The organism is Vogesella sp. LIG4, assembly GCF_900090205.1.
In the GTDB taxonomy this organism is placed as follows: domain Bacteria; phylum Pseudomonadota; class Gammaproteobacteria; order Burkholderiales; family Chromobacteriaceae; genus Vogesella.
The window spans coordinates 2,074,488-2,132,158 of record NZ_LT607802.1; the positions used below are offsets into that span (position 1 = coordinate 2,074,488).

42 protein-coding genes (1 of these 42 only partly in view) are annotated in these 57,671 nt (G+C 65.3%); 19 read left to right on the plus strand and 23 right to left on the minus strand.

Features of this window, described 5'->3' with window-relative positions:
* Positions 1 to 5,162: the 3' portion of an EAL domain-containing protein gene (locus tag PSELUDRAFT_RS09820; protein WP_157725075.1), read on the plus strand. The gene continues 508 nt to the left of window position 1, outside the view; the window shows 5,162 of its 5,670 coding nt (coding positions 509–5,670); its start codon lies beyond the left edge, outside the window; it ends in the stop codon at positions 5,160 to 5,162.
* A gap of 67 nt (positions 5,163 to 5,229) precedes the next feature.
* Positions 5,230 to 6,372, plus strand: coding sequence for a two-component system response regulator (locus PSELUDRAFT_RS09825; protein WP_088966672.1), 1,143 nt, complete (start codon positions 5,230 to 5,232; stop codon positions 6,370 to 6,372).
* Between the two features lie 183 nt (positions 6,373 to 6,555).
* Here PSELUDRAFT_RS09825 and PSELUDRAFT_RS09830 read toward each other — a convergent pair whose 3' ends face one another.
* Entirely contained in the window at positions 6,556 to 7,251 is a 696-nt protein-coding gene (locus PSELUDRAFT_RS09830; protein ID WP_088966673.1) for a type 1 glutamine amidotransferase domain-containing protein, read from the minus strand.
* A gap of 289 nt (positions 7,252 to 7,540) precedes the next feature.
* Here PSELUDRAFT_RS09830 and PSELUDRAFT_RS09835 point away from each other — a divergent pair, with 289 nt between their 5' ends.
* The gene (locus PSELUDRAFT_RS09835) at positions 7,541 to 8,614 is read left to right on the plus strand and encodes a YncE family protein (protein WP_157725076.1); all 1,074 of its coding nucleotides are present in this window, start codon (positions 7,541 to 7,543) and stop codon (positions 8,612 to 8,614) included.
* Between the two features lie 311 nt (positions 8,615 to 8,925).
* Here PSELUDRAFT_RS09835 and nemA read toward each other — a convergent pair whose 3' ends face one another.
* The 4 genes from nemA to PSELUDRAFT_RS09855 form a co-directional block, all read right to left on the minus strand.
* Positions 8,926 to 10,026, minus strand: coding sequence for an N-ethylmaleimide reductase (nemA, locus tag PSELUDRAFT_RS09840; RefSeq protein ID WP_088966675.1), 1,101 nt, complete (start codon positions 10,024 to 10,026; stop codon positions 8,926 to 8,928).
* A gap of 90 nt (positions 10,027 to 10,116) precedes the next feature.
* Entirely contained in the window at positions 10,117 to 10,722 is a 606-nt protein-coding gene (locus PSELUDRAFT_RS09845) for a TetR/AcrR family transcriptional regulator (RefSeq protein ID WP_088966676.1), read from the minus strand.
* A gap of 495 nt (positions 10,723 to 11,217) precedes the next feature.
* Complete coding sequence (locus tag PSELUDRAFT_RS09850) at positions 11,218 to 11,961, minus strand: CbtA family protein (protein WP_088966677.1); 744 nt, start codon at positions 11,959 to 11,961, stop codon at positions 11,218 to 11,220.
* A 12-nt stretch (positions 11,962 to 11,973) separates the two neighbouring features.
* Complete coding sequence (locus tag PSELUDRAFT_RS09855; protein ID WP_088966678.1) at positions 11,974 to 12,186, minus strand: CbtB domain-containing protein; 213 nt, start codon at positions 12,184 to 12,186, stop codon at positions 11,974 to 11,976.
* A 220-nt stretch (positions 12,187 to 12,406) separates the two neighbouring features.
* Here PSELUDRAFT_RS09855 and PSELUDRAFT_RS09860 point away from each other — a divergent pair, with 220 nt between their 5' ends.
* From PSELUDRAFT_RS09860 to PSELUDRAFT_RS19350, 5 genes are all read left to right on the plus strand, one after another.
* On the plus strand, positions 12,407 to 13,006 hold the full coding sequence (locus PSELUDRAFT_RS09860; RefSeq protein ID WP_088966679.1) for a histidine phosphatase family protein: 600 nt from the start codon (positions 12,407 to 12,409) through the stop codon (positions 13,004 to 13,006).
* A 144-nt stretch (positions 13,007 to 13,150) separates the two neighbouring features.
* The gene (locus PSELUDRAFT_RS09865; RefSeq protein WP_088966680.1) at positions 13,151 to 13,420 is read left to right on the plus strand and encodes a metal-sensing transcriptional repressor; all 270 of its coding nucleotides are present in this window, start codon (positions 13,151 to 13,153) and stop codon (positions 13,418 to 13,420) included.
* Positions 13,421 to 13,483: 63 nt separating this feature from the next.
* Positions 13,484 to 14,533, plus strand: coding sequence for a DMT family transporter (locus tag PSELUDRAFT_RS09870; protein WP_088966681.1), 1,050 nt, complete (start codon positions 13,484 to 13,486; stop codon positions 14,531 to 14,533).
* Between the two features lie 349 nt (positions 14,534 to 14,882).
* Positions 14,883 to 15,614, plus strand: a complete 732-nt coding sequence (locus PSELUDRAFT_RS09875) for an ABC transporter substrate-binding protein (protein WP_088966682.1) — start codon at positions 14,883 to 14,885, stop codon at positions 15,612 to 15,614.
* A 658-nt stretch (positions 15,615 to 16,272) separates the two neighbouring features.
* On the plus strand, positions 16,273 to 16,668 hold the full coding sequence (locus PSELUDRAFT_RS19350; RefSeq protein ID WP_157725077.1) for a hypothetical protein: 396 nt from the start codon (positions 16,273 to 16,275) through the stop codon (positions 16,666 to 16,668).
* A gap of 503 nt (positions 16,669 to 17,171) precedes the next feature.
* Here the strand turns inward: PSELUDRAFT_RS19350 and PSELUDRAFT_RS09880 are convergent.
* On the minus strand, positions 17,172 to 17,828 hold the full coding sequence (locus PSELUDRAFT_RS09880) for a peroxiredoxin (protein ID WP_088966683.1): 657 nt from the start codon (positions 17,826 to 17,828) through the stop codon (positions 17,172 to 17,174).
* 343 nt (positions 17,829 to 18,171) lie between these two features.
* Here PSELUDRAFT_RS09880 and PSELUDRAFT_RS09885 point away from each other — a divergent pair, with 343 nt between their 5' ends.
* Positions 18,172 to 21,870, plus strand: a complete 3,699-nt coding sequence (locus PSELUDRAFT_RS09885; protein WP_088966684.1) for a PAS domain S-box protein — start codon at positions 18,172 to 18,174, stop codon at positions 21,868 to 21,870.
* A 121-nt stretch (positions 21,871 to 21,991) separates the two neighbouring features.
* Here PSELUDRAFT_RS09885 and PSELUDRAFT_RS09890 read toward each other — a convergent pair whose 3' ends face one another.
* Positions 21,992 to 23,275, minus strand: a complete 1,284-nt coding sequence (locus tag PSELUDRAFT_RS09890; RefSeq protein ID WP_088966685.1) for an HAD family hydrolase — start codon at positions 23,273 to 23,275, stop codon at positions 21,992 to 21,994.
* A 237-nt stretch (positions 23,276 to 23,512) separates the two neighbouring features.
* On the opposite strand from PSELUDRAFT_RS09890, the gene PSELUDRAFT_RS09895 reads away from it, so the two are divergent.
* A complete protein-coding gene (locus PSELUDRAFT_RS09895) occupies positions 23,513 to 24,286 on the plus strand; it encodes a DeoR/GlpR family DNA-binding transcription regulator (protein ID WP_088966686.1) in 774 nt (257 codons plus the stop codon).
* On the opposite strand, the gene PSELUDRAFT_RS09900 is transcribed toward PSELUDRAFT_RS09895, so the two are convergent.
* Positions 24,283 to 25,218: a LysR family transcriptional regulator gene (locus PSELUDRAFT_RS09900; protein WP_088966687.1), complete on the minus strand. Its 936-nt coding sequence runs from the start codon at positions 25,216 to 25,218 to the stop codon at positions 24,283 to 24,285. The genes PSELUDRAFT_RS09895 and PSELUDRAFT_RS09900 overlap by 4 nt on opposite strands.
* A 142-nt stretch (positions 25,219 to 25,360) precedes the next feature.
* On the opposite strand from PSELUDRAFT_RS09900, the gene PSELUDRAFT_RS09905 reads away from it, so the two are divergent.
* The 3 genes from PSELUDRAFT_RS09905 (at position 25,361) to PSELUDRAFT_RS09915 (ending at position 30,357) form a co-directional block, all read left to right on the plus strand.
* A complete protein-coding gene (locus PSELUDRAFT_RS09905; RefSeq protein WP_088966688.1) occupies positions 25,361 to 25,999 on the plus strand; it encodes an NAD(P)-dependent oxidoreductase in 639 nt (212 codons plus the stop codon).
* Positions 26,000 to 26,245: 246 nt separating this feature from the next.
* Positions 26,246 to 29,257, plus strand: coding sequence for a response regulator (locus tag PSELUDRAFT_RS09910; protein ID WP_162291249.1), 3,012 nt, complete (start codon positions 26,246 to 26,248; stop codon positions 29,255 to 29,257).
* Complete coding sequence (locus PSELUDRAFT_RS09915) at positions 29,254 to 30,357, plus strand: two-component system response regulator (RefSeq protein WP_088966690.1); 1,104 nt, start codon at positions 29,254 to 29,256, stop codon at positions 30,355 to 30,357. Before PSELUDRAFT_RS09910 ends, PSELUDRAFT_RS09915 begins: the two co-directional genes overlap by 4 nt.
* 119 nt (positions 30,358 to 30,476) lie before the next feature.
* Here PSELUDRAFT_RS09915 and PSELUDRAFT_RS09920 read toward each other — a convergent pair whose 3' ends face one another.
* The 9 genes from PSELUDRAFT_RS09920 to PSELUDRAFT_RS09960 all read right to left on the minus strand — a co-directional run bounded on the left by PSELUDRAFT_RS09920 (position 30,477) and on the right by PSELUDRAFT_RS09960 (position 40,608).
* Positions 30,477 to 30,680, minus strand: coding sequence for a YbdD/YjiX family protein (locus PSELUDRAFT_RS09920; RefSeq protein ID WP_088966691.1), 204 nt, complete (start codon positions 30,678 to 30,680; stop codon positions 30,477 to 30,479).
* A gap of 13 nt (positions 30,681 to 30,693) precedes the next feature.
* Positions 30,694 to 32,757: a carbon starvation CstA family protein gene (locus tag PSELUDRAFT_RS09925; protein ID WP_088966692.1), complete on the minus strand. Its 2,064-nt coding sequence runs from the start codon at positions 32,755 to 32,757 to the stop codon at positions 30,694 to 30,696.
* A 348-nt stretch (positions 32,758 to 33,105) separates the two neighbouring features.
* Positions 33,106 to 34,554, minus strand: a complete 1,449-nt coding sequence (locus PSELUDRAFT_RS09930) for an efflux transporter outer membrane subunit (protein WP_088966693.1) — start codon at positions 34,552 to 34,554, stop codon at positions 33,106 to 33,108.
* The gene (locus PSELUDRAFT_RS09935; RefSeq protein ID WP_088966694.1) at positions 34,551 to 35,429 is read right to left on the minus strand and encodes an HlyD family secretion protein; all 879 of its coding nucleotides are present in this window, start codon (positions 35,427 to 35,429) and stop codon (positions 34,551 to 34,553) included. Before PSELUDRAFT_RS09935 ends, PSELUDRAFT_RS09930 begins: the two co-directional genes overlap by 4 nt.
* Before the next feature lie 5 nt (positions 35,430 to 35,434).
* A complete protein-coding gene (locus PSELUDRAFT_RS09940; protein WP_088966695.1) occupies positions 35,435 to 35,635 on the minus strand; it encodes a DUF1656 domain-containing protein in 201 nt (66 codons plus the stop codon).
* Positions 35,632 to 37,671: an FUSC family protein gene (locus tag PSELUDRAFT_RS09945; protein WP_088966696.1), complete on the minus strand. Its 2,040-nt coding sequence runs from the start codon at positions 37,669 to 37,671 to the stop codon at positions 35,632 to 35,634. Before PSELUDRAFT_RS09945 ends, PSELUDRAFT_RS09940 begins: the two co-directional genes overlap by 4 nt.
* A complete protein-coding gene (locus PSELUDRAFT_RS09950; protein ID WP_088966697.1) occupies positions 37,652 to 38,140 on the minus strand; it encodes a MarR family winged helix-turn-helix transcriptional regulator in 489 nt (162 codons plus the stop codon). The genes PSELUDRAFT_RS09945 and PSELUDRAFT_RS09950 overlap by 20 nt, the downstream gene beginning before the upstream one ends.
* 196 nt (positions 38,141 to 38,336) lie before the next feature.
* Positions 38,337 to 40,043, minus strand: coding sequence for a ClcB-like voltage-gated chloride channel protein (locus PSELUDRAFT_RS09955; RefSeq protein ID WP_088966698.1), 1,707 nt, complete (start codon positions 40,041 to 40,043; stop codon positions 38,337 to 38,339).
* A 289-nt stretch (positions 40,044 to 40,332) separates the two neighbouring features.
* Entirely contained in the window at positions 40,333 to 40,608 is a 276-nt protein-coding gene (locus PSELUDRAFT_RS09960) for a metal/formaldehyde-sensitive transcriptional repressor (protein WP_088966699.1), read from the minus strand.
* Positions 40,609 to 40,713: 105 nt separating this feature from the next.
* Between PSELUDRAFT_RS09960 and PSELUDRAFT_RS09965 the strand changes: the two genes are divergently transcribed.
* Positions 40,714 to 41,892, plus strand: coding sequence for a nickel/cobalt efflux transporter (locus PSELUDRAFT_RS09965; protein WP_088966700.1), 1,179 nt, complete (start codon positions 40,714 to 40,716; stop codon positions 41,890 to 41,892).
* 36 nt (positions 41,893 to 41,928) lie between these two features.
* Here the strand turns inward: PSELUDRAFT_RS09965 and PSELUDRAFT_RS19935 are convergent, their stop codons facing one another.
* From PSELUDRAFT_RS19935 to PSELUDRAFT_RS09985, 5 genes are read right to left on the minus strand one after another with little or no spacing between them, the layout of a single operon-like run.
* Positions 41,929 to 42,060: a hypothetical protein gene (locus tag PSELUDRAFT_RS19935; protein ID WP_255374036.1), complete on the minus strand. Its 132-nt coding sequence runs from the start codon at positions 42,058 to 42,060 to the stop codon at positions 41,929 to 41,931.
* Between the two features lie 28 nt (positions 42,061 to 42,088).
* The gene (locus tag PSELUDRAFT_RS09970; RefSeq protein ID WP_231895191.1) at positions 42,089 to 42,937 is read right to left on the minus strand and encodes a sugar phosphate isomerase/epimerase; all 849 of its coding nucleotides are present in this window, start codon (positions 42,935 to 42,937) and stop codon (positions 42,089 to 42,091) included.
* Complete coding sequence (locus PSELUDRAFT_RS09975; protein ID WP_088966702.1) at positions 42,930 to 44,180, minus strand: NAD(P)/FAD-dependent oxidoreductase; 1,251 nt, start codon at positions 44,178 to 44,180, stop codon at positions 42,930 to 42,932. The genes PSELUDRAFT_RS09970 and PSELUDRAFT_RS09975 overlap by 8 nt, the downstream gene beginning before the upstream one ends.
* Before the next feature lie 13 nt (positions 44,181 to 44,193).
* Positions 44,194 to 44,514, minus strand: a complete 321-nt coding sequence (locus PSELUDRAFT_RS09980) for a MocE family 2Fe-2S type ferredoxin (RefSeq protein WP_088966703.1) — start codon at positions 44,512 to 44,514, stop codon at positions 44,194 to 44,196.
* A gap of 22 nt (positions 44,515 to 44,536) precedes the next feature.
* The gene (locus tag PSELUDRAFT_RS09985; protein ID WP_088966704.1) at positions 44,537 to 45,622 is read right to left on the minus strand and encodes a fatty acid desaturase; all 1,086 of its coding nucleotides are present in this window, start codon (positions 45,620 to 45,622) and stop codon (positions 44,537 to 44,539) included.
* A 195-nt stretch (positions 45,623 to 45,817) separates the two neighbouring features.
* Between PSELUDRAFT_RS09985 and PSELUDRAFT_RS09990 the strand changes: the two genes are divergently transcribed.
* Together PSELUDRAFT_RS09990 and PSELUDRAFT_RS09995 are read left to right on the plus strand one after the other, a co-directional pair.
* The gene (locus PSELUDRAFT_RS09990; protein ID WP_088966705.1) at positions 45,818 to 46,843 is read left to right on the plus strand and encodes a LacI family DNA-binding transcriptional regulator; all 1,026 of its coding nucleotides are present in this window, start codon (positions 45,818 to 45,820) and stop codon (positions 46,841 to 46,843) included.
* A gap of 294 nt (positions 46,844 to 47,137) precedes the next feature.
* Positions 47,138 to 50,380, plus strand: coding sequence for a transglycosylase domain-containing protein (locus tag PSELUDRAFT_RS09995; protein ID WP_088966706.1), 3,243 nt, complete (start codon positions 47,138 to 47,140; stop codon positions 50,378 to 50,380).
* On the opposite strand, the gene PSELUDRAFT_RS10000 is transcribed toward PSELUDRAFT_RS09995, so the two are convergent.
* Positions 50,377 to 50,961, minus strand: a complete 585-nt coding sequence (locus PSELUDRAFT_RS10000; protein WP_157725078.1) for a TIGR02466 family protein — start codon at positions 50,959 to 50,961, stop codon at positions 50,377 to 50,379. The genes PSELUDRAFT_RS09995 and PSELUDRAFT_RS10000 overlap by 4 nt on opposite strands.
* Positions 50,962 to 51,732: 771 nt before the next feature.
* Here PSELUDRAFT_RS10000 and PSELUDRAFT_RS10005 point away from each other — a divergent pair.
* From PSELUDRAFT_RS10005 to PSELUDRAFT_RS10015, 3 genes are all read left to right on the plus strand, one after another.
* Positions 51,733 to 53,208 (plus strand): autotransporter outer membrane beta-barrel domain-containing protein, encoded by a 1,476-nt coding sequence (locus PSELUDRAFT_RS10005; RefSeq protein WP_157725079.1) that lies wholly within the window; start codon positions 51,733 to 51,735, stop codon positions 53,206 to 53,208.
* A 140-nt stretch (positions 53,209 to 53,348) separates the two neighbouring features.
* Positions 53,349 to 55,145, plus strand: a complete 1,797-nt coding sequence (locus PSELUDRAFT_RS10010) for a hypothetical protein (protein ID WP_088966709.1) — start codon at positions 53,349 to 53,351, stop codon at positions 55,143 to 55,145.
* Entirely contained in the window at positions 55,142 to 56,845 is a 1,704-nt protein-coding gene (locus PSELUDRAFT_RS10015; RefSeq protein ID WP_088966710.1) for a hypothetical protein, read from the plus strand. The genes PSELUDRAFT_RS10010 and PSELUDRAFT_RS10015 overlap by 4 nt, the downstream gene beginning before the upstream one ends.
* The last annotated feature ends 826 nt before the right edge of the window (positions 56,846 to 57,671 follow it).

Sequence of the window (57,671 nt, forward strand, 5' to 3'; positions counted from 1 at the left end):
ATGCCGAAGACGCCGCCACCGTGCAGCAGCAATACCACCAGCAGCTGGCCAACCGCCTGCCGTGCCACCTGGAGTACCGGCTGGTGGCGGCGGATGGCAGCGTGAAATGGGTGGAGGACGCCTGCCATGGCGTGTACGACGCCGCCGGGCAGCTGGTCTACGTGCAGGGCTTTCTGTCCGATATCAGCCACCACCACGCTGGCAAGGCAGTGCGCCAGCCGGCGCTGCAGGAAGCCTACGACAACGCGCCGGAACTGCTGCTGTCGCTCGACCCCTACAGCGGCCTGGTGCTCAACTGCAACCGCACCCTGCTGGACGTGCTGGGCTACCAGCGGGAAAACCTGGTCGGCCACCCCGTTTTCGAATTCCATACCCCGGCCAGCAGCCGGCAACTGGAGCGGCAGGTGCTACCGGCACTGCTGCTCGGCGAGGACGTGCGTGGCGTGCCGCTGGAAGTGCTGGCCAGCGACGGCGACGCGCTGCCGGTGGTGCTGGATATCAGTGCGGTGCGCGATGCCGAGGGCCGCATCATCCGCGCCCGGGCGCAGTGGCACAGCCCGCAGGCGCTGCAGCGCCGCGTCAACGGCCTGGAGGCAGACCTGCGCCTGCATGCACAGATATTGGACAGCATGCTGGAGGGCGTGTGCCTGGTTGGCGCCGGCGGGCAGCACATTCTGTACGCCAACCCGCGGCTGCTGACCATGTACGGCTACCCGCAGGGCAGCATGAGCGGGCTGCCGCTGGCACGCCTGCTGTCGCCGGATGGACAGACGCTGCCGGCCTCGCTGCAGCCGGCACTGCAGGAGCAGGCGTACTGGCAGGCGGAATGGCAGTGCTACCGGCTGGACGGCAGCCGTTTCTGGACCCGCACCGGCATCTCGCTGTTCCGCCACCCGCGCGACGGCATGGTGTGGCTGGTGTCGCAGCAGGACATCTCCCACAGCCGCCAGGCGCAGCAGCAGCTGGCGTTGTCGTCTGCCGAGCTGCAGGCGGTGGCCAGCATCCAGGGCGACTACATCGAGAACCATGACGAGCAGCACACCTACGAAACCATCCTGGCGCAGCTGCTGCAGCTGACCGGCAGTGCCTACGGCCTGGTGGGCGAGGTGCTGCACGACGCCGACGGCGAGCCGTTCCTGCGCGTGCATGCGCTCACCGACATCAGCTGGGATGCCGCCTCGCGCGCCGCCTATGCCAGCCGGCGCATCAACGGGCTGGAATTCCGCCGCCAGGATACCCTGCTGGGGCACACGCTGCGCACCTGCCAGCCGCTGATCACCCACCACCCGGCCGGGGACGAGCGCTCAGGCGGCCAGCCGGCAGGTCACCCGGCGCTGGACAATTTCATGGCGCTGCCGGTGATGCACGGCGAGGAAATGGTGGGCCTGGTGGGCGTGGCCAACCGTGCCGGCGGCTACGACGAAGCCCTGCTGGCGCTGCTGCAGCCGCTGCTGGTGACCTATGGCCAGGTCATCAGCGCCACCCGCAGCCGCAACGAATACCGCCAGGCCAGCGAGGCGCTGCGGCAGGCCGAGGAGCGCTGGAAGTTCGCCATCGAGGGCGCCGGCCACGGCGTGTGGGACTGGAGCGTGGCCACCCGCCAGGTGGTGGGCTCGGCCCTGCTGGCGCGCATGCTGGGTTACGAGGAACAGGAGCTTTCCTGCGACGAGAACGACTGGCGCATGCGCGTGCACCCGGATGATCGCCAGCAGGTGGAGGACAGCCTGCAGCCGCCGCTGAACGGGCCGGACAATACCTTCATTGCCGAGCACCGCGTGCTGTGCAAGGACGGTAGCTATATATGGGTGCTGGGGCGCGGCATGGTGATAGGCCGCGACCGCGACGGCCACCCGCTGCGCATGATCGGCACCTTCACCGACATCAGCCACAGCAAGGCCACCGAGCTGGCGCTGAAAGCCAACCAGCTGCGGCTGTCCACCATGATCGATACCGCGATGGACGGCATCATCACCACCGATGCCAGGCTCGATATCGTGGTGTTCAACCCGGCGGCGGAGCGCATGTTCGGCGTGTCTGCGGCCAACATGATAGGCCAGCCGCTGGACTGCCTGCTGCCGACGGGCAGGGCAGAGCGGCACCGCGAGCTGATGCTGGGCTTTGCCGACGAGGCGAAACTCAGCGGCGGCATGACCAGTCGCAGCGCCCGCCCGTTGCTGGGGCGGCGCGCCGATGGCAGCCAGTTCCCGGTGGAAGTGTCGATTTCCTATGCCGACAACGGCGGCGAGCCGATCTACACCGCCATGGTGCGCGACATTACCGAGCGCAAGGCGGCGGAAGAGGAACTGCTGCAGCTGGCCACCACGCTGGAATACCGCGTGCAGGAACGCACCAGCGAGCTGCAGGCCGCCCGCGAAGTGGCGGAAAGCGCCAACCGCGCCAAGAGCAGCTTCCTTGCCAATATGAGCCACGAGATCCGCACCCCGCTCAACAACGTGCTGGGCATGGCGCACCTGGCGCAGCAGACGGCGCTGGACGACAAGCAGCGCGACTACCTGAACAAGATCGCCATTTCCGGCCAGCATCTGCTGGCGCTGATCAACGATATCCTGGATTTTTCCAAGATCGAAGCCGGCAAGCTGGAGCTGGACGAAACCGATTTCGACCTGCGCACCGTGCTGGACGAACTGCGCGACGTGGTGGCGCAAAAGGCCGCGGAAAAACGGCTGCAGCTGGACATCCAGCTGGAGCCGCAGGTACCGCGCTACCTGCATGGCGACGTGCTGCGGCTGCGCCAGGTGCTGCTGAACCTGCTGAGCAATGCCATCAAGTTCACCGAGCAGGGCATGGTGCGCCTGCTGGTAGTGTCGCAGCCGGACGACGGCATCCGCTTCAGTGTGCGCGATAGCGGCATCGGCATGAGTGCGGACGTGCAGACGCGGCTGTTCCAGAGCTTCGAGCAGGCCGACAGCTCCACCTCGCGCAAATACGGCGGCACCGGGCTGGGGCTGGCCATCAGCTACCAGCTGGTACAGCTGATGGGCGGCAGCCTGCAGGTGGCCAGCCAGCAGGGGCAGGGCAGCGAATTCAGCTTCGAACTGCACCTGCCGGTGGTGCGGCATGCGCCGCCACCGGCAGCGGTGGCGCGCCCGGTGGCCGACTACCGCCGTCAGCTGGGTGGCAAGCGCGTGCTGCTGGCGGACGATCACCCGTTCAACCAGCAGGTGGCGACGGAACTGCTGCAGGCGGTGGGCATGCAGGTGAGCGTTGCCGGCGACGGCCTGCAGGCGCTGCAGCTGGCGGCTCGGCAGACTTTCGACGTGGTGCTGATGGACATGCAGATGCCGGAGCTGGACGGCGTGGAAGCCACCCGCCAGCTGCGGCGCGAGCCGGCCTTCGACCAGGTGCCCATCATCGCCATGACCGCCAACGTCAGCACCGAGGACAGACAGCGTTGCCTGCATGCCGGCATGAACGACTTTATCGGCAAGCCGGTGCAGCCCGACAAGCTGTACCACACCCTGGCCTACTGGCTGAACGACAGCCTGGCGCAGCAGCCGCCCGAGCCCGCTGCCGCCGAACCTGCGGCTACAGTAGCCGCCGCGCCGCTGCTGGACTGCCAGGTGCTGCACACCATGCTGGGCGATGACGCGGACAAGCAGCGCCACTACTGCGACAAGTTCGCGCAGTGGCTGCGCGAAGGGTTGGCCGCATTGCAGCTGGCAGTGACGCAGCTGGACAGCGATGCCGTGGCGCGCGAAAGCCACCGCCTGAAATCGGTGGCGCGCACCGTGGGGGCGATGGCACTGGGCGAGGCGCTGGCCGAGCTGGAAAAATGGCCGCAGCAGCGTGGCACCAGCGAGCTGCCGCGCGGGCTGGAGGCGGTACGGCAATGCTTTGCCGCCACCTGCGCCGAGCTGCAGCAGCGCCAGCTGCTGACCGCCGACCCGGCGGCGGCCACGGCGACGGAAGCCGCCGATACCGCTGCCGGCGAGGGCATGCGGCTGATGCTCGTCGATGACGACGCCTTTACCCTGGACTACCTGCAACAGCAGCTGCTGGAGCTGCCCGTTGGCCAGGTGGTGGCCTGCAACAGCGCCCAGGCCGCGCTGGCGCGGCTGGACGGCCATGCGCCGCCGGACTGGCTGGTCTGCGACCTGCAGATGCCGGACATGGACGGCATCGCCTTCCTGCGCCTGCTGGGTGAACTGCACTACCCGGGGCGGGTGGTGATCCTGTCCGGCATGGACAGCCACGTACTGAAAGCCACCGAGCGGCTGGCGCGCTCCTTCGGCCTGGATTTCCAGGGGGCGCTGGCCAAGCCGGTAAGCCGCGACGCGCTGCGCACCCTGCTGGCGCAGCAGGCCGGCGGGCGCACCGTGCGGCCAAGCCGCAGCATGAGCGAGCCGCAGCTGGACGAGGCCGAACTGCGCCGCGGCCTGCAGCACGGGGCGATCGAACTGTACTACCAGCCCAAGGTGGATACCGCCAGCTGGCAGGTGCATGGCGCCGAATGCCTGGCGCGCTGGCACCACCCGCAACTGGGCTTGCTGGGGCCGGGGCTGTTCGTGCCGATGATGGAATCGCTGGGGCTGATCGACGAAATGACCTTCATCGTGCTGCAGCTGGCCATGCAGCAGCAGCAGCGCTGGCAACAGCAGGGGCTGGACCTGCAGCTGGCGGTGAATGTGTCGATGGACAACCTGTCGCGGCTGGAGCTGCCGGAACAGTTTGCCGAACTGGCGCAGCAGCATGGCGTGGCGCCGGGCGACATCATGCTGGAAATCACCGAAACCCGGCTGGGGCGCGACCACGTGATGTGCCTGGACATCCTCACCCGGCTGCGCATCAAGGGCTTCGGCCTGTCCATCGACGATTTCGGCACCGGCTTTTCCACCATGGAACACCTGATGCGCACACCGTTCACCGAGCTGAAAATAGACCGCGCCTTCGTTACCGGCGCCAGCCGCGACCCGTGGGCGCGCACCATCCTGGAAGAAAGCGTCAGCCTGGGGCGGCGTTTCGCGCTGAAGCTGGTGGCAGAAGGGGTGGAAACCCAGGAAGACCTGGACCTGGTGGTGGCCGCAGGCTGCCAGGCGGTGCAGGGTTATTTCATCGCCAGGCCGATGGCGGCCGGCGATTTTGTCGTCTGGCTGCAGCAGTGGCAGCAGCGGCATGAGCGGCTGCTGACCAGCGACCGTTAGTACAGCGCACAGGCATGCCGGCACACACCAGGGCCGGTGACCGACTACCGACAGGGGAAAAAGCACGATGAGCGACGACGATAGGGCAGCACTGCTGGTGGTGGACGACGACCGCTTCATGCAGGATTTCATTGCCGACAGCCTGGGCGGGCTGTACGCGGTGCGCTGCGCCGGCAGTGGCGCGGAAGCGCTGGAACTGGCGCGACAGCAGCCGCCGGCGCTGATGCTGGTGGACGTGCAGATGCCGGACATGGACGGCTATGCGCTGTGCCGCGAGGTGAAGGACGACTGGGACATCAGCGACACGCCGGTGCTGTTCCTGTCGGCGCTGGACGGCATCGAAGACCGCCTGCGCGGCTTCGAGGTGGGCGGCGAGGACTTCGTCACCAAGCCGGTGAACCCGCGCATCCTGCAGGCCAAGGTCGCCCGCGTGCTGGCGCTGCAGCAGGAGCGGCATCAGCTAAAGTCGCAGGCGCAGTACGCTACCACCACCGCCATGACCGCGATGACCAGCATGAGCGAAACCGGCCTGCTGCTGGAGGTGATGAAGCGCTTCAACCAGTGCGGCGAGGCGCGCGAGCTGGCGCAGGCGCTGCAGGAATCGCTGGCGCTGTTCGGCGTGGATGGCCCGGTGGAACTGCTGCTGGCCGACGGCGACAACATTGCGCTCAACAGTCGCGGCCCGGCCAGCGAACTGGAAATCTCGGTGTTGCAGCACATGGCCGCTATGGACCGCATCACCCAGTACAAGAGCCGGCTGTCGATCAGCTACCCGCATGCACGGCTGGTGGTGGTGAACCTGCCGCTGGACGACCCGGACCGCTGCGGCCGCCTGCGCGACCACCTGGCCATGCTGCTGGAGGCGGCCGAGGCGCGACTGGCGGCGATCAGCAGCGCCCGGCTGGCCAGCAGCCGCGGCGACGCCATCAGCGGCACCATCGAAACGCTTACCCAGGTGCTGTCCGACATCGACCACAAGCAGCGCCAGGGCCGGGCCGATGCACTGACCGTGCTCAACGGCGTGCTGATGCGGCTGGAGCAATCGCTGGTGGGGCTGGCACTGACCGAGCGGCAGGAGGAGGCGCTGCTGGCACTGGTGCGTGAAGGGCTGGAGGACGTCTACGGCAGCCAGCAGGCCGAGGCCGGCTACCAGGACCAGCTCAGCGCCGCGGTGAACGGCCTGCAGCTGGCCATCCACGGCGGGCGCTAGGGTTGTGCAGCAGGGCGGATGCCCCGACGGGGCGATCCGCCCTGCAGATGTGACGTTGGCCGCAAGCCGGCGGATCACCCTTTGGGCATCCGCCCTGGCATATGTGGTTGCCAGGGTGGCTTGAACCGGAGGTGCATACCCGCGCGGCCATGGCCTTGCGGCCAACCCGCCCTGCCTGTCGGGCTACAGATGGCGGGCAGGCTGCAGCCGCGCGAGCAGCGCCCGCGCCACGCCCTCCGATGATGCCGGGTTCTGGCCGGTGATCAGCAGGCCGTCTTCCACCACGTGCTCCGCCCAGTCCGGCCCTTTCTGGTAAAGCGCGCCCTTGGCCTTCAGGCCGTCCTCCACCAGCAGCGGCACCACCTCGCTCAGGCCCACCGCGGCTTCCTCGCTGTTGCTGAAGCCGGTGACATGCTTGCCGGCCACCAGCGGCGTGCCATCCGCGGTCAGCGAGCGCACCAGCACTGCCGGTGCATGGCACACCGCCGCCAGCGGCTTGCCGGCGTTGATGGTGGCGGCGATCAGCGCCAGCGAATAGGCATCGTTGGCCAGGTCCCACAGCGGGCCGTGGCCGCCGGGGTAGAACACGGCATCGAAATCCCGGGCGTTGACGCCGGCCAGCGGCAGCGTCTGCGTGAGCTTGGCCTGCAGCGCGGCATCGTTATCAAAGCGCCGGGTGGCCGGGGTGGCGAAATCCGGGTCGGCGCTTTTCGGGTCGATGGGCGGATGCCCGCCCTTGGGCGAGGCCAGGGTGATCTGCACGCCGGCATCGGCCAGCAGGTAGTAGGGGGCGGCGAATTCTTCCACCCAGAAACCGGTCTTGTGGCCGGTGTTGCCCAGCGTGTCGTGGCTGGTGAGCACGAACAGCACATGCTTCATGGTGTCTCCCCCTGTGTTCTGGCGTGGCAGCTTGCGGCCAACCCCGGCTGGCCTGTAACAGCAGCATAGTGCAGGCGGGGCAAGCCTGTCGGGCTCCTGTTGCCGCGCCAGCGGGATGCGGCTGCCGGATTGCGCCGGCTCCTGTCAGGCCCCGGATTGGCGGCAGGTTCGCCCGCGGCTGGCGGTGGGAAATCCCCAATAGCGACGCTGCGGCTGTCGGTTTCAGACTGCTCTGACCATGTACCGGCAAGGTACTGGCAACGACGATGAAAACTGGAGGAGATTCAGGATGGAGAGCAAGAAGACGCTGTGGAAACTCGCAGGGCTGGTAGCGATGTGTGCCGCTCTAAGCCCGGCAGCCATGGCCGGGGAGGGCAACGGCTATTACCAGTTGCAGTCAACGCTGAAACTCAGCGCGGCGCAACCGAGCTGGGACTATCTGACTTTTGATGCCAGCCGGCAGTACCTGTTCATCAACCGCCACGAAGATGGTGTCAGCGTTGTAGACGTCAAGCGCATGGAAGTGGTGAAACCGAAGATCGCCGGCACCGAGCATGCCGGCGACACTGCTCTGGCGAGTGCGGAAGGCCTGGGTTTCACCAGCAATGAGGATGGCTCCACCACCCTGTTCAAGCTGTCTGACCTTTCCCTGGTCAAACGTATCAAGTTTGGCAGCAATGCGGACGGCAATGCGTATGACCCGGTCACTCACCGCGTCGCCTTCATGATGGGCGACGATGCTACGGTGCTGATCCTGAACGCCCGCGATGGCAGCGAGCTGGGACGCGTCAAGGTGGATGGGGAAAAGCTTGAACGCCCGGTAGCAGACGGCAAGGGCAATATCGTGTTTGCACTGCGCGACAAGAACCGTGTCATCCGCCTGGATATGGACAAGATGATGGTCAGGGACGAATGGCCGGTAGCCTGCGTCCAGTCCAACAGCGTGGCCATCGATAAAGGCAATGACCGTATTTTCGTCGGCTGCCGTGGCGAAAAGCCGGTGCTGCTGGTGCTGGACGGCAAGGATGGCCATCAAGTGGCGACGCTGCCGCTGGGGCGCGGGGTCGATGAGGTGATCTACGACGCGGAGGGCAAGCAGCTGTTCGCCAGCAACGGCGTCGAGAGCAATCTGGTGGTGTACCGGCAGAAGGATGCGGACAACTACGAGATGGCGCAGTCGGTGATGACACGTCCCAGTGCACGCACCATGGCGATGGACCCCAGAACCAAGAAAATCTATCTGGTAACGGCAGAAGGCGTGCAGGATCCCGGCAAGAAGGTGAATCGTGCACCATCCTTTTTCTACCCCAACTTTTTCCAGCCGGACAGCTTTGTGCTGCTGACCTACGGGGTGGGAAAATAAACCGTGGCGACACGCCGGCCTTTTGGCTGGCGAGGCCGTGTTCTTGAGAGTCAGTCCCGAAGCGGCCAGGTCAGGCCGCTTTTTTTATCAGGTGTGGCGCACACGCTGTTGATAGGCAATGGCAGCCGCTTGCTGTGGCGGCCGCGCCAGCGCGCCTGGCGAGTGGCGCTTCAGGCGGGGCCGCCCTGGTGCGCTACAAGGTTGGCCGCAAGCGTGGCACAAACAAAATGCCGCCCACGTGTCGTGAGCGGCATTCGTGCAGCGCGGTGACGGGCAGCCTGGCCGCATGCGGGCAGGCTTTGCGCCTAAGCTCAGTCGGCCAGCGCCGGGTAGTCGGTGTAGCCTTCGGCACCGCCGCCGTAGAAGCTTTCCGGGCGCGTCGGGTTCAGCTCGGCGCCGCGGGCGAAGCGGGCCGGCAGGTCCGGGTTGGCGATGAAGGGGCGGCCGAAGGCCACCGCGTCGATCAGCCCGGCGCCGATCAGCTGCTCCGCCTTGTCCACGCTGTAGCCGCCTGCCGCCACGATGGGGTGCGGGTAGGCGGCGCGCACGGCGCGGCGGAACTCGTCCGGCCATTTCGGGCCGCCGGCCCAGTCCGGCTCGGACAGGTGCAGGAAGGCGATGTTGCGCTTGGCGATCTCGCCGATCAGGTACAGCGCCATTTCCTGCTGGTCGGTCTCGGACAGGCCGTTGAACACGCCCAGCGGCGACAGGCGGATACCCACGTGGGCGGCATCCCATTCGGCGATCACCGCATCCAGCACTTCCAGCACGATGCGGGCGCGGTTTGCCACGCTGCCGCCGTACTGGTCGCTGCGCTGGTTGGCCGCAGGCGACAGGAACTGGTCCAGCAGGTAGCCGTGGGCGCCGTGGATTTCCACCAGGTCGAAGCCGGCGCGGCGCGCGTTGTCGGTGGCGCGGCGGTAGTCTTCGATCAGGTCTTCGATCTCGGCGGTTTCCAGTGCGCGCGGGGTGGAAGTGGGGGCGCGCACCAGCTGGCCGTTTTCGTCACGGATATTGGTGTTGCTGTCGGCCTTGATGGCAGACGGTGCCAGCGGCGCCTCGCCGCCCGGCTGCAGGCTGGTGTGCGAGATGCGGCCGGTGTGCCACAGCTGGATGGCGATCTTGCCGCCTTCGGCATGCACCGCGTCGGTTACCTCGCGCCAGGCGCGTACCTGCTCCTCGCTGTAGATGCCGGGAGCGCCGGCGTAGCCCTTGGCGGTGGGGGAGATGTGGGTGCCTTCGTTGATGATCAGGCCGGCACCGGCGCGCTGGCGGTAGTACTCGGTGGCAAGCTGGGTGGGTACGTCGCCCGGCTCGGTGTTGCGCAGGCGAGTCAGCGGTGCCATCAGCACGCGGTTGTTCAGGGTAATGGCGCCAAGGTGCAGCGGGGTAAGCAGTTTGTCGGCTTGCATGAGATGTCCTCTGGCTGGGTTGATTTGATTAGACCGGTCGTCTAGTAACATTGCCAAAAAAACCGTCTGCCATCGCAAACGGTGCCTGTTCTACGCTGCATTACAGGGCTGCAGCAGGCCCCGGGTATGAATCATCGCCGCCTGCAGGGGCTGCAGGCTGTGCTGGGTCTTGTACATCAGCGCCGCGCCCAGCCACAGGCTGTACAGCGCATAGGCGGTATCGTCCGGCGGCAGCTGCGGCTTGATGGAGCCATCGGCCTGGCCGGCGCGGATGCATGCGGCCAACCTTTGCACGATGGCCAGCATGCCGTCGTCCAGCGCCACGCGCATCGGCTCCGACAGGTCGGAAACCTCCGCCGCCAGCTTCACCGCCAGGCAGCTCTGCGCCTCGCAGCGCGCGTGGTTGTCCAGCCATTGCTGGAAGTAGCACAGCAGCCGCTCGCGGCCATTGCCCACGCTTGCATCGGTAAGCAGCCCGCCCACGCGTTCGCGGTAGCTGCTGAAGTAGCGCATCAGCATCGCCACCCCGAAGTCTTCCTTGGACTTGAAGTAGTGATAGAACGAGCCCTTGGGCACGCCGGCTTCCGACAACAGTTCGGTCAGCCCCAGCGCGGTAAAGCTGCGGCCGTGAATCAGCTCCTCGCCGGTGGCCAGGATGTGTTCGCGGGTGTCGGGTTGCTGTCGGTCTCGTGTCATGCTTGCAATGTATAACAATTAGACCGGTCGGTCTAGTGTTTTTTTACCTGCCGTGGCGGATCCATGCTGTTCCTGCCTATTAAAGTCGTAAACAGCATCAGACCCTTGTCTAGCATAGGTTTGGTCCGAGCTTCTTACGACGCGTTTGTATGAGCTGGGGCAGGTAGCTGCACTGAAGCCGAAGGTCGGCTTTCTGGCTTAAGAACACTCACTCTCGACCCGTTGCAGGCCTTCGCACCCGAGCAGCTTGAATAACAGTTAACAAAGTACTGTCGAACTGGTCATCGACAGGTCCTCGGCCTTAGCGGCCACTGGTCTGTACCCTGCACAACGTCAGCAACCTGGTAGCTAGCTGCCCGTGGCGATACGCGCTGTCTGAATGGCTGCTTTCCTCAGCAGCAGGGGGCGTCCCCCCGACCAAAACCGTCTTTCTGGAGGGGGGAAAAAGAAGAACCCCGCTAGCGGGGTTCTTTGGCGAAGGGGCAGACTCCGAACTCAGCTAATACGATAAGCGCTGTGCCGCTCTTCCAGCAGTCGTTCTACCAAGCTACCGAACAACACGCCCAGGCCGGTCCACAGTACTGCCTGGATACCAAACGAGGCCATCCGAAAGCGCCACAACAGCACGGCCGAGAACTGATCCGGAATCTCGTTCACCTCGGGTAATAGCCATTGAGCCAGCAGTACCAAGCCCAAGAACACCGCACTTGCGCTCAGCGTGGCGTTCCAGGTTCCAAAGCGTGCGGCGAGTTTTCGAGCGACAAACAACGCAATCGCCAGCGCTGCCAACGACAGGCCGATCATCGTGAAAAACAGCGCCGTACGTGAGCCGATGGTGCCAGGGTCGCCCACCGCCGGCGGATTGGGCGGGTACTTGAGGAAGGGGACGAGTACAAACGCGATGAAGCCGAACAGGGCCATCAGCATTGACGTAGCACGGGCATACAACGCGCCAATACGGCCATAAACAAAGGCGAATACCAGCGCAAACAGACCACCGACAGCGGTGCCAAATACCCCTACACCAATGAACAGGCCAATGCCGGACTGCACCTCGCGGCTGACTAGTTCTGGTGCGGCGTCATGCTCATGTGCGCCGCTTTTTGCCTGCTCCATTTGCATTTCAAAGGCAATTGCACGATCCACCTGCGGTTCACCGACGACCTTGGCAAAACCAAACGCCAACAGGCTCGCCAGAAAGCCCGCGATCATGCCGCGGATCAGAAGACTCCTTACCATGATGGCCCCGCTTTAGTGGCAAGGGAAGCCGAGCAAGTGACGCCCATCATGGGCAAACTCGTGCACATACATGTTGTTGAAGATGGCGGCAGCCCCTTCTTCAATACCAACGAAGTAGATGGCCAAAAGCATGAGCATGCTGCCGAAAATCGCCCATGGCAGCAGTTCGCGAACAGGGATGGATACCGGTTGAATGGTCGGTGTGATGGTGATGCTTGCGTGCATGATGTATCTCCTTGAGGATGACGCGTCCTGAAACGGATGAATGCTTCAATGTGAAGGTCTGACTTTTCAGCCTTATTCGTCGAAACGACGCATCAGGTTGATACACAGTGGCGCGACCGTGCCGGATTCTCACCAGCTTCTTCCCATCGAGGTGCTGTGCATTCTAGAGGGGCACACCGACATGTCAAAGAACTTTGGCGATTGAAAGAGTGGTAACAGAATGACGACGCGCATTACCTTGCTGTGCCTGCCGGCGACCTCGGCCCTGCGTGCCGGGCGGTTTCCGGCGGATGAGCCACTGGATCTCGAACAAGCCGAAAGCATTGCAGGCTTGGCCCATGTCTTCAGCCGCTCAGACCAGGTACTGTGCAGCCCGGCGCGCTGTGCTCAGCACACGGCCAGGGCATTGGGACTCGTGCCCACGATTGAGCCCGCTTTACGCGAAGTGAACTACGGGCGCTGGGCTGGGCTTTCACTCAAGGAGGTCGCTGTATCGGAGCCGCTTGAGATTGCCTCGTGGTTATCCGACCCGAAACTGGATTCACACGGCGGGGAGTCCTTAAACAGTGCAATCGAGCGGATCAGCCAATGGCTCGAGCACTATGGCTGGGCACCTGGACATACGCTGATCATCACCCACGCCAGTGTAATCAAAGCAGTCATCCTGCATGTGCTGCGAGCCCCCAACCAAGCCTATTGGCAACTCGATATTGCGCCGCTAACGCAAACCATCCTGTCGGTACATCAAGATAAATGGCGCTTGCAGTCGAGTGGTGCTCCTGTACCTGCCGGGCAGCCAACGCGTGCAATTCGGCCCTAGCAGTCTTGCGACAGGTTGATGCATTTGCCTGTGACCGGACTGGAGGCCGAAACAAGCCTGGTCACCTGTAGTACCAAAAACGCCTTCGCGGTCTGACCTCTGCTTTCTTGTTTTTTCCTATCCCCCTGGATAGGATATTAAGCCATGAGTACACATACCTCTCACCCCGACATCATCAAGCGGCTCAAGCGCGCCGATGGCCACCTCAAGAGCATCATTGCCATGCTCGAAGAAGGGCGTAGCTGCCTGGACATCGCCCAGCAGCTTCAGGCCGTCGAAAGTGCCGTCACCAATGCCAAGAAAATCCTGGTGCATGACCATATCGAGCACTGCCTGGAACATGCGGTGCGCGAGGGCCAGCAAAGCGCGGACGCTACCCTGCGCGAGTTCAAAGAGATCACCAAATACCTGTAGCGGGCGACCGTCCGGCGCGGCTACCCCATAACAGGGCAACTACCAGGCAAGTGAGAAATCGTCATGAATTGGAAAGAAGGACTACGCCAGACTGGCGTGCCGGCAGCGCTGGGCGCAGCGCTGTTATTCGGCGCAGGCACGCCGTTTGCCAAGCTGCTGCTGCACAACGTGAACCCATGGTTGCTGGCCGGGCTGCTCTATCTGGGCTCTGGCGTTGGCCTGACACTGTACCGTCGCCTGATGCGAGCAGCTGCCGTCCATTTGCCGCGTCATGAAGCCCCATGGTTTATCGGGGCCATCGTATCGGGCGGTGTCATCGGGCCGGTGTTACTCATGCTGGGTCTGACCGGGATGCCTGCTTCCGGGGCATCGCTGCTGCTCAATGCCGAGGGCGTGTTCACCGCGCTGCTGGCCTGGTTCGCCTTCAAGGAAAACTTCGACCACCGCATTGCGTTGGGGATGGTGGCCATTGTGGCCGGGGCTCTGATCCTGAGTTGGCCGGGAGAGGCGCGCTTCGCTGGCATGTGGCCGGCACTGGCGGTTGTTGGCGCGTGCTTCGCCTGGGGGATCGACAACAATCTGACGCGTAAAGTCTCCCTGACGGATGCAACCTGGATCGCCTCGGTAAAAGGGCTGGCGGCCGGCTCGGTCAATCTGGCCCTGGCGTTAATGTGGGGGGCTTCTCTGCCGCCGCTACCGAACCTCGGCGGGGCCATGCTCGTTGGCTTCCTTGCCTATGGTGTGAGCCTGGCGCTGTTCGTGGTCGCGCTGCGCCACCTCGGCACTGCCCGCACCGGGGCCTACTTCTCTGTCGCGCCGTTCTTCGGAGCACTGCTGGCGTTGGCCATGGGGGAGTCGATCACGCTGCCCTTGTTGCTTGCAGGTGGTTTGATGGCGCTCGGCATCTGGCTGCACCTCACCGAACGCCACGAACATGAACACACACACGAAGCGTTGGAACATGAGCACGAGCATGTGCATGATGAGCATCACCAACATGACCATGACTATCCGGTCGCACCAGGCACCAAGCACCGTCATCGGCATCGGCACGATGTGCTGACGCATGCCCACCCGCATTTCCCTGACTCTCATCACAGGCACAAACATTAAAACTGTAGCTGTCCGCTTCGAGGGCAAGAGCGGACGTTGCCTCGATGGAGGGAGTGTTTGCTTAGGGCCGAGTCCGGCCATTCGGGAAGTGGCAAGCGGTTTTTTCTGCCATCAACGGCTGAATAGAAGACGACTGGCACATCGCATCAGGGTCTGACCACTGCCCCAAGGTCTGCTGTGACCGACCTACCACCCCCTTGCAAACCCTCGGCCAAAGTGACTATTTGGGCCGGATACATTAATCGGCTGCTGTGCGGTGTTCACCAGCCATGGGGCAGTGGCTACGAGGCTAAGGCGAATCAGAACCAACTGCCTGTAGCAGGGTCCCTTCAATGGAGGAGGAAAGTGTATGGGGCACATACTTATCTTGTTGCTAGGGATGCTGCTCTCTATTCCTGCCTGGTCCGGAACAATCACGGCAGTTGCCGATCCGTACCCGCCTTTCGTAGATGCTACGCAGCCAAAGCAAGGGATTTCCTTGCAAATTGTCCGAGCTGCGTATGCCACTCAAGGCTACGACATCGAGATGCACTTCGTACCCTGGGCCCGCGCGATCAATGCCGTAAAAGATGGCGAATACGATATCTTGCCAAATGCATGGTGGACACAAGAGCGAACAGCGTTCTTGCTGTACAGCGCACCGTATCTCAAATCGGAAATCAAGTTCATCAAGCGTAAAGGTGATCCATTCGAGTACAGGGGTTTGGAAAGCCTGAACGGAAAGACGGTAGGTATCGTTCGGGGATATGGCTATGGCGATGCCTTTCTCAAGGCTACCAACTTCACCCGTCCCGAGGTCGCGACTGTCATGCAAAACATTAAGAAGCTGCTCCTCGGCAGAATTGACCTGACTCTGGAGGACGAGATTGTAGTTCGCTCGATCATTAAGCATGATGCCCCAGAGCTACAACAACTGATCGAATTTACGCAGAATCCCTTGTCCATTCAGGAGTTGCATGTCACTAGCGGCTTGAAGAACCCTCGGCACCAAGCCATCGTTGATGCGTTCAATAAGGGACTAGCTATCATCAAGGCGAATGGTACTTACGATAAAATTCTCATCGAAAACGATTTGGAATGATTGAATCGCCCCTCGTTTACTAGATACTCTTTTGGCCTCTGCCAACATATAAACAGTCATTTTTCATCTGGCATGCGAAGGATCGCCGTCCTGCGGGGATGAGGGGGATTTTTATCGTTGCTGCCTGGCAAGAAGTACGCCGAGCGTACAGTAAAGGCTCCCCACCACCTTGTTCTGCCACTTGGTAACGGCTGCATTGCGTTGCAGAAAGATACCTATGCGCCCGGCAACAGTGGCATATCGCCCGCGACAACGGCGGCATCATGCTTCAAAGCTGCCGTTTCCTGGTCATAACGGAGAACGACAGCTTGGGGTCGATACCTGGCGCAAGCCAAACGCATTCTACTCAGCCGAAGTACGCTGCCATGCTATTGTGCTAGCATGGCAGCTGACGGCCACAAGCGGACGTCGGGGAAATTGCTTCAAAGCAGCCGTAGGCAAGAGATGCTCACAGGATTACCGTCGAAGTGTGAATGGCATAATCTCTGGGCCATTGGCTGCGCCACGTATGACTGCCATATATTCTCGTAGATATTGCCTGGAATCTTCTTATCGCCTGTATCGGTAAGGCTTCCTAGCTGCTGTGCTATCCAGGATATACGGCGCCCTGACAGTGTTATGCAGCTGTAACGCCGTCTATTTTACGTTAGAGGTTGCAATGGTTAAGCCTGTTATCATTTTGATTGCTTTTCTTTTTTCTACTGCAACGACTGGACAGGATTTGGGAAAAGAAATGCAATGCAGAAATGGCGGTGCATTGGTAATGGGTGCATGGCATCAGTTGTCTTTCTGTCTGCACTATCACAAATTAAACATAGGAAAAGTTTCGGAAGTAAGGCAGTTAGTTTCTAAAACATACCCCCAAATCGTCCAAGAAATAGACTCTGAGAGCGAACTATCATTGTCCATGAAGCAAATTGCTTATGCCTTACCTTTCGACTTTAGCAACAACCAAAATGCAAACCTACTAGAAAGTATTTGTGAGTCATCAATAAGTGCCATGAACACTTATGTTGAACCAAACTGGCAAAAAGAATTGTCATGTTGGCAATAATCTCTACGCGCCGCAGCCTAACAAGGGCGTTAATCGTCCGCTTTTCAAAGCGGCGACTGTCGCCTTTGGGGCGGCAGCAGACGTAGTCACCAATTTCAGTGACTGTCTGCTTCGGCCGACCTGCTGCCGATCAAGCTGCATGAGTGGTAGATCGAAAGCATCATGTAAAGCATCAATCAGAGGAAGCTGATGCCATCCTGTTGGTAGGGCAGAACCGTGCCTTGTGTTTTCGACTTTAATTGACGCTTAGCGGGCGAACTTGGCCTGTGAAGCTGGCTTGTTTACGACTTTAGCTGTATCCATTGCGAGGAGAGCTAGGCGGGACAAGGGGGCTTGTTTGCGACTTTAATCGGGCTGTGCAAATGCCTACAGGCGATAAGCAGGTTCGATAGCGGGCCTATGCCCCGTCCTGCCCGGGGTGCGGGAGCTGATTGTGGCCATGTGCCGGCTGGCGCCCGGCGGGGAAGGTGGGGCCGACCGAGTGGCCGACCCCGTGTTGCTGCTTACTTGCGCGGCATCGGCGTGGTGCGCAGGTAGGGCAGCTTGATGTCGAGGCTGCCGTATTTCTCGCGGGCCTGATCATCGTTGAGCGCCAGTGCCACGATGACATCCTCGCCCACCGTCCAGTTGGCCGGCGTGGCCAGCGGCACGTTGTAGGTCAGCTGCAGGGCGTCCAGCGCGCGCAGCACTTCGGCAAAGTTGCGGCCTACCGACATCGGGTAGGTCATCGACAGCTTGAGCTTCTTGTCCGGGCCGATGATGAACACCGAGCGCACGGTGGCGGTGTCGGCGGCGGTGCGGCCATCCGGCAGGTAGGCCTCGGCCGGCAGCATGTCGAAGGCCTTGGAAACCGCCAGGCCATGGTCGGCAATGATGGGGAAGCCGGCCTTGCTGCCGCCGTAGCTTTCGATGTCGAGCTTCCATTTGCGGTGCGCGTCGGCATCGTCCACCGATACGCCTATCACCTTGGTATTGCGACTGGCCCATTCATCCGCCAGCCTGGCAACGGCGCCGAATTCGGTGGTGCACACCGGGGTAAAGTCCTTGGGGTGGGAAAACAGGATCGCCCAGCCACTGCCTATCCAGTCGTGAAAACTGATGCTGCCCTGGTCGGTGTCGGCGGTGAAATCGGGAACGGTATCGTTGATGCGCAGAGCCATGATCGAATCTCCGGTTGGTGGTGCGGCACGCAGGCTATGTGCTGGCTGCCTGCGGCCAACGCCGGCACCGCTGGCGGCGGGTGTGTCCGCCACGGGGCCGGTCAAGCAAGCAGTATAGACAGGCACCGCGTGCAATCTAGTACGGTAACCCCGGGGATGCGCCTTGTTCGCCGCCTACTCCCAATGGCCTGTTTCGCCGCCGAAAAATTATCGATAATGTCCAGACTGGCGCCCCGCACCTTGCGCGCGCGGGAGTAATATGCCGGCAATTTCAAATGCGGCTTTTATTTACAAGTAAACAGTGGCGAGTAGTGCTATTCAGGGTAATAACAACGTACAGGCCATGACACCGACTCTGACTGTAGCAAGTCCGTCCAAGCAGGCGCCGCGGCACTGGCTGCTGACAACGCTGTTGCTCGGCGCGGCCTATGTGGTCTGCGGCAAGCTCGGTTTGCTGCTGGCCATTCCCCCCGGCTATGCCTCCGCCATTTTCCCGCCAGCGGGTATCGCGGTGGCGGCTGCATTCATGATCGGGCGGCGCGCCATACCCGGCGTGCTGCTGGGTTCTTTCATTCTCAATCTGTGGATTGCCTACGACAGCAGCCATCAGCTGAGCCTGCTGGGCGGCTGCGCTGCCTTGCTGATTGCGGTGGCTTCGCTGCTGCAGGCGCTGCTGGGCGGTGCGCTGTTGCGCCGGGTGGTGGGCTACCCGGCCGCATTCGATAATCTGCGCGATGTGCTGAGCTTCCAGCTGCTGTCGCCGCTGATCTGCCTGACCAGCGCCACGCTGTCGGTGAGCAGCCTGCAGCTGCTGGGCCTGGTGGTGCCCGGCGGCTTCGCGCTGAGCTGGTTCATGTGGTGGGTCGGCGACACCCTGGGCCTGCTGGTGCTGGTACCGCTGACCATGGTGGTGGCCGGCGCGCCGCGCCCGCTGTGGCGCAAGCGCTTTGGCACCGTGGCCGTACCGATGCTGTTCGCCTTTACGCTGCTGGTGATCCTGTATGTCAACGTCAGCCACTGGGAGCAGGCGGAGTCGCTGGTGGAGTTCCGGCTGCAGTCGCAGCGGCTGGCCGATACCATGCAGGCGCGGCTGGACGAGCAGGAGTCGCTGCTGGAGCAGACCAAGGGGCTGTTTGCCGGCGACGACCGGGTCACGGCGGAAGAATTCCACCAGTTCACCCGCCAGGCGCTGAAGCGTTTTCCCATGATCCAGGCCATCGAGTGGGCGCCCAGGGTGGAAGGGGGGCGGCGGGCGCAGTTCGAGGCCGAGCAGCGGCCGCGCGTGCCCGGCTTCCAGGTGCGGGAGCGGGATGCGGCCAACGTTTTGCAGCCTGCCGCGCGGCGGGCTGCACATTACCCGGTCACTTTCGTCGAGCCGCTGGCCGGCAACCAGCCGGCGCTGGGTTTTGACATCGTGTCCACGCCCAACCGCGCGGCGGCGGTGGCCAAGGCGATCAGCAGCGGCCGCAGTGTGGCAACGCCGCCGCTGCACCTGGTACAGGCTCCCAGCCACCCGTTCGGCTTTCTGCTGCTGCAGGCGGTGTCCACCGAGCATACCGGCAACGGCATCGTGCTGACCGCCATTCGCGTCGATGACTTCCTGGCCAAGCTGCTGCCGCACGACAAGGCGCAGCTGTGCATCCGCCTTACCGACAGCGGCACGGGGCAGGTGGTGCACAATAATTTTGTCTCCCCGGACAAAATCGTCTGGCAGCAGCAGCTGGCGTTCGGCCAGCGTGTATTGCTGCTGGAAACCAGCCCCAGCCCGGCCTATCTGGCGCAGCACCGCGGCTGGCAGAGCCCGCTGGTGCTGGCGGCCGGCATCCTGGGTACCGGCCTGCTGGGCGCCTTTCTCATGCTAGGCACCGGCTATACCGCCCGGGTCGAGGCGCAGGTGGAGGAGAAAATCGCCGAGCTGTCGGAAAGCAGCGAGAAGCTGACCGGCCTGTACCAGCTGTCGCCGCTGGGCATTGCGCTTACCGATATGGGTGGTCGCTTCATCGACTTCAACGAGGCCTTCCTGCGTATCTGCGGCTACCCGGAGGCGGAGCTGCGCGCGCTGGACTACTGGACGCTGACGCCGCGCCGCTACGAGGCCGACGAGGCAGCGCAGCTGGCATCGCTGCAGCGTAGCGGCCGCTACGGGCCGTACGAGAAGGAATACCTGCGCAAGGATGGCAGCCTGGTACAGATCAGCCTGAACGGGCTGCTGCTGAACGGGCGCAATGGCGAGAAGTACATCTGGTCCATCGTGGAAGACATTACCGAGCGCAAGCAGGCCGAAGCCACGCTGCGCGACAGCGAGGAGCGCTGGAAATTTGCGCTGGAGGGCGCCGGTGACGGTGTCTGGGACTGGAACCTGCAAACCGGCGAGCTGTACCTGACCAAGCGGGAGATGGAGGTTCTGGGCTTCGAAGGTGAAGAAGCGCAATGGACCCATATCGACCACTGGGCAGACCGCCAGCACCTGCAGGACAAGGTGGTACGCAAGCTCGCGTTCGACAACTACCTGGCCGGCAAGGCACCGGTCTACAGCTATGAATTCCGCACCCGCACCCGCGATGGCCGCTGGAAGTGGGTGCTGGCGCGCGGCATCCTGGTGAGCCACAGCGCGGATGGCCGGCCGCTGCGCATGATCGGCACCCATACCGATATCGACGAGCGCAAGCGCCAGCAGGCGCAGGATGCCCGGCGCAGCGCGGTGATGGAGATGCTGGCCCGCGGCGGCAAGCTGCACGATGTGCTGGAGACCCTCATCGCCAGCCTGGAAGTGGAAAACGACGAACTGACCTTCATGGTATTCAGCCAGGAAGCCGGCGAGCAGCCGGGCGGGCAGGGGCGCCACCTGCCGATGAACTGGTTCGACAACCCCGGGCTGGACAAGGTGCGCGGCGGCAGCGCCCTGCTGCGCGGCACGCCGCACGAGCAGCCGATTACCAGCAGCAGCTATCTGCGCAGCCTGCAGGCGCAGGCGCAGTCGATGCGGCTGGAGCTGTGCTGGTCGGAGCCCATCGTCTCCGGTGATGCCACGCTGGAAGGGGTGCTGGTGTCGTTCCGCAACCCGGCGGAAAACCATGCCTTGCCCGACCTGCTGCAACAGCAGCAGGCGGCCAACCTGCTCAGTATCGCCATCCAGCACGAACGGGTGGAGCAGCAGCTGCAGCTGGCCAATTCGGTGTATGTCACCAGCAGCGAAGCCATTGTGGTGACCAGCGAAGACAACCTGATCCTGGCCGTCAACCCGGCGTTCGAAACCATTACCGGCTACAGCGCCTTCGAGGTTGTCGGCAGCAATGCCAGTATTCTGCGCGCCGGGCAGGAGTCCAGCGATTTCCTGCAGGCACTGTGGGCCTCGCTGCGGGAAACCGGCGCCTGGCGCGGCGAGTTCGGCATACGCCGCCGCGACGGCGCCACCCTGGCCGTGGCCCTGAGCGTGAACAGCATTCTGGACGAGGGTGGCAAGGTGACGCGGCGGGTGGCGGTGTTCTCGGACATCACCGCCAGGAAGGAAGCGGAGCAGCAGATCAACCATCTGGCGCATCATGACCTGCTGACCAACCTGCCCAACCGGGCGCTGTTCGCCGACCGGCTGTCACAGGCGCTGGCACTGGCGCGCCGCAATGGCGGCCATTTTGCGCTGCTGTATATCGACCTGGACAATTTCAAGCCGGTCAACGACAACCACGGCCACGGCGTGGGCGACAGGCTGCTGCAGGCGGTGGCTGGCAGAATGCTGGAATGCGTGCGCGAAACGGACACCATCGCCCGCATCGGTGGCGACGAGTTCGTGGCCATCCTGTCGGGCGTGCAGGGGGTGGACGATGCCGGCCACGTGGCCGAGAAGATCCGCCTGGCGCTTGGCCAGCCGTTCGAGATCGGCTCGCATGTGCTCGACATTTCCTCCAGCATCGGCGGCGCGGTATACCCGGAGCAGGGCACGGACGAGAGCCAGCTGATGCAGCATGCCGATATCGCGATGTACCAGGCCAAGAACGAGGGCCGGAATACCATCCGCTTTTACCGCGGGCCGGCGGCGGGGTGATGTGCACCCGAGCGCGTGAACCCGGTGGTTGATGCCGGCTGGCTCCGTTTGTATGGACAAGACAAAGCCCTTGCGCAGCGCGCAAGGGCTTTGTTCATGGCGAGCCGGGGCTCGTGCTTGCTTAGGCCAGCAGCTTGCGCTCGGCCTTGCCGTACTTCAGCGATTTCTCGTCCGGCAGCATCAGGCCGGTATGCTCGTCGCGGCCCTGCAGGATGAAGCGCGCCTGCGGGGTGCCAAGCTGCTCTGCGGCCAACTTGCTGTCGGCGCCGATCTCGCCTTTCTTCATGCGGTTCACGATCACGCCCACCGAGGTGTCGGCGAAGTCGCGCAGCATCCAGGCATCGCCGTCGCTGTCGCCGGCTACCAGCACCGGGCCGTAGCCCTTGGCGGCCACCAGCACGTTGCGGATGCCCACGGTCTTGCCCGGGCCCCAGTTGAAATGCCAGCCTGCCTTGTAGTTATCGGTGTATTTGCCATCCTGCATTTCCAGGCGCAGGCCGATCACGTTCTCCGCCGGCACGCCATAGCCGTAGTTGGGGTGGCCGGCGAACACGCGTACCACGTCGTCGATCGAGGCGGTGCTGACATACACATCGATGCCGTTGCTGCGCAGCGCATTCATCAGCGCGCGGATTTCTTCATGGATGCGGATGCCGTGGAAATGGGTATCGGCTACCACGCCGGCCTTGCCTGGCAGTGTTTTCGGGCTTTCGTACTTCACCTTGCGCAGCGCATCGCCGATGTCGTGGTTGTTCGAGGCCTCGGCCATGGCCTGCAGCTCGGCGGTGCTCATGTTCTTGTAGAAGTAGATGATCCACTTGTAGCCGATTTCCAGCGGATGGGTGTCACAGATGGCGTCGTACATGAAGTACAGCTTGGCGCGGAAATCCTTGAACTGATCGCTGGCCTGGATCTCCTCCAGGCTCATGCTGCCGGCCAGACCCTTGTAGTTGGCATGCAGCCAGCGGTAATCGGCCTCCACGTCGGCAGCCAGGTCGTCCATCGTCACCGGCTTGCCGTCCACCGTGGTGTAGTCCTTCATGAACGGGCCCTTGGGCACGTCCTTCCACATGACTTCCACGAACTCATCCGGCGTCAGCTTGTACTGCAGATGGTTGATCTGGTACATCAGCAGCGCTTCTTCGCAGTCGTTCATGATGCAGGTGTTGTCCCAGTCGAACACCGCGTACGGGCGCTTGTTGGCGTTGTAGTGCTTGCTCTTCACGCCGTGCTCGTCCAGCACCAGCTGCAGGCGTTTGGCGTTGAGCGGCGACCAGCGCGCCGGGTCCAGCGTGGGGGCGCTGAGCTGGGTGGTCGTGGCGGCCTGGGCCTGACCGGCCTTGAGCAACACGGTACTGCTGACGGATACGGCGGCAAGGGTATTCAGAAACTGGCGACGCTGCATGTTGACTCTCCCTGTGTAGGACCCGGTGGTGGGCGGTGATCGGCCGGCGCGGCAAGCGGCGCACGACGCATACATTGAAGAGCATAATCGCGCATCATTTCCACAAAATTACACAAATGCCACAAATTGACACATCGCGGCCGTAACATCGACGCGACACTTTGCCGTCGGCACTGGCTTGACAGCCCGCTGGCGACCGACACAATGCCTGCAACGACATTCCGAATGGAGCCTGCCATGTGGCAAGAAGAGCGCTACCAGCGCATCCGCAGCCTGCTGCACAGCCTGCAGCGCGTCAGTACCGAGCGCATCGTGGCCGAGCTTGGCGTTTCGCGCGAAACGGTGCGCCGCGACCTGGTGGCCATGGAGCAGCTGGGGCAGCTCAAGCGCACCCATGGCGGCGCGATCCGTATCGAGGATGAGGCGCCGATTGCCGAGCGGGCGCAGCAGAACGTGCAGGCCAAGCGCCTCATCGCCCGCGCCGCACTGGCCGAGCTGGCGCACGGGCAGACCGTGTTCGTCGATGCCGGCACCACCACCGCGATCCTGGCCGAGGAGCTGGCCAGGTTCGGCGGTCTGACCGTGATCACCAATTCCTTCGACGTGGCGCTGACGCTGCGCGATGCCGCCAGCAGCGAGGTGCCGTGCAACCAGGTGGTGGTGCTGGGCGGCTCGCTGGGCGAGCGTGCGCCGTCCACGCTGGGTGCCGGCACGGTGGCCGAGATCGGCCGCTACCGCGCCGACGTGGCGCTGATTTCGCCGGTGGGGGTGGAGGCGGCGCGCGGCGCCAGCAACTACGACCACCAGGAAGCCGCAGTGGCGCGCGCGATGGTGGATAACGCCAGCCGCGTGGTGATGCTGGCCGACAGCAGCAAGCTGGGCGTGGGCAGCCGGGTGGTGTTCTGCGCGCCGGAGCGCATCGACACCCTGATTACCGAACGCAGCGCCGGCAGCGTGCCGGCGCTGGCGGAACTGGCGGCAAAGGTTGGCCGCATCGTGCAGGCCGGCTAGCTGGCCGCGCCGGATTCGGCCGCCGCACCCTGGCGCGCCAGGAAGCTGCGGTAGAAGGTGATGAAGGCGCGCGCCGCCGGCGGCGTATGGCGGCCCGGCGGGAGCACGGCGTACAGCCCGCCCTTGGGCAGCGACCATTGCGGCAGCAGATGCACCAGCCGGCCGGCAGCCAGATCCTGGCGGATGCTGTAGTGATCGAGCACGGAAATGCCGGCCCCTTGCAGCAGCAGCGCCCGCAGCGAGGTACTGGAGTCCACCCGTAGCCGGGACTGCATGCGCACCGTGCGCAGGCCGCCATCGGCGGCGTGGAAAGTCCAGGTCAGCGGCGTGCGCATCAGGGTGAATGCCACCCAGTTGTGCCCGGCCAGCTGCTCCGGTGTGTCCGGCACGCCGTGGCTGCGCAGATAGCCGGGGGAGGCCACCAGCCGCTGCTCGAACTCCCCCAGCCTCACGGCGCGCAGCGAGGAGTCGCGCAGCGCCCCCAGGCGGATGGCGACATCGATGCCTTCCGCCACCAGGTCCACCACCTGGTCGCTGGTATGCAGATCCAGCTGCAGCGACGGGTGCAGGCTGGCGAACTCGGTCACGGCCGGCGACAGCGACTGCATGAAATGGTCGATGGGGGCGGTCAGGCGCAGCGTGCCGCCCAGGGCGGTATCGCTGCGGCCAACCTGCTGCAGCGCATCGCGCAGCACCAGCAGGGCCGGCTGGGCCTGCGCCAGCAATGCCTGCCCGGCATCGGTCAGCCGTACCTGCCGCGTGGTGCGGGTGAACAGCGGCACGCCCAGCTGGGTTTCCAGCCGCGAGATATGCAGGCTGACATTGGCCTTGGTCATGCCCAGCCGCTCGGCCGTGGTGGTGAAGCTGCCGCTGTCCGCCACGGTGGCAAACACTTGCAGGCCGTTCAGGTTGTCCAGCAGATTGCGTTTCATCGCTGTCGATGCCCTGGCTGTCAATTTCTTGGTAACAATGAATTATGGAATCGGCGGTTTATCTGATCAATGCGCCGTTGCACTATTGCGTCCATCGCCCGTGCTGATGGCAGTGCGGCAATTACCAGATGGGAGTTCCAGCATGAATATCGCATTGATCGGCGCAAGCGGCTTTATCGGTTCCGGCCTGCTCAAGGAGGCACTGGCCCGCGGCCACCACGTAACCGCCCTGGTGGCGCATCCGGAAAAACTGGCGCCGCAGCCGCAACTCACCGTGTTGCAGGCCGATGTGCAGGACACCGCGGCACTGGCGGCACAGCTCAAGGGCCACGATGCCGTGCTCAGCGCCTTCAGCGGCCACGCACAGCAGAATCTCTACGATTACTACCTGGATGGCATCCGCTCCATCGTGGCCGCCAGCAAGGCAGCCGGCGTCGAGCGCCTGCTGGTGGTGGGCGGTGCCGGCAGCCTGGAGGTGGCACCGGGGGTGCAGGTGGTGGATACCCCGGACTTTCCTGAGCAGTGGAAGCAGTCGGCACTGGGGGCGCGCGAGGCATTGCGCCTGCTGCAGCAGGAGCAGGAGTTGAACTGGAGCATGCTCAGCCCGTCGGCACTGATCGCGCCGGGCGAGCGCAGCGGCCGTTTCCGGCTGGGGCTGGACCAGCTGCTGGTCGATGCCGACGGCAAGAGCCATATTTCCGTCGAAGACTACGCGGTAGCCATGCTGGACGAGCTGGAGCAAGGCGCGCACCCGCGCCAGCGCTTTACCGTGGGTTACTGAGCCGGGGGCGCCCAGCCGGCATAGCTGGGCCATACCAACGCTGCATTGTCGATAAGGGCTGATGTATCAATATCAATAAATGTCGAATGATTATCCGGCCATTTGTGCTACATAGAAAGGACCTGTAGCGCACTGTGACGCGATCATTTTCGAGAAGCCTGGCCTATGCAGCGTTCAACCCCAGGACAGTACGAGGGGTTCGCCTTCCTCTCCACGTCTGCTCCAACTCCTGCCCAGCGCCGCTTGATGTTGGTGGCAATCCTGGGTTCGGCCCTACTGTTCGCGCTGCTGGTGCCGTTTGCCAAGCAGCCGCTGGGCAAGATATGGGCATTCATTCCGGCCTACCAGTCGGCACTGGTGGTGAACGATCTGATCACTGCCGTGCTGCTGTTCGGCCAGTTCTACATTCTGCGCACCATGGCCCTGCTGACGCTGGCCGCCGGCTACCTGTTCACCGCCTGCATGGCGGTGGTGCATGCGCTGAGCTTCCCCGGCCTGTTCGTACCCGGCGGCCTGCTGGGCGCCGGGCCGCAGACCACGGCCTGGCTGTACATGTGCTGGCACGGGATATTCCCGCTGCTGGTGATGCTCTACGCCCTGCTGGCACACCTGGAATGGCGGCTGCCGGCCCGCTTCCGGGCTTCCGGGGCGATTCTGCTGTCCATCCTGCTGGCGCTGCTGGCCACGGCGGTGCTGACCATGGTGACCACCCTGGGCCACCCCTATCTGCCGGGCATCATGCAGGGCAGCCACTACACGCCGGTGATGCTGGGCGTGGTGTCCACGGTGTGGGGGCTGAGTCTGCTGGCGCTGCTGCTGATCTGCCGCTGGCACCAGCGTTCTGTGCTCAATCTGTGGCTGACGGTGGTGATGTTCGCCTGGCTGTGCGACATCGCGCTGTCGGCGATGCTGAACAACGGCCGCTTCGACCTGGGCTTCTACGCCGGGCGCATCTACGGCCTGTTGGCCGCAAGCTTCGTGCTGATGGTGCTGCTGCTGGAAAACGGCCTGCTGTACTCACGGCTGGCACAGACCGCGGTGGCGCTGGATGCCGCCAAGCGCGAGGCGGAGGAGGCTACCCGCGCCAAATCCATGTTCCTGGCCAATATGAGCCACGAGATCCGCACGCCGATGAACGCCATCATCGGCATGTCCTACCTGACGCTGAAAACCGAGCTGAGCATGCGGCAGCGCGATTACGTCAGCAAGATCCACAACGCCGGCACTTCGCTGCTGGGCGTCATCAACGACATCCTGGATTTTTCCAAGGTGGAGGCGGACCGTATCGACCTGGAGAAGGTGAGCTTCCGCCTGGACGACGTGCTGGAGAACGTGTCGTCGCTGGTGGGGCAGCGCGCGGCGGAGAAAGAGCTGGAGTTGCTGTTCGAGTGTGGCTCGGAAGTACCGCAAAGCCTGATCGGCGACCCGCTGCGGCTGGGGCAGGTGCTCACCAATCTGGTCAGTAACGCCATCAAGTTCACCGAGCGCGGCCAGGTGACGGTCAACATCCAGATGCGGGAGCAGGTGGGCGACAAGGTGATGCTGCGCTTTGGCGTGCGCGACACCGGCATCGGCATGGATGAAGAGCAGCAGGCCAGGCTGTTCCAGGCCTTCAGCCAGGCTGACGGCTCCACCACGCGCAAATACGGCGGCACCGGCCTGGGGCTGGCCATCGTCAAGCGGCTGGTGGAGCTGATGGGCGGCAGCATCCAGGTGGAGTCGGAGCCGGGGCAGGGCAGCACCTTCCTGTTCAGCACCTGGCTGGGCGTGTCCGCGGTGCTCAATCCCAGCGGCAAATCGCTGCCGGAAGGTGCGCGCGGCCTGCGGGTGCTGGTGGTCGACGACAACGCCTCGGCACGCGACATCCTGTCCGAGCAGCTGCGCGGGCTGGATTTTGCCGTCAGCACCTGTGCTTCCGGGCGCGAGGCGCTGGAGATCTACCGCCAGGCCAGCATGGATCACCCGTTCGACATGGTGTTCGTGGACTGGATGATGCCGGTGATGGACGGCATCGAAACCGCCACCCATATCCGTGCGCTCAACGGCGCCAAGATCATCATGGTCACCGCCTTCGGCCGCGACGACGTGCGCGCCCAGGCCGAGGCGATCGGCGTGGATGGTTTCCTGGTCAAGCCGGTGAGCCAGTCCTCGCTGCTGGACGTGATGCTGGGCCTGTTCGGCGGCCGCGGCGAGGGCGGCAGCGGGCGGCAGGCGCTGGCACTGCCCAGCCTGGACGGGGTGCGGGTGCTGCTGGCCGAGGACAACCGCATCAACCAGCAGCTGGCGGTGGAACTGCTGCAGGCGGCCGGCGCCACGGTGGACGTGGTGGACAACGGCCGCGATGCAGTGATCCGCCTGGCCGAACACGGGCCGGACGCCTACGACGTGGTGCTGATGGACGTGCAGATGCCGGTGCTGGACGGTATCGAGGCGGCGCGGCTGATTCGCGGCGACCCGCGGCTGCTGGACCTGCCCATCATCGCCATGACTGCCGACGTGCAGGCCACCGAGCGCGACAACTGTCTGGCTGCCGGCATGGTGGATCACATTCTGAAACCGGTGGACCCGCACGTGATGTTCGACACCATACGGCGCTGGGTGCAGCCCAGGGAGGCCGGGGAGGCCGTACCCGAGCCGACCGCTGTCGTGGCGCCGCCACCGCTGGCGATACAGGCGGTGCTCAGCCAGAGCACCGGGCTTGGTAGCGTGGCGGGCAACCGCAGCCTGTACCTGCACCTGCTGCGGCAGTTCGTGGCCGAGGAAAGCGATGCGGGCAACCGTATCACCGTGGCGCTGGCGGTGAGCGATCGCGATACCGCGGTACGCATTGTGCACAGCCTGAAAGGGCTGGCCGGCACACTGGGCTTCCTGCGCCTGCAGGCGGTGGCTGCCAGCCTGCAGCAGGCCATTACCGATGGCGAGGACTACCCGCCGCTGCTGGTTGATTTCGAAGAACAGCTGCAGCGGGTGGTGATGCTGCTCAAGGATGCGCTGGCGCAGGAAGAAGGCGAGCCCGACAGCGTGCCGGGCGAGGCGGCGCCGCTGCTGCGCGAGCTGAGCAGCCTGCTGGCGGCCAGCGACGGCGACGCGCTGGGCTTCTTCCTGGAGCACGCCGTCAGCATTCGCGCGGTGTTGCCGGAGGCGGCGCTGGCCGGTTTTGACAAGGCGCTGCGCCAGTTCGACTTTCCCGCCGCGCGGGAATGGCTGGAACAGGCGGCGGCGGAGGCGGGCATCAACTGGCAGGAGGATGCGTCATGATCGAGAACCTGAGCATGCTGCCGCGGCAGACGGTGCTGGTGGTTGACGACACGCCGGAGAACCTGACCCTGCTGTACGGCCTGCTGAAGGACAGCTACCGCATCCTGGTGGCCAACAGCGGCGAGCGGGCGCTGCAGCTGCTGGCAGGCGAGCAGCTGCCGGACCTGGTGCTGCTGGATGTGATGATGCCGGGCATCGGCGGCTTTGCCGTGTGCCAACAGCTGAAGAGCAACCCGCATACCGCCAGCATTCCGGTGATCTTCCTGACCGCCAAGGGCGAGAACGAGGACGAGCAGGCTGGTTTCGATGCCGGCGCGGTGGATTACATCATCAAGCCGATTTCGCCGCCCATCGTACGGGCACGGGTGCGCACCCACATGAAGCTGAAGGCGGCGGCGGACTTCCTGGTGGACCAGGCGGCCTTCCTGCGCCGCGAGGTGGAGACGCGCACCCAGGAGGTGCAGGTGATCCAGGACGTGACCATCATGGCGATGGCATCGCTGGCGGAAACCCGCGACCACGAGACCGGCAACCACATCCGCCGCACCCAGAACTATGTGCGCGCGCTGGCGAAGCAGCTGCAGCCGCATCCGCGCTTTCGCGCCATGCTGAACGACGACACCATCGACATGCTGTACAAGTCGGCGCCGCTGCACGATATCGGCAAGGTGGGCATACCGGATGCCATTCTGCTCAAGCCGGGCAAGCTCACGCCGGAAGAGTTCGAGATCATGAAGACGCACACCACGCTGGGGCGCGATGCCATCGCCACGGCGGAAAAACTGCTCAATGCACCGAGCAGCTTTTTGCGGCTGGCGCGCGAGATCGCCAACTACCACCAGGAAAAATGGGATGGCAGCGGCTACCCGGAAGGCTTGTCCGGCGATGCCATTCCGGTGTCGGCACGGTTGATGGCGGTGGCGGATGTCTACGACGCGCTGATTTCGCGTCGGGTGTACAAGCCGCCGTTTCCGCACGAGCAGGCGGTGGCGATGATACGCGCCGGGCGTGGCCAGCATTTCGACCCGGACATGGTGGATGCCTTCAGCGAGATAAGCGAGGAATTCCGCGCCATTGCCCTGCGCTACTCCGACGAATAAGTTGCCGCCATCCCGTTTACACGACAAAGCCCTTTCGCACTGCGAAAGGGCTTTGCCAATATGACAAGGGTTGGCCGCATGCGGCCAACCCTTGTCGGGGGGAGGGGCGGGCTGTCAGGTCAGCAGCAGCGCCCGACCTTGCCGCTGCCGCCGCCGTAGCGGGCCTGCTGACGCTCGCGGAAGAATTCCTCGTACGTCATCGGCGTCTGCTCCGGATGGGTGCTGCGCATGTGCGCCAGGTAGGTGTCGTAGTCGGGCTGGCCGACCATCAGCCTGGCGGCCTGCCCCAGTTGCTTACCCAGTGTGCCGAGTTGTTTGAACATGATGCTCTCCCGTTCAGGCGCGGCCGGCTTCCACCGCCACCGGCGGGGTTTCGCGGGAGGTCGGCTGGCTGCTGCGCAGCGCCAGGCGGCAGGCACGCACACCATAGAACAGCACGCTGACCACCACCAGGATGAACAGCATGGTCATGGCGGCATCCAGTCGGTCGTTGAACACGATCTGGTGCATCTGCTCGACGCTCTTGGCCGGTGCCAGCAGCTTGCCGTCGGCGATGGCAGCCTGGTACTTGGCTGCATGCGCGAGGAAACCCACTTTCGGATTATCGGAGAATGCCTTCAGCCAGCCGGCGGTCAGCGTGCATACCAGCAGCCAGATGGTGGGCAGGATGGTCACCCAGGCGTAGCGCTCGCGCTTGAGCTTGAACAGCACCACGGTGGCCAGGATCAGCGCGATGGCGGCCAGCATCTGGTTGGAGATGCCGAACAGCGGCCACAGCGTGTTGATGCCGCCCAGCGGATCGACCACGCCCTGGTACAGGAAATAGCCCCAGGCTGCCACGCACAGGCAGGAGGCGGCCACGTTGGCCGGCAGCGAGTCGGTTTTCTTGAACCCCGGCACGAACAGCCCCAGCAGATCCTGCAGCATGAAGCGGCCGGCGCGGGTGCCGGCATCCACCGCGGTGAGGATGAACAGCGCTTCGAACAGGATGGCGAAGTGGTACCAGAACGCCTTCATGCCGTCGTTGCCGAACACCCGCGATAGGATCTCGGCCATGCCCACCGCCAGCGTCGGCGCGCCGCCGGCACGCGAGATGATGGTGTGTTCACCCAGCGTCTGCGCGGTGTGGGTCAGCATCTCGGGGGTAATCATGAAGCCGAACTGCGACACCGCCAGCGCCGCGCTTTCCGCGGTCTTGCCCAGCAGCGCGGCCGGGCTGTTCATGGCGAAGTAGATACCCGGTTCGATGCAGGCGGCGGCCACCAGCGCCATGATGGCGACGAAGGACTCCATCAGCATGCCACCGTAGCCGATGAACGGCGCGTGGGCTTCGTTTTCCAGCAGCTTGGGGGTGGTGCCGGAGGAAATCAGCGCGTGGAAGCCGGATACCGCGCCGCAGGCGATGGTGATGAACAGGAAGGGGAATACGCTGCCGGACCATACCGGGCCGCTACCGTCGATGAAGCGGGTGACCGACGGCATTTTCAGCTCCGGCATCACGATGACGATGCCGATGGCCAGGCCGACGATGGTGCCGATCTTCAGGAAGGTGGACAGGTAGTCACGCGGCGCCAGCAGCAGCCACACCGGCAGCACCGAGGCGATGGCGCCGTAGCAGATCAGGATCCAGGTCAGCTCCTTGCCGGTAAAGGTGAACAGGCCGGCAAGCGTCGGGCTGGCCGCCACCTGGCCGCCGCCGACAATCGCCAGCATCAGCAGCACGAAGCCGAGCAGCGATACCTCGCCGATGCGGCCCGGGCGGATATAGCGGGTGTAGATGCCCATGAACAGCGCAATCGGGATGGTGGCGCCCACGGTGAAGGTGCCCCACGGGCTGTCGGCCAGCGCCTTCACCACGATCAGTGCCAGCACTGCCAGCAGGATCACCATGATCATGAAGGTGCCGAACAGCGCGATGATGCCGGGCACCGGCCCCAGCTCGGACTTGATCAGCTCGCCCAGCGAGCGGCCATCGCGGCGGGTGGAGATGAACAGGATCATGAAATCCTGCACCGCACCGGCAAACACCGCACCGGCCAGCAGCCACAGCATGCCCGGCAGGTAGCCCAGTTGTGCGGCCAGCACCGGGCCTACCAGCGGGCCGGCGCCGGCAATGGCGGCGAAGTGGTGGCCGAACAGCACGTGCTTGTTGGTGGGCACGTAGTCCAGGCCGTCGTTCATGCGCACCGCCGGGGTGGCGCGGCGCGGGTCGAGCAGCATCACCTTGTCGGCGATGAAGCGGCTGTAGTAGCGGTAGGCGATCAGGTAAACGGAAACCGCGGCGGCAACGATCCACAGGGCGTTGATCGTTTCTCCACGATGCAGGGCGACGGTGCCGAGCGCGAACGCGCCGACAAGCGCCAGCAGTATCCACCCGAGGTGGCTGGCTAGGCGTTGCATGTTTTTCTCCAGTGCTGTGTGGTCTGTGTGTGCGGCCGCTGCCGTCTGTGCGGCTTGCCCGGCCGGGCTGTTGCTATTCTGGATCTGCGGCCAACGGGAAGGCGCACTGCTGTGCTGGCCGCCACGCAATATTACGTAGACATTGCTTTTCTTGCCTAGTCGCAGTGGTCGGCAATATGCGCCATGGCGTTTCAGGCCGCCGCCTGCCGCCGGGTGATGGCGCGCAGGCAGGGAAGCAGTTTCGCCAGCGGGAGGGAGTCAGGTACGCACGGGCGTGCGGCAGGTGCAGGGCAGGCGGCCGCGCCACGTGCGTGGCGGGCCGGGCTGCAGGAGGGAAGGAGGCTGGCCTTATTCCGCCGCTTTGGCCGGCTGGGCGCTAGGCTGCTCCCAGCCGCCGCCCAGTGCCAGGAACAGCGTCAGCTGATCCTGCGCCAGCTGGGCATCGGCAGCGGCCAGCGCGGCGTCGCTGCCGGCCAGGGTGCGGTCGGCATCCAGGCTGCTGGCGTAGGGGGCGCGGCCGGCGGTATACAGGCGGTGGTTGTCCTGCGCCGCCTTGCGGGCCTCGTCACGCGCGGCGCGCAGCGCGGCGTGGCGTTCCAGGTCCTTGGCATAGAAGGTCAGCGCGGTTTCGGTTTCGCGCAGCGCATTGAGCACCACGCCGTCGAAGCGCGCCAGTGCCGCGTCGGCGCCGGCCTTGGCCATTTTCACGCGGGCATGGGCGCCGCTGTCGGGAATGGTCCAGCTCAGCAGCGGCCCCAGCGCCCAGCGCGAGGTGCGGGTTTCGCCCATGTGTTCCAGCAGGCCGGTGTAGCCGGCCGAGGCGCCCAGGGTGATGCTGGGATACAGCTCGGCGGTGGCCACGCCGATGCTGGCGGTGGCTGCGGCCAACTGTCGCTCGGCTTCGCGGATGTCCGGGCGGCGCTTGAGCAGCGCGGCGCCATCGCCTATCGGCAGCGCTTGCGACAGCTGCGGCTCGCTGTCGCAGGCCACGGCACTGGCCGCCAGCTCGCCCGGTGCCTTGCCTTGCAGGGCGGCCAGCCGGTAGCGGGCGGCATCCTGCTCGGCCAGGTAGCGCGGCAGGTTGGCGCGCAAGGCTTCACCCTGGGCGCGGGCGCGTTCCAGGTCGGTGATGCGGCCGCGGCCGGCCGTCAGCAGTTGCTGCACGATGGCGGTATTGCGGTTCTGCAGTTCCAGCTCGTGTCTGGCGACGGTCAGCTGGTGGCTGGCCGAGCAGCCCTGCACATAGGCGCGGGCGGTTTCGGCGGCCACGGTGATGCGCACCAGGTCAACGGCGGCCTCGCTGGCCTGGCTGTTGGCGTGCGCGGCCTCGTCGGCACGCTTGAGCTTGCCGAACAGGTCGAGTTCGTAGCCGATCTTGATGCCGGCATCGCCTTCGTTCACCACCGGCAGGCGTTCTTCGATCAGGAAGGCCTCGCCGGATTCCTGCGCCTTGCGCGCGCCGATTTCCACCGCGGCATGCGGGTTGCGCTCGGCTCCGGTCCTGTCTTCCATCGCCAGTGCGCGCTGCAGGTTGGCCATGGCCACGCGCAGGTTGCTGTTGGAGGCCAGCGACTGGGCGATCAGCTGGTCCAGTTTCGGGTCGTGGTACAGCCGCCACCAGCCATCCGGCACCGGCTGGCTGGAAAACGCCTGATCCTTGCCGGCGATGAAGCTGCCGTTGGCCGCAGGCTTCTGCAGGGCGGCGGATTGCGGCACGGCGTAGTCAGGGCCGACCGTGGTGCAGGCGGTGAGGCCGAGCAGCAGCGCGCTGGCCAGCAGCGGGGCGGCGATTCTCATTGGCGGGTGTCCTTGTTGTGCACCGACACCGTGGCGGTGCGGCCGGCGATCAGGCGGAAGTCGGCCGGTACTTCATCCAGCGATACCCGTACCGGAATGCGCTGCGCCAGGCGCACCCAGTTGAAGGTGGGGTTGACGTTGGGCAGCAGCGCGTTGCCGTTGCTGCGGTCGCGGTCGTCGATGCCGGCGGCGATGCTCTGCACATGGCCGTGCAGCACGTGCTTGTCGCCCATGATCTGGATATCCACCGGCTCGTTGATCTGCACGCCGCCAAGCTTGGTTTCCTCGAAGTAGCCCACCACGTGGAAGGAGCGGGAATCCACTACCGACAGCACCGGGCGGCCGCTGCTGACGTAGTCGCCATTGCGCGGCACGCGGTCGTTCAGGTAGCCGTCCACCGGGCTTTTCACCTCGGTGCGTGCCAGGTTGAGGCGGGCCAGCTCCACTGCGCTGCTGGCGGCGGCCATGGCGGCTTCACCCTGTTCCACCTTGGCCTGGGCTTCTTCCTGCGCTTCCTTGGCCACCAGGTCGGACAGCTGCTTGTTGCGCGCCACTTCGCGCTTGGCCTGTGCCAGGCTGGCGCGCTGCGCCGCCAGGGCGGCTTCGGCCTGGTGTACCGCCAGCTGGTAGCGGCTGCGGTCGATGACGAACAGCACGTCGCCGCGCTTCACCAGCTGGTTGTCGGCGACATTCACCTGGGTGATCAGGCCGGAAACATCGGGCGCTACCTGCACGATGTCGGCGCTGATGCGGCCATCGCGGGTCCACGGGGCGTTGGTGTAGTAGTCCCACAGGTGGCGGGCCACCAGCAGGGCAATGGCCACGATGACCAGGGTCAGTGCAATCGGCCCGATGCGACGGAGGAGATTATTCATGGCGACTACCTTTGGGTGAGCGCAACCGTCACGCCAAGGACGATCACGAAAAGAGCAAAGTTGAACAGTGAGCGGTGCCAGATGATGCGGTACAGCCCGGTGTAGCCCAGTAGCAGGCGCAACAGGCTGGTTGCCGCGAAGGCGATCAGCATCAGCAGCAGCAGGCTGGGGATGTACACCCCGTAAATATCGATTTCGCCGATCATGCTCGGGCCTCTACGGATAATGGCGGCAGCGGCGCATAGGCCGGTGCCTGCGGAAACAGCGATACGCGCAGTTCCACCAGTGCATTGCGTGCCTCGTTGCCGGCAGTGCTGGCGCAGGCGATGGCATTGGCGATGGCGGTGTCCAGCTGGGTGAGCGCGGCAGCGGCGGGGGGCTGGAAGCTGCCGCTGTCGGCGCAGTGCTGGAAGTGCTTGCCCACCGACTGCAGCACGCTGTCGATGGCCTGGTGGGCCTTGTCCGGCAGGCGCAGCTCGTCGCGTTGCAGGTCCAGCGCGCTGAAGCCGACGCGCAGTTCGCGGAAGCCGTCGGTGAGGCTGTCGTCGCCGCTGGCGGCCAGGCGCGGCACCAGCAGCCCCAGGCGGTCCAGCATCAGCGAGGTCAGGCGCGGGTAGTCGTCGCTATGGCGGCCGGCGGCGGCATGCGCCAGGTCGCGCCAGCTGGTGTGCACCAGGCGGCGCAGCGCCAGGTCGGTGCCGAACGGGCGTGTCAGCAGGGTCCAGATCAGCGCCAGCAGGCCGCCCACGGCACCGGCGACGTTGCCGTTGACGTAGGAAGTGAAGTCCGCGTTGTAGGCGCCCTGGATGCCGACGAAGTTGGCGGTGTTCACCGCCAGCAGCATGGCGATCATGCTGAAGCGCGGCTGCGAGATGAAGGTGCCGATCAGCAGGAAGGGCACCGCCAGCAGCGCCACCAGGGTTTCGAAGTTCTGCGACGACGGCAGCACCGCGAACAGCAGCACGCCGCCCAGCACGATGCTCACCACCGTCCACACGAAGAAGGTCTGGATGAAGGGCGCCGGCTCGTCCAGCGCGGCAAAGAAGCAGCAGGCCACCGCGCCCAGGATCACCGCGCTGGCGCCGTCGGCCCAGCCGGAGCCTATCCACAACTGGCAGCCCAGGAAGATGGCCAGCGAGGCGGAGGCGGCGGAAAACAGCAGCATGCCGAAATCGTAGTGGCGGGTGTCGGCGCTGACTTCCCAGCGGCGGTAGGCCGGCTGCCAGCTGGCGTCATGCTGCTCGCTGGCGATCAGCAGGCGCAGCGTCTGGCAGTCCTGCCACAGGTTCACCAACGCGCGCAGGCGCATGCGCGCGGTGCCCAGCAGCAGCGCCGACCAGTGTTCCTGCGCTTCATCGTCGTCCAGTTGCTGGTGCAGCAGGCGCGCCTGCTGCCGGTAGTTGTCGCTGTCCGGGTCCAGCGCCAGCCAGGCGGCGATTTCCGCCATCAGCGCTTCCAGCTCCGCCGGCACGCCGCCGGGCTGCTGGCGCAGGGTGGCCAGCAGGCTGGACAGCGACTCAAGGATGGGCAGCAGCATGCTCATGCGTGCACGCAGTTCGCGGGCGTACTGGGTGGTGCTGCGGCTGGCCGAGTCGTAGGACAGCTGGCTGATCAGCTGATCCAGCGCCAGGATGTCTGCGGCCAACCTGTGGCGGCTGCTGGCGCCGGCCTGCCCGTTGCCGGGTAGCAGCGCCGCCGCCGCCCAGGTGCCGGCATCGCGCAGCCAGCCGTCGATGCGTTGCGCCAGCACGGTGGAGACGCGCGAGGGGAATATCAGGCCGGAGACCACGCTGGCGCAGACGATGCCCAGCAGGATCTCCTCGCTGCGCGCCACGGCGATATCGAACACCTGCAGCGGTGCGGATACCGCGGGCAGGGCGATCATCGGCATGGTGTAGGCCGACAGCATGAACAGGTAGTTGCGCGGGCTGCGGTCCAGCAGCGACAGGTACAGCAGCGTGCCGGTCCACAGCGCGATCACCAGGCTGAGCAGGGTGGGGGCGTCGATCAGCATCGGCACGAACAGCACCGCGGCGGCGGCGCCGAGCAGGGTGCCGCCCACGCGGTACACCGCCTTGGAGCGGGTGGCGCCGGTGAGCGGGTGCGACACGATGTACACGCTGCCCATGGCCCAGTACGGGCGCGGCAGGCCCAGCAGCAGGGCGATGTACAGCGCCAGCATCGCTGCGGCGAATACCTTGGCGGAAAACAGCCAGTCGCGTTTAGTCGGCAGCGAGATCATTGTCGCGCTCCTTGCTGCTGCCCCTGGCCGGCAGTTGTTCGGCGGCCTGCTGCAGTACCTTGAACACCCGCAGCGCGGCCTCCAGGTCGGGTGCGCTGATGTCGGCGAATACCCGCGCGCGCAGCATCACCAGCTGCGCTTCGATCTGGGTCACGATGTCGCGCCCGGCCGCGGTGAACCACAGGGTTTTCACCCGCCGGTCCAGCGGCGATTTCTCGCGGTGCACCAGGCCTGCCAGGCTCAGCTGGTCGATGATGCGCACCATCGACGCAGGCTCGATGGTGAGGGCATCGGCCAGCTCGCTCTGGCTGACGCCCTCGCCCAGGCGGCCGATGAACAACATGGCCGAGCCGCAGGAGGTGGAAATACCGTATTGCCCCAGCGTGTCCTGGGCGATCTGCTGCCACAGCACGCCCATGGGCCGCAGGCTGCCGGTGAATTTCAGGCGGAGTTGATCGATGTCGGTCATGGTGGTGGCTGACGCGGTGGCGGCTATTAATGAATAGCTGCATTTTAGCCATTTCGTTGTTTAGTTAGCAAGCTAATCATTTAGTGCGTTACCAATGTGACAAGCCAGATGCGCGGCAGAAAGGAGCGGGAGCCCCAGCCGGCGGCAGCGGCCGGGCGGAGGGGCGATACGGGAAGGGAATGTGGCGGCGGCAGGCTCAGGAGCCGGCCAGCACCTGCAGCCGCTGCAGCACCTGGCGCTTGCTGACCACGCCGAGAAAGCGGCGGCTGTCCAGGTCTTCGACCACCGGGATGCGCTCCAGCGGGCTGCTGGCGAACAGCGACCAGGCATCCTTGAGGCCGGCCCTGGCCGGCAGCAGCTCGAAGCTGGTTTCGATCAGCCCGGCAATGCTGTCGTCCAGCCGGTGCCCGTCGCGGCACAGCTCGGCGGCCAGGCGGTGGATGGAGACCACGCCGGCAAAGCGGCCGTCGGCATCGATGACGTACAGGTAGCGGGTGCGCGTCTGCTGGAAGCAGACGTTGGCCGCAGCCAGGGTGTGGGTGGGGGAAAGATGCACGGCAACCGGCTCAAGCAGCGACATCAACTCGGCATCGTGCAGCGCATCCACCTTGGCCAGCCGGGCACGTCGGCGGTTCAGCACCTCGTACAGCGAATCGGTGCGGAACAGCCGCGCCACGGCGTAGGCCAGCACGCTGCCGGCCATCAGTGGCAACAGCAGTCCGGCGTTCATGGTCATTTCGAACACCATCAGGATGGCCATCAGCGGGGCGTGGCTGACCGCCGCCATGAACGCGCCCATGCCCACCAGCGCGATCAGGCCGCCATCGCCTTGCGGCAGCATGGGCGCCAGCGTCAGCAGCTGGGCGAGCAGGGCACCCAGCGCCGCGCCGATGAACAGCGACGGGGTGAAGATGCCGCCCACGGCGCCGGAGCCCACGATCAGCGCGGTGGCGGCGATCTTGGCGAGCAGCGTCCACGGCAGCGGCGCCGACATGGGGTGGCCCTGCAGGATATCGATGATGGGGGCGTAGCCGTTGCCGCAGACTTCGGGAATGAACACGGCGATGCCGCCCATCAGCAGCCCGCCCAGCGCCATGCGCCAGGGCAGGGCGAGCGGCAGGCGCCGGAAGCTTTGCCGGCCGTACTGCAGCAGGCGCAGGAACAGCGGCGCCAGCAGGCCGGCCAGCAGGCCGATGGGCACGATCAGCAAATACACCCCCAGCCCCGGGGAGGCGATGCCGGCGCCGAGCGCGAACGGCGCATCGTGGCTGCCGCTGGCCAGCATGGCCAGCGAGGCGGACACCGAGGCGGCAAACAGCGGCAGCAGCAGATCGACGGTAATGGCGCCCAGCACTATCTCGGCCACGAACATCGCCCCGGCCAGCGGCGTGTGGTACACCGAGGCCAGGCCGGCGGCGGCGCCGCAGGCGGTGAGCAGCCGCAGCTGGCGCTCGCTGGCCCAGCGACGGCCGGCCAGCGAGCCGGTGAGTGCGGCCAACTGCACCATGGCGCCTTCGCGGCCGATGGAGCCGGCCGACACGATGGACGCCAGCGACGACAGGCTGCGCAGCAGGGAGGGGGCAGGCGGGATGCGGCCATCGCCATCTGCTACCGCATCCATGTATTCACTGTTGGCCGCACCGTATTTCTTGTGGGCGTAATACAGCAGCAGGCCGGCCAGCGCACCGCCCAGCGCCGGTACCAGCAGGCGCCACCACCAGTCCAGCTGCGCCACGATGCGCGTGATGTCCTGTGCCGAGCCGAACAGCAGCCGGTAGCCCCAGTCGATGGCATGGCGGAACAGGCTGGTGACGCCGGCAGCCAGGATGCCGATCGGCACCGCCAGCAGCAGGTTGCGGGCGTGGCTGCTGAGGCGTTCGGTGAGGCGGAAAACGGGCAGCATGGCGAGGGTCGCGGCTCGGGTTGAGCGGTGTGGGTGATGGCTGGGCATTATAGCCAGCCTGGCGCCCCGGTTTGCCGCTGGTGAGGGCCGGCGCTGGCTGCAAAGCCGCCGGGGCAGGCCCGCACAGTGGCCGGAAGTACAGGTCGGCTGGAGAAATCCATACCGTCAACTAGTGTGAATCGTGTTTCCCCGGTGTTGGAGTGCAGTGCTTTGATGCGAGTAGTAAAGCTCCCTTGCCCCTCCCCGCGGCCCGCGCCGGGAGGGGTTTCTTTTCATGCCGCCGCAATGCTTACTTCATGTAGCTGCGGATCACGCCGATAACCTGCTCCAGGTCCTCGCCGCGCTGTTGCGGGTCGCCGGCTTCCGGCCCCAGGTGCTCGCGCAGATGACCTTCCAGTACCTCCGCCATCAGGCCGTTGATCGCACCGCGTATCGACGCGATCTGCTGTAGTACCGCGTTGCAGTCGCTATCGGTTTCCAGCGCCTTTTCCAGCCCCTCTGCCTGCCCCTTGATGCGGCGAATGCGCGCCAGCAGCTGCTGTTTGCCCTTGATGGTATGTGCCATGAGTCAGTCCGTCTTATCGTTCATCTAGTATAGTGGGGTATAGTATATTGCGCGACGGGCGAGCGATAGCCGCTGGCCGGCGTTTCCACTTTCCAGGGGCCATTCATGCCACCCATTGCCGAGCTGATCCAGCAAGGTGCCACCAATCTGTGGCTGTTCATTCCCGCCGCCATTCTGCTGGGGGCGCTGCACGGGCTGGAGCCCGGCCATTCCAAGACCATGATGGCGTCGTTCATCATCGCCATCCGCGGCACCATTGCCCAGGCCGTGTTGCTGGGCCTGTGCGCGGCGCTGTCGCATTCGCTGGTGGTATGGGTGCTGGCGGCGGTGGCGCTGAAGTTCGGCAACCAGCTGATCGCCGAGCAGGCCGAGCCTTATTTCATGGTGCTGTCGGGCGCCATCGTGATCGGGGTGGCGCTGTGGATGTTCATGCGCACGCGCTGGGACGATTTGGCCGCACGCGCCCAGCAGCATGCGCCGCATGGCGGCCGCATCATCAATACCGGCCATGGCGTGGTGGAGCTGCTGCTGCACGAGGACGGCGTACCGCCGCGCTTCCGCCTGTATGGCTACGACCACCACATGCAGCCGACGGTGTTCCAGCCGCAGGAGCAGGTCAGCCTGGAGACCATACGTCCGGACGGCGAGCGGCAGAGCTTCACGCTGCAGGCGCAGGGCAAGTACCTGGAGTCGCAGCACACCGTTCCGGAGCCGCACGCGTTCGAGGTGCTGCTCAGCATCGGCCATGGCGATCACGCGCACCAGTTCGTGGTGAGCTACCGCGAAGACGGCCACGAGCACGAACACGCCGCCCATGCCGGGCACCATCATTACCACGATCATCATGAGCACCATCATCATGACCATGCGCACGATCACCAGCATGCGCATCAGGCCGGCGGCGAGTACCAGGATGCCCACGAGCGCGCCCATGCCGAAGACATCCGCCGCCGTTTTGCCGGCCGCGAAGTCAGCACCGCGCAGATCGCCATGTTCGGGCTTACCGGCGGGCTGATGCCCTGCCCGGCGTCGGTCACCATCCTGATGATCTGCCTGCACCTGAAGCGCTTTACCCTGGGCGTGGCCATGGTGGCCTCGTTCAGCATCGGGCTGGCGATTTCGCTGGTCAGCGTGGGGGTGATTGCCGCCTGGGGCGCGCGCCAGGTGCACAAGCGCTTTGGCGGGCTGGGGGAGGTCGCCCGCAAGATGCCGTATCTGTCCAGCGTGCTGATGATGGTGGTGGGGCTGGTGATGGGCTTGCAGGGGCTGACGCATATCGTTTGAACGACAGGCTGCCGCCAGGAAAGACAAAGCCGCTCCTTATCGAGCGGCTTTGTCGTTTGCGGCCAACGGTAGCGCCACCGCAAGGCCGTGGCGGTAGCCGCGCACCCGCATTGCGGCGGTGTCGGCGCTAAGCAGGAAGCGCGCCTTGCGGATACCGCTGCTGCCCATGGGCCGGCGCCCGCCATGCTGGGCTGCCTTATTGTGCGTCGGCTAGCATGCTGGCCTGTTGCCAGGCCGCCTCGGCGATGCGCTTGAGTTGCAGCGACTCCTGCCAGCGGTCGGTGATGTCCAGGCCGTCGGCGCCGGTGATGGCGTACGGCGCCGGCCCCAGCTCGCAGGTGAATGACAGCGTGTCGCCGCTGCCGGCGCGCTGCAGCCAGTGCTGCATGCCGTAGCGCCACCAGTCCTGGAACACCGCCAGCCATGGCTGATGCTGCGGGTAGCCCAGCGGCACCTGCACCTGGTGGCCGTTGGACACCCGGCCGTGAAAGCCCCGGCTGTGCTGCAGGATGCGGCGGATCTGGCGCTGGTCCTCCTCGGCCGGCGGCAGCGGCAGCTCGCGCGCCACCACGTAGTGCGACAGGTCGGCCAGCAGCTTGAGGTCGGGTAGCTGGTCCAGCACGTCCAGCATGAACAGCAGGTCGTTGCTCAGCCGGTAGCGGTGGGTTTCCAGCAGCACCGGGAAGTCCACCTGCTCCGCCAGCCGCTGCCAGCCTTCCAGCACCCGCACCGCCTCGCGCACACTGCGCGGGCGCAGGTCGGCCTGGATGGTGATGTGATGGCAGCCGAACTCGCTGCCCAGTTCCAGTGCCGGCTGCAGGCCGTCGATATCGGTGGGGAACACCTGCCCCTCGGCCTGCAGGCCCAGTGCCGTGGCGCTGGCAGCCAGCCGCTGCACATGCGCGCGCTGGTAGTAGTGGTCGGTAAAGCCGTCAAAGCCGGCGGCGGCCAGCTGCTGCAGGTTTTCCTCCACGCTGCGGCTGTGGCCGTGGTGGATGTTCTCCATCGCCCACATCGACTGGAACACCAGGAAACGTTTAGTCACGGCTTGCCCCTTTCAGCAGGGTCTTCAGGGTGATGTCGGGTGTGGCCAGCGCTGCCGGCTCCAGCACCTTGCCGCTGGCGATCAGCATTTCCGCCAGCTTGATGTCGCGGGCGATGCTGTTGCCGGCGCCCCAGCCGCAGGCGCCCTGCAGGCGGCCCGCCGCATCGAGGTGGAACAGCAGCAGGCCGCCGTCCGGCAGTTCGCGGCTGACACAGTTGGCCGCAGCCGGCAGGCTGCCCACCAGTTGCAGGCTGTGGTCGAACTGGTCGGACCAGAACCAGGTCAGCGCGGCATACGGTTCGTCCGCGCCCAGCAGGCTGCGCGCCACGTGGCGCCCCTGCTCCTCGGCATTGCGCCAGGTTTCCAGCCGCAGCGGCAGGCCGCTTTGCGGGCAGGGGAACTCGCAGGCGTCGCCCACTGCGTAGATGTGCGCATCGCTGCTCTGCAGCCGTTCATCGACGCGGATGCCGCTGCCAACCGCCAGCCCGGCGGCGGCGGCCAGCTCGGTATTGGGCTGGATGCCTATGCCCACCACCACGCTGTCGCAGGGCAGGCGCTCGCCATCGGCCAGCTCCGCCGCCGCCACGCTGCCGCTGCCGATAAAGCCGCGCAGGCTGCAGCCCAGCCGCACCGTTACACCATGCTCCTGATGCAGTTGCAGCAGGCGTGCGGAGATGGCCGGCGGCAGCGCGCGTGCGGCCAACCTGTCGCCGGCTTCCAGCACGGTGACCTGGCAGCCCAGCTGGCTGGCGCTGGCCGCCACCTCCAGGCCGATGAAGCCGCCGCCCACCACCACCAGCCGCTGGCCGGCTTGCAGCCGGGGCCGCAGCGCGGCGGCGTCGTCCAGGGTGCGCAGCAGCTGGATGCCGGCAAGATTGGCACCCGGCAACGTGGCCTGGCGCGCGCGGCCGCCGGTGGCCAGCAGCAGCTTGTGGTAGCCCAGTGTGCGGCCGTCATGCAGGGTGATCTGCCGGCTGGCGGGGGCGATGGCGCTGACGCGGGTGGCGGCGAGGCGTTCGATGTCCAGCCGCTGGTACTGCTCGCTGCTGCCGATATGGCAGTCAGCGGGTGGCTGGCTGCCCAGCAGTAGCTGCTTGGACAGCGCCGGGCGCTCGTAGGGCAGGTGCGGCTCGTCGCCGATCAGCAGCAGGCGGCCGGCGTAGCCCTGTTCGCGCAGCGCCAGCGCGGCGCGGCCGCCGGCGTGGCCGGCGCCGACGATGATGATGGGGTCGGGTGGGTGCATGGCGTGGCTCCGTTCAGGCATCGGCCAGGGCGATCCACACCTGGCCGGCTTCCAGTTTTACCGGGTAGGTCGGCAGGTTCACGCACACCGGCGCGCCCAGCGCCTTGCCGCTGCGGTAGTCGAAGCGGCCGTTGTGCTTGGGGCATTCGATGATGTGGTCCATCACCAGGCCGTCGGCCAGGTGCACCTTCTCGTGGCTGCAGTGGCCGGCGGTGGCGTAGAACTGGTCGTCCGGCGCGCGGTAGATGGCGTAGCTGTGGCCGGCGTGGTCGAAGCGCAGCACGTCTTCCTGCTCGATGTCGTCGATGCCGCAGGCGGCTATCCAGTGGCTCATGGTGGTCTCCTGGTATGTGTTGTCAGGCCGGGCTGCCGGCGGTAACAGGGTTGGCCGCAAGCGCGGTGTGGGCGGGGGCCGGCGGCAGCTGGCGTGGAATGGTGTAGTCGGGGTCGGTGCGCTGGCGCCACAGCGCGGGGATGATCTCGCGGTAGGCATGCAGCAGGCCGGGGTGGGCCGGCGGGCACTGCTCGCGGATCAGCGCGTGCAGCCTGGGCAGGTTGTAGAACGGCACCATCGGGAACATGTGGTGCTCCACGTGGTAGTTCATCTTCATGTACAGGAAGGCGAACAGCGGGTTGAAGATCACGGTGCGGGTGTTGAGGCGATGGTCCAGCACGTTCTCGGCCAGGCCGGCGTGCTGGGTGATGTTGAACAGCTGGGTGAGCGGCGAGCCGTAGAAGCGCGGCAGCACGATGAACATCGCCGGCAGGATGCTGTGGCAGTACACGCAGGCGGCGATGGTGGCGGCAAAGATCAGGGTGTAGAGCTGGCTTGCGCGGATCATGCGGCCAACCTCCGACGCCGGCACGAAGGAGCGGGTGGCGCTGCTGACGCTGCCGAAGGCATGGCGGATGGTGCGCAGGAATTCGATGCTGCCGGACTTCAGGAAGAACACGTCGGCGAACAGCCCGGCCAGGCGGATGGGGCGCGGAAAGGCGATTTCGCGGTCGTTGCCGACGATGATGGTGTCGGTGTGGTGGCGGGCGTGGCTCCAGCGCCAGAACACGGTTTCGTGCAGCGCCAGGAAGGAAGTGAGCTGGAAGAAGAGGCTGTTCAGCCAGCCGCTGCGAAACGGCGTGCCGTGCGACAGCTCGTGCGAGCCGTGCTCGCCGGCGGCGTACAGCAGGCCGTAGAGCAGGAAGGCCGGCAGCGCCCACGGCGTGCCCCAGGCGTGGTAGGCCAGCACGCCGCTGCCGATCAGCAGCAGCAGCCAGCTGCCCAGGTATTTCAGCGCCTGCCAGTCGCTGCGCTGCATCAGCTGCTTCATGGTCTTGCGGTCCACCTGGCAGGCGTACCACTGCGCCGACACCAGGCCGCGCTCGGCGGCCTGCTGGCCGCAGGGGCCTTCGAGACTGTAGTCCCGCGCTATCGTGTTTTTTATCATTTTCTATCATTCTCCTCTATGTGTTTTCTTGATCGATGCCACCGCACGGCCTTGAAGTGAATCAAGGTTGAAGCGCGGTAAATCGAGTATAATCAGCAAGGTGAAAGCCACAATCCGCTGGCCTCACTTTGCATCAGTTGCTATCAGTGCATGCATTGATAGGCTTGATAGAAACCATCAACACGGAGCAGGCGCATGGGGCCGACAATGGCGGATGTGGCCAGGGAAGCAGGCGTAGGCGTGGCCACGGTGGACCGGGTGATCAACAAGCGCGCCAGCGTCAGCCAGGACACCGCCGAGCGGGTGCTGGCGGCGGCGGAGAAGCTGGGCTTTCGCCGCGCCAGCCTGATCCGCAACCGCATTGACGAGCGCACTGCCGGCTACCGGCTGGGCTTCGTGCTGCAAAAAAGCAGCACGCCGTTCTACAAGGAGCTGGGCGCAGTGCTGGAAGCCGTTACCCGGGAGCAGCTGGTGCCGGCCGGGCGGCCGCTGGTGTCGTTTCTGGACGAGCTGACGCCGGAGCAGGTGGTGGCGCGGCTGTGGGAGCTAAGCCGCAAATGCGACGCCATCGCCGTGGTGGCGGCGGATCACCCGCTGGTGAGCCAGGCGATAGATGCCATCACCGCCGGCGGCACGCCGGTGTTCGCGCTGATCTCGGACCTTACCGCCGACAGTTGCAGCGGCTATGTCGGCATCGACCACCGCAAGGTTGGCCGCACCGCCGCCTGGGCCATTGCCGAGCTGGCGCCGGAGCCGGGCAAGGTGGGGGTGATCGTGGGCAGCCACCGCTACCTGTGCCAGGAACAGAGCGAGATGAGTTTCCGTTCCTACTTTCGCGAGCACGCGCCGCAGTTCCAGTTGCTGGAAACGCTGGTGAGCCTGGAGGACATCTCGCTGGCGCAGGTGGCCACACTGCAGCTGCTGAAGCAGCACCCCGACCTGTGCGGCATTTACATTGCCGGCGGCGGCATCGAGGGGGTGATCCAGGCCTTGCAGGCCGGCGATGCGCCGCGCGAGCTGGTGACGATCTGCCTGGACCTGACCGCGGTAACCCGCCAGGCGCTGATCGACCGTCGCATCAATATGGTGCTGTCGCACCCGCAGGAGTGGATGGCCAGCCGGCTGGTGGAGGCCATGGCCTCGGCGGTACAGCACAAGGCGCCGCGTGGCTCGTTGCAGAGCACGCTGCCGTTTGTTACCTACACTGCGGCCAACGTATAGCCCGGCAGGCAGCACTGGCGCGCGTCCGGGGCGTGCATAGCTCGGCGGCTCCAGCTATGCTTTCGAGTAGGGATGCCTGTTGCGTGGGCCTGGTCGTAAAGGGGGGCGCCGGGTGATGGGTATGCCGTGATGTTGGCTGCTGTCATGACAGAAGCCGGCATCGATGCTGTTGGCTGTGCGCCTTGCACCATGCCGGCAAAGCGGTTGCGGATACGCAGCCGCGAGCGGGCGGGCGCAAGGGTTTGAGTAGATTGGATAACTGTTCTGATCCCCAATTTTCGGGTGGAAAACACCATGGATAATTCAGAAGCCAACCTCAAACTGAGCAACAGTAAACCACGCACTTTCAAGATGTGGCCGTTCTTCATCTTGCTGCTGGTTGTGTTGATCGGGGTATGTGCATACCTGCTGCTGGACGAGTTCCGCAGCTCGCGTCTGCAGGCGCGCTATTTTGCCCACGTGGCACATGGCGCCACCTTCCAGCTGCAGCCTGGCCCCAGCAAGGCGATACGCTTTCCGGGCAAGAATGCCGGGCCGTACGACCTGCGCATGGGCTATGCCGGCATGCCGGTGTTCCAGCAGCGCCTGACAGCGCGCGGCTACGCCGTGACGCAGCAGGCGGTGCCATCGCAGGGCATGCAGGACCTGACCGACCACGGCCTCACCCTGCCGGTGCTGTCGCTGGGGCTGTTCCCGCCCTATCGCGAGAAAGACCAGGCCGGGCTGACCATCTACGACGGCTACGGCCAGCCGCTGTACCAGTCGCGCTACCCGCAGCGGGTGTACGCCGGCTTCGACAACCTGCCGCCGCTGCTGATCTCCGGCCTGCTGTACATCGAGAACCACAGCCTGCTGGATGAGGGCAATGCATCGCGCAACCCGGCGGTGGAGTGGGGGCGGCTGAGCAAGGCGCTGGCCGACAAGGCGATCCACCTGCTCAATACCGGCTACCGCACGCCGGGCGCCAGCACGCTGGCCACGCAGATCGAGAAATACCGCCATTCGCCGGACGGGCGTACCGATTCCGAGAAGGAAAAGCTGCGCCAGATGCTGTCCGCCTCGGTGCGCGCCTATATGAACGGTGAAGACACCACGCTGTCGCGGCGGCAGCTGGTGCTGGCCTACCTCAACACCGTACCGTTGGCCGCACGCGCCGGTTTCGGCGAAATCTCCGGCATCGGCGACGGCATGTGGGCGTGGTACGGCCGCTCGTTCGACCAGGTGAACCATGCGCTGGATGCCAGCTCGCCGGTAGGGCAGCAGGAGCGCGCCACGGTGTTCAAGGAAGCGCTGAGCCTGATGATTTCGCAGCGTAGCCCGTCCTGGTATCTGAACGGCGACATGAAGGTGCTGGAAGGGCTTACCGACTCCTACCTGCGGCTGATGGCCAAGGACAACGTGATCTCGCCGCAGCTGCGTGACGCGGCGCTGAAGGTATCGCTGCGGCAGCAGAAGGAGCGGGTAAGGCTACCCGCGGTGCAGCCCATCAAGCAGAAGGGCGCCAACGCCGTGAGGGTGAAACTGGCCGGGCTGCTGGGGGTATCGCGCATGTACGACCTGGACCACCTCGACCTGGTGGCCAACAGCACGCTGGATTCGCGCCTGCAGCAGGAGGTAACCGACGAGCTGGTGAAACTGCGCGACCCGGACAATGCCCGTGCGGCCAACCTGGTGGACCAGAACCTGCTGCAGCAGGGCGCGCCGGAAGGGGTGACCTACAGCTTCACCCTGATCGAGCGCACCCCGGGCGGCAACAAGGTGCGGGTGCAGGCCGACAACTTCGACCAGCCGTTCGACATCAACGAGGGCGCCAAGCTCGACCTTGGCTCCACCTCCAAGCTGCGCACGCTGGTGACCTATCTGCAGATCGTCAGCGACCTGCAGCGCATGTATGGCGACAAGAGCAACGAGGAGCTGGCGAAGATCAAGCCGTATGAGCGCGAGCCCATTATCCGCCGCTGGGCCATCGACTACCTGCGGCAGAACAGCGACCACAGCCTGCCGGCCATGCTGGAAGCTTCGCTGGAGCGCAAATACTCCGCCAGCCCCGGCGAGAGCTTCTTCACCGGCGGCGGCCTGCACACCTTCAACAACTTCGACAAGGAAGACAACTACCGCATCCTTACCGTGCGCGAGGCCACCCGCCGCTCGGTGAACCTGGTGTACATCCGCCTGATGCGCGACGTGGTGCACTACTACATGAACCCGCCCAGCACCGCCGACGACCAGGCGGTGGACGAGGACGGCCAGCGCCAGGAATACCTGAAGCGCTTTGCCGACCGCGAAGGGCGCACCTTCCTGGCCGGCTTCTACAACAAGTACCGCGGCAAGAGCCTGGAGGAATCCGAGGCGCTGCTGATCGAACGTGCGCGGCAAAGCCCGAAACGGCTGGCGGTGATCTACCGCAGCATCCTGCCGCAGGCCGGGCTGGACGAGTTTTCCGCCTTCGTCAGCCACAACACCACCGCCGCCAAGCCGGACCAGGCCACGCTGGCCAAGCTGTATGACCAGTACGGCCCGGACCGCTTCAGCCTGACCGACCGTGGCTACCTGGCCAGCGTGCACCCGCTGGAGTTGTGGCTGGTGGCCTATCTGCACGAGCATCCCAAGGCAGGCTGGAGCGAGCTGGTGAAGGCCAGTATCGGGCAGCGGCAGGAGGTGTACACCTGGCTGTTCAACAGCCGCCACAAGGGCGGCCAGTCCTCGCGCATCAACCAGATCCGTGAAGTGGACGCCTTCGCGCAGATACTCAAGGTCTGGAAGAAAGTAGGCTACCCGTTCGATTCGCTGGTGCCGTCCTACGCCACCGCGCTGGGCGCCTCCGCCGACCGGCCGGCAGCGCTGGCCGAGCTGATGGGCATCCTGGTGAATGACGGCAAGCGTCTGCCCACGGTGTACCTGGACAAGCTGCACTTTGCCGCCAGCACTCCGTACGACACCACGCTGCAGCAGGCGCCGGCGCAGGGCGAGCAGGTGCTGCCGCCGGAGATTCCGCACCTGGTGCGCAAGGTGCTGTCGGAAGTGGTGGAGCAGGGCACTGCGCGGCGGGTATCCGGCGCCTTTGACCTGGACAACGGCACCCACATCCTGGTGGGCGGCAAGACCGGCACCGGCGACAACCGCTACAAGACCTTTGCCAAGGGGGGCGCGCTGCTGACGGAGCGGGTGGTCAGCCGCTCCGGTGCGTTTGCCTTCTACATCGGCGACCGCTACTTCGGCACCCTGATCGCCTACGTGGCCGGGCCGCAGGCTGCCGACTACAAGTTCACCAGCGCGCTGCCGGTGCAGATATTGAAAGTGCTGTCGCCGGTGCTCAAGCATCGGCTGGCGCTGGAGCCCAGCGTGCTGCAGGCGGAGATGCCGGTGCCGGTGAAAGCCAGGCTGGCCGCCACCGACAGTACGGCAACGGTAACACCGGTGATCAAGCCGAAGCCGAAGCCGGCTGCCAGCAAGCCGGCAGAGAAAGCGGCAGAGAAGCCGGTAATCAAGCCGGACATCCCGCTGGAGGAAACGCCGGCCGCCAGCGCCGCGGGCTAGCGTGGGCTGCCGGTGTAGTCGGGAATGGCGTTGATGGCGATGGAAATGCGGCTGTCGGCCGCCGCATGTGCCTCGACGCCATGCTCCAGCCAGTGCGGGAACAGCAGCAGCTGGCCGGCCTCCGGCTGGAAGGCAATCTCGCTGCCGGCATTGGGCCGCAGGCTGCCCTGCCACGGTGACAGCAGCGCGCCGGGGCGCGGGTCGCGGAACACGATGGGGCCGCTGCCCGCCGGCACCTTCAGGTAGTAGCAGGCGCTGAGCAGCGCGCCGGCGTGATTGTGGAAGGTGTTGTAGCCGCCCTGGTCATGCACATTGGCCCAGCCGTTCAGCAGGTAGCGCGGCTGCGGCGGGCCCATCTCGGCAAAGATGTGATCCATCACCGCCTGCACCGCCTGCGCCAGCGGCTGGAACACCGGCTGTTGCAGCAGGCTCTGCGCACTGTTCCAGCCCATGCGGTTGGAACGTCCCTCCGGCTGCGGCGTCTGCCGCCGCCAGTCTTCGATATGTTCAATCCACTGTGGCACATGCGGGTTCAATGCTGCCAGGCTCACGCTCCACACCCGGGTGGGGAACAGGTCCATGTGATTGAGATGTAGCTGGTTTTCGCTCATTATCTATAAATATTTGTTACTAATTGGTGGCGTCGAAGAGGCTGTCACCTGTACGAGCCTGTAGCTGGTTTTGGACAAAAATTCCTTGCTGCAAGCGGCTTGTGCGCTGATTTTTGCATGCAGAATGCCACAGCGGCAGCAAAATCGTCGGCAATTAGTGTGTAAGGTATTTTCAAGGCAATATTATGTAATCAGAATGTCGCGATTGGTAACTGACTGAGAACAACAATGACATACGCACAACGTACTTCGATTTTTGCCGCCAAGCGCAAGCCGCTGGTACAGGCTACTGCCGCCGCAGTTCTGTTGATGGCTGCAGGTACTGCACAGGCGACCGCCTGCCCGACGGTTAACACCACTTCGGCCCCTGCTTCCGCAACATATAATTGTCCGGACCTGGTGGTGACCTCAAGTGGGGCAATAAGTGCTGGTAACGACCCTGCGGTGACGGTGAGCGCCAGCTTTGAGGGAACTTACAAAGATTCAAGCGTCGATAACTCTGGTTCGCTGCGTGGTGCTACCGGCATTTACGTACAAGACGATAGTGACGGGCAGCATAAAGCGACCACGATTACTAACCGTAGTACCGGCGAAATTATTGGTCAGAACTTTGCCATTAACCGCAATAACGGAACCGCTGGACAGGAAGTCAATATCTACAACAGCGGCCAGCTGGTTGGCAGTATCGAGGCAACAAATCTACGTAACGAAAACCACGGTGTCATCACGCTGAAAAACAACGTGGTTAGCAGCGATATCCCCAATACGGGTACCAGTGGTTTTGCCACCTTGACCGGTGAGTATTATCAGGAGTCCGGCTCCACCTTGCGAGTGGCTATCGTGTCCACCAGTGGGGAGGTGAATTACAGCTATTTGTCTGCGAGCAGCGTGCAAATCGATAGCAACAGCACGCTGGATGTGGATGTGAAAGCCAATAGTGGCCTTAGCCTCAGTTCCGGCATCCACAAGTTCGAAATCATTCGTGCAGGTACCATCAACGGACAGTTTTCACAAATCACCGACAACAGCGCGCTGTTCAACTTTGTGCAATCTGTAGGTGCTGGTACGGCTACTTCCAATAATGCCCTCTACATCGAAGCCGTCCGCGCCCTGACCGTGGAACAGGCCGCGCGCGACAACAGCAACTTCCCTGGCGTGGGTGCGGCACAGGTATTCGACTCCGGCGCCAGCGGCCTGCAGGGCGTGATCGACAAGCTGGCCCAGCTGGGCACCGAAAAAGAAGTGTCCAATGCGGTAACGCAGACCCTGCCGCTGAACAACGGCGCACCGGCCGCGGCCACCATGGATGCGCTGTCCAGCGTCAACCAGATCGTGCAGGCACGCGTAGAGGGCAGCACCGGCCTGTCCACCGGCGACGATACCGCGAGCGAGCGCTACGTGTGGGTGAAGCCGTTCGGCTCCTGGGCGGACCAGAAAGACCGTGACGGCATCAGCGGCTACGATGCCCGCACCTACGGCATGACGCTGGGTGCGGACGGCGCACTGTCGCCGAAAGTACGCCTGGGCGCGGCAGTGGCCTACGCCAACATCGATATCAACGGCAATTCCAGCGTGGCGCCGCAAAGCAGCAAGGTGGACGTGTACCAGCTGATCGGCTACGGCAGCTACAGCCTGGACAGCCAGAGCAATGTGAACTTCCAGCTGGATGTCGGCCAGTCGCGCAACCAGGGCGAGCGCCAGATTCCGCTGATGGGCGTGACTGCCTCGTCCGACTACGACAGCCTGACCGCGCACGCCGGCGTCGGCCTGGGCCACAACTACACGCTCAGCGACAGCAGCAGCTTTACCGCTGCGGTGCGGGCCGACTACTCCTGGCTCAAGGACAAGGCCTACGGTGAAACCGGCGCCGGCGCGCTGGACCTGCAGGTACAGGGCCGCAGCACCGAGGCGCTGGTACTGGGCGTGGATGGCAAGCTTAACAAGAACTACGACAACGGCACCCAGCTGCAGGCCAGCCTGGGCGTGGGCTATGACACCATGAACCGTCAGGCATCCATCGTGTCGGCCTTTGCCGGCGCGCCTACCGCCAACTTCGTTACCTATGGCGCCAAGCCCAGCCCGTGGCAGGTGCGCGGCGGCCTGGGCATCACCCGCAAGCTGTCCAGCGGGCTGGAGATCACCGGTCGCTACGATGTGCTGTACAAGACCGACTTCCTCAACCAGACCCTGTCGGTGAAACTGCGCTGGCTGTTCTAAGCCGCGATGCCTGGCTGCACGCCGCCCTGGTGGCGTGCATGCCGGTAAACCAAACAAGCCCTTCCCTTGGCGGAAGGGCTTGTTCATCTCTATCGTATTGTCGGCGCAAATCCGCGCCATGTTTTCCTGCCTGAGCATCCATGTCCTATCACATCGAGCGCTGTCAGCCGCCGCATGCCGGCTTCCACCCGCAGTGGCACCAGCCCTGGCAACAGCTGCGCCTGCGTAGCGGCCCGCTACCCGCCGGGGTGGACTGGCCGCAGCTGGACGCCTGGCTGCAAGCCTGCTTTGCACTGCCGGCCAGCATGCCCGCCGCCGCACCCGGCAGCGATGCCGCCAGCCAGGTGGCAGCCTGGGGCGAGCGTGTGCTGACCTTGGCCGCACAGCTGCTGCGCTTTGCCCGCGTGCCGGTGTTCAGCAGCGGCGAGCTGCAACTGCTGACGCCGCTGACAGATGGCTGGCAGCTGGCGTTGCGCGTGCCGTGGGTGCCGGGCGTGGAAGAAGAGCATTTTCTGCGCTGCTACCAGGCGGCGGCCATCGTACTGGCCGGCTATGCGGCCAACCCTGGGCACTTTGGCGACCGGCAGGCGCTGCAGCGGCAGCTGGAAGCCAGCGTGATCGGCCCGATCTGCCGCGCCATGGCAACCGACGACGGCAGTTTTGCCTTGTTGCAGGCCGCCCACCAGGCCAGCGTGCCGTGGCAGTGGCTGGGGGATGGCGCCTACCGGCTGGGCTGGGGCGCTCGGCGCGGCCACCTGCAGCACGGCGGCGTGGATGGCGAGGCGATGAGCGGCATACAGGTCAGCGCGCACAAGGCGGTGACCAGGCGCTGGCTGCAGCAGGCCGGCCTGCCGGTGGCGCCGCAGCAGCTGGTACGCGGCGAAGCGGAGGCCCAGGCTGCCTGGCAGGCGCTGGGCGGTGTGGTGGCGGTGAAGCCGGCCGCGAGCGAAGGTGACGGCGTGAGCCTGAACGTGGCCAGCGCAGACGCGCTGCGGGCCGCGCATGCCCGTGCTGCCGCCTGCTCGCCCGAGGTGGTGCTGGAGCCCATGCTGCCCGGCGACTGCTACCACGTGCAGATCGTCGCCGGGCGGGCGCTGTTCGTCATTCGCCGCCAGGGTGCGGCGCTGCTGGCCGACGGCGAGCACGACATCGCCCACTGCCTGGCGCAGGAAAACGCCCGCCGCGCTGCCAGCGTGCTGTGGCAGCGGCTGCCACCGTTGCCGGATGATGCCGAAGCCACCGCCTGCCTGGCGGCACAAGGCTGGCACTGGCATAGCGTGCCGGCTGCCGGCAGCGTGCTGTACCTGCGCCGGCTGGCCGACAACCGCCACGGCGCCTGGGAGCAGGATGCCAGCGCCGACGCGCACCCGGACAACCTGGCGCTGGCCGAGCAGGCCGCCAGCCGGCTGGGCTTGCTGCAGGCCGGGGTGGATATCCTGTCGCCCGACATCCGCCAGCCATGGCATGCCAATGGCGCGGTGGTGCTGGAAGTGAACCACGCGCCGCAGCTTGGCCCCGGCACGCTGTATCGCCGCCACCTGCCGGCCATGGTGCAGGCGCTGTGGCCGCAGCAGGCGCGCATAGCGCTGGAAGTCTTGGTGGGCGACCAGCCCTTGCCGGCGCTGCGGCAGCGCCAGGCCGAACTGGCCGCGCAGGGCGTGGCCGCCTTCATCTGCACGGTTGATGGCAGTTGGGGGCCGCAGGGCGACGCCTGGCCACAGACCTGCGGCGACGTGTTCACGCGGGTGCAGGCGCTGCTGGCCGAGGTCGCGCCGGGTGCGCTGCTGGTCGGGCTGAGCGACGATGCCTGGCTGCAGCACGGCGTACCGGTGGACCGCATCAGCCGCCTGCATGCGCTGCAGCCGGAGGCGCCCCGCTGGCAGCCGCTGCTGCAATTGCTACGCCAGTACCTGCCTGCCGAGGAGTGCGCCGCATGAGCACAAGCCCCGAACAGTACGCGGTGGCGCTGCGCCAGCCGGAACAGCTATTGAGCATGGCATTGTCGCCGTTGCCGCCGGACGCCGACTGGCCGGCGGCGGCGCAATGGTTGGCCGCATGGCTGCCGGCTGCATCGCTGGCCGACACCGCCGCAGAAAATGACCGCGGCGCCATGCAGCAACTGGGCAGCGCAGTGCTGCAAGCCACTGCCGGGCTGCTGCACGGCGCCGGCATACCGCTGCCGGCCGCGGGGCGGGTGGTCGATTGCCAGCCCGGCGCCGCCGGCTGGCAGCTGGAGCTGGCATTCGCCTGGCCGGACGAGCTGGACACCGCGCCCTTGCTGCAAGCGGTGCAGAGCAGCCTGCACTGGCTGCAGCTGATTCTGCGCCGCCAGCCGCTTGGCGATGCCTTGCCGGCCTTCTACCAGCAACTCACCCGGCAGCTGCTGCCGGTGCTGCTGCCGCATGCCATTGCAGCGCCATCGATGATGGCGCTGCTGGATGCCGCTACGGCTGCCGGCATCCCGTGGCGGCACGAGGGCAATGCCATGTTCCGCCTCGGCTGGGGCGGGCAGGGGCGTGAATTCTTTACCAGCCGGTCCGATGGCGATTCCCCCATCGGCATCCACGCTGCCGGCAACAAGCTGCAGGGCAGCCGGCTGCTGCGCCAGGCCGGGTTGCCCACCGCCCGCCAGCTGGCGGTGCACGAGGCACAGCAGGCCGAGGCGGCAGCGCGGCAGCTGGGCTGGCCGCTGGTGGTGAAGCCGCACAACCGCGACCGCGGCGAGGGCGTCAGCACCGGCATCGACAATCCGGCTGCATTGCAACAGGCGCTGCGCCACGCCGGGCAGTACGGCTGGCCGGTGCTGCTGGAGCAGCAGGCGCCGGGCGTGTGCCACCGCATCCTGGTGGTGCGCGGCGAGGTGATCTACGTGGTGCAGCGCCTGCCGGTGGCGGTATGCGGCGATGGCGTGCACAGCGTGGCGGCGCTGATCCATGCGGCCAACCTGCAACAGCTGGCACTGCCGCCATGGCAGCGCCAGCCGCCCTTGCTGGGCGATGCCGTCGCGCAGCAGTGTCTGGCACAGCAGGGGCTGAGCCTGCAGGCGGTTCCGGCGGCAGGGCAGTGGGCGGCGCTGCGCTGGATAGAATCCAGCGCCGACGGCGGCCGCGACGTGGATATGGGCGAGTGCATCCACCCGGACAACCGCCGGCTGGCGCTGCGCGCTGCCGCGCTGTTCGGCCTGGAGCTGGCCGGCGTGGACATGATCAGCAGCGACATCAGCCAGCCGTGGTGGCAGAACGGCGCCATCGTTAACGAGGTGAACGCCGCGCCGGCGCTGGGTGCCAGCCTGAGTTCGCTGCGCAGCATGCCGCGCCTGATGAGCCTGCTGTGGCCGCAGCAGGGGCGCATTGCGCTGGAAATCTTCGTTGGCGGCGATGCAGCGTTGGCCGCAGCACGACAGCGCCGCAGCGAACTGGCCGTGCAGGGCATCGCCTGCCACCTGGCCACGGCCGGCCATGCCGAGACGCCGGACGGCCAGCCGCTGCCGCTGGTCGGCGATACGCTGTACCAGCGCTGCGCCGCGTTGCTGTGCCGGCGCGAGGTGGCGGGGCTGCTGCTGGTGGTCAGTGCCGAGCAGTGGCCGCAGGCGGTGTGGCCGGCGGACCGGGCGGATCGCGTGCAGTTTTGCCCGTAAAGGGTGTGCGGAGCGTGGGGAGAGTAGGGCGGAAGCCCGGTAAAACCGGGCGTTCCGCCGAGGTGCTGCGGCTGGCCAGTACGGGTGATGGCGGATCGCCCTGCGGGCATCCGCCCTACGGCTTGGCTTGCTCCCTCTCTGCGCTAAGTAGGGCGGAAGCCCGGTAAAACCGGGCGTTCCGCAGAGGTGCTGTGGCTGGCCGGTACGGGTGATGGCGGATCGCCCTGCGGGCATCCGCCCTACGGCTTGGCTTGCTCCCTCTCTGCGCTAAGTAGGGCGCAAGCCCGGTAAAACCGGGCGTTCCGCCGAGGTGCTGCGGGTGGCCGGCATGGGTGATGGCGGATCGCCCTGCGGGCATCCGCCCTACGGCTTGGCTTACTCCCTTTCTGCGCTAAGTAGGGCGGAAGCCCGGTAAAACCGGGCGTTCCGCCGAGGTGCTGTGGCTGGCCGGTACGGGTGATGGCGGGTCGCCCTGCGGTCATCCGCCCTACGGCTTGGCTTGCTTCCTCTCTGCGCTAAGTAGGGCGGAAGCCCGGTAAAACCGGGCGTTCCGCCGAGGTGCTGCGGCTGGCCGGTACGGGTGATGGCGGATCGCCCTGCGGACATCCGCCCTACGGCTTGGCTTGCTCCCTCTTTGCGCTAAGTAGGGCGGAAGCCCGGTAAAACCGGGCGTTCCGCCGAGGTGCTGCGGCTGACCGGTACGGGTGATGGCGGATCGCCCTGCGGGCATCCGCCCTACGGCTTGGCTCGCTCCCTCTTTGAGCTAAGTAGGGCGCAAGCCCGGTAAAACAGGGCGTTCCGCCGAGGTGCTGCGGCTGACCGGTAC

What these genes read in the sequence shown, in the direction of transcription:
- PSELUDRAFT_RS09825 (WP_088966672.1), top strand. Translation starts at nt 5,230, where the DNA reads ATGAGCGACGACGATAGGGCAGCACTGCTGGTGGTGGACGACGACCGC.
- PSELUDRAFT_RS09830 (WP_088966673.1), bottom strand. Translation starts at nt 7,251, where the DNA reads ATGAAGCATGTGCTGTTCGTGCTCACCAGCCACGACACGCTGGGCAAC.
- PSELUDRAFT_RS09835 (WP_157725076.1), top strand. Translation starts at nt 7,541, where the DNA reads ATGGAGAGCAAGAAGACGCTGTGGAAACTCGCAGGGCTGGTAGCGATG.
- nemA (WP_088966675.1), bottom strand. Translation starts at nt 10,026, where the DNA reads ATGCAAGCCGACAAACTGCTTACCCCGCTGCACCTTGGCGCCATTACC.
- PSELUDRAFT_RS09845 (WP_088966676.1), bottom strand. Translation starts at nt 10,722, where the DNA reads ATGACACGAGACCGACAGCAACCCGACACCCGCGAACACATCCTGGCC.
- PSELUDRAFT_RS09850 (WP_088966677.1), bottom strand. Translation starts at nt 11,961, where the DNA reads ATGGTAAGGAGTCTTCTGATCCGCGGCATGATCGCGGGCTTTCTGGCG.
- PSELUDRAFT_RS09855 (WP_088966678.1), bottom strand. Translation starts at nt 12,186, where the DNA reads ATGCACGCAAGCATCACCATCACACCGACCATTCAACCGGTATCCATC.
- PSELUDRAFT_RS09860 (WP_088966679.1), top strand. Translation starts at nt 12,407, where the DNA reads ATGACGACGCGCATTACCTTGCTGTGCCTGCCGGCGACCTCGGCCCTG.
- PSELUDRAFT_RS09865 (WP_088966680.1), top strand. Translation starts at nt 13,151, where the DNA reads ATGAGTACACATACCTCTCACCCCGACATCATCAAGCGGCTCAAGCGC.
- PSELUDRAFT_RS09870 (WP_088966681.1), top strand. Translation starts at nt 13,484, where the DNA reads ATGAATTGGAAAGAAGGACTACGCCAGACTGGCGTGCCGGCAGCGCTG.
- PSELUDRAFT_RS09875 (WP_088966682.1), top strand. Translation starts at nt 14,883, where the DNA reads ATGGGGCACATACTTATCTTGTTGCTAGGGATGCTGCTCTCTATTCCT.
- PSELUDRAFT_RS19350 (WP_157725077.1), top strand. Translation starts at nt 16,273, where the DNA reads ATGGTTAAGCCTGTTATCATTTTGATTGCTTTTCTTTTTTCTACTGCA.
- PSELUDRAFT_RS09880 (WP_088966683.1), bottom strand. Translation starts at nt 17,828, where the DNA reads ATGGCTCTGCGCATCAACGATACCGTTCCCGATTTCACCGCCGACACC.
- PSELUDRAFT_RS09885 (WP_088966684.1), top strand. Translation starts at nt 18,172, where the DNA reads ATGACACCGACTCTGACTGTAGCAAGTCCGTCCAAGCAGGCGCCGCGG.
- PSELUDRAFT_RS09890 (WP_088966685.1), bottom strand. Translation starts at nt 23,275, where the DNA reads ATGCAGCGTCGCCAGTTTCTGAATACCCTTGCCGCCGTATCCGTCAGC.
- PSELUDRAFT_RS09895 (WP_088966686.1), top strand. Translation starts at nt 23,513, where the DNA reads ATGTGGCAAGAAGAGCGCTACCAGCGCATCCGCAGCCTGCTGCACAGC.
- PSELUDRAFT_RS09900 (WP_088966687.1), bottom strand. Translation starts at nt 25,218, where the DNA reads ATGAAACGCAATCTGCTGGACAACCTGAACGGCCTGCAAGTGTTTGCC.
- PSELUDRAFT_RS09905 (WP_088966688.1), top strand. Translation starts at nt 25,361, where the DNA reads ATGAATATCGCATTGATCGGCGCAAGCGGCTTTATCGGTTCCGGCCTG.
- PSELUDRAFT_RS09910 (WP_162291249.1), top strand. Translation starts at nt 26,246, where the DNA reads ATGTTGGTGGCAATCCTGGGTTCGGCCCTACTGTTCGCGCTGCTGGTG.
- PSELUDRAFT_RS09915 (WP_088966690.1), top strand. Translation starts at nt 29,254, where the DNA reads ATGATCGAGAACCTGAGCATGCTGCCGCGGCAGACGGTGCTGGTGGTT.
- PSELUDRAFT_RS09920 (WP_088966691.1), bottom strand. Translation starts at nt 30,680, where the DNA reads ATGTTCAAACAACTCGGCACACTGGGTAAGCAACTGGGGCAGGCCGCC.
- PSELUDRAFT_RS09925 (WP_088966692.1), bottom strand. Translation starts at nt 32,757, where the DNA reads ATGCAACGCCTAGCCAGCCACCTCGGGTGGATACTGCTGGCGCTTGTC.
- PSELUDRAFT_RS09930 (WP_088966693.1), bottom strand. Translation starts at nt 34,554, where the DNA reads ATGAGAATCGCCGCCCCGCTGCTGGCCAGCGCGCTGCTGCTCGGCCTC.
- PSELUDRAFT_RS09935 (WP_088966694.1), bottom strand. Translation starts at nt 35,429, where the DNA reads ATGAATAATCTCCTCCGTCGCATCGGGCCGATTGCACTGACCCTGGTC.
- PSELUDRAFT_RS09940 (WP_088966695.1), bottom strand. Translation starts at nt 35,635, where the DNA reads ATGATCGGCGAAATCGATATTTACGGGGTGTACATCCCCAGCCTGCTG.
- PSELUDRAFT_RS09945 (WP_088966696.1), bottom strand. Translation starts at nt 37,671, where the DNA reads ATGATCTCGCTGCCGACTAAACGCGACTGGCTGTTTTCCGCCAAGGTA.
- PSELUDRAFT_RS09950 (WP_088966697.1), bottom strand. Translation starts at nt 38,140, where the DNA reads ATGACCGACATCGATCAACTCCGCCTGAAATTCACCGGCAGCCTGCGG.
- PSELUDRAFT_RS09955 (WP_088966698.1), bottom strand. Translation starts at nt 40,043, where the DNA reads ATGCTGCCCGTTTTCCGCCTCACCGAACGCCTCAGCAGCCACGCCCGC.
- PSELUDRAFT_RS09960 (WP_088966699.1), bottom strand. Translation starts at nt 40,608, where the DNA reads ATGGCACATACCATCAAGGGCAAACAGCAGCTGCTGGCGCGCATTCGC.
- PSELUDRAFT_RS09965 (WP_088966700.1), top strand. Translation starts at nt 40,714, where the DNA reads ATGCCACCCATTGCCGAGCTGATCCAGCAAGGTGCCACCAATCTGTGG.
- PSELUDRAFT_RS19935 (WP_255374036.1), bottom strand. Translation starts at nt 42,060, where the DNA reads ATGGGCAGCAGCGGTATCCGCAAGGCGCGCTTCCTGCTTAGCGCCGAC.
- PSELUDRAFT_RS09975 (WP_088966702.1), bottom strand. Translation starts at nt 44,180, where the DNA reads ATGCACCCACCCGACCCCATCATCATCGTCGGCGCCGGCCACGCCGGC.
- PSELUDRAFT_RS09980 (WP_088966703.1), bottom strand. Translation starts at nt 44,514, where the DNA reads ATGAGCCACTGGATAGCCGCCTGCGGCATCGACGACATCGAGCAGGAA.
- PSELUDRAFT_RS09985 (WP_088966704.1), bottom strand. Translation starts at nt 45,622, where the DNA reads ATGATAAAAAACACGATAGCGCGGGACTACAGTCTCGAAGGCCCCTGC.
- PSELUDRAFT_RS09990 (WP_088966705.1), top strand. Translation starts at nt 45,818, where the DNA reads ATGGGGCCGACAATGGCGGATGTGGCCAGGGAAGCAGGCGTAGGCGTG.
- PSELUDRAFT_RS09995 (WP_088966706.1), top strand. Translation starts at nt 47,138, where the DNA reads ATGGATAATTCAGAAGCCAACCTCAAACTGAGCAACAGTAAACCACGC.
- PSELUDRAFT_RS10000 (WP_157725078.1), bottom strand. Translation starts at nt 50,961, where the DNA reads ATGGACCTGTTCCCCACCCGGGTGTGGAGCGTGAGCCTGGCAGCATTG.
- PSELUDRAFT_RS10010 (WP_088966709.1), top strand. Translation starts at nt 53,349, where the DNA reads ATGTCCTATCACATCGAGCGCTGTCAGCCGCCGCATGCCGGCTTCCAC.
- PSELUDRAFT_RS10015 (WP_088966710.1), top strand. Translation starts at nt 55,142, where the DNA reads ATGAGCACAAGCCCCGAACAGTACGCGGTGGCGCTGCGCCAGCCGGAA.